This window comes from Arthrobacter sp. Hb9-2 (assembly GCF_059091165.1).
The window spans coordinates 1-56,999 of sequence record NZ_JBNHGJ010000028.1 but is presented as its reverse complement, the minus strand read 5'-3'; the positions used below and the strand labels follow the sequence as shown (position 1 = coordinate 56,999).

The following is a 56,999-nucleotide window of genomic DNA, read 5'->3' as shown; positions in this document are numbered from 1 at the left end:
CTGGACCCGGTGATGTGGAAGAGCGAAACACTGCCCAGCCACATCGCCATCGCCACAATGGTGAACTGGCGCTGGACCGGTTACAACGCCCTGATCCTGCTTGCGGCAATGCAGGCCGTTCCCCGGGACCTCTACGAGTCAGCCGCCCTGGACGGAGCCGGCGCCGTCCGCCGGTTCTTCAGCATTACCCTGCCGAGCATCCGGCCCACCATGGTGTTCGTGGTCATCACCTCCACCATCGGCGGCCTGCAAATCTTCACCGAGCCCCGCCTCTTTGATCCCGCCACGGCCGGCGGCTCGCAGCGGCAGTTCCAGACCACGGTCCTGTACCTCTGGGAAATGGCCTTCCAGCGCCAGAACTTTGGCAAGGCATCCACCATCGCCTGGCTGCTCTTCCTGATCATCGTGCTGTTCGGCCTCATCAACTACCTGATCTCGCGGCGGATCGCCACGGCCGACGCCGCCAAGCCCCCACGAGCAGCCCGGAGAGCTGTGCGGAAACGCGCCGAAAGGACCAAGCGATGACCACCATCGAAGGCATTTCCACTGCGCCGGTTGAAGCCCCGAACCCAAGTAACAAACCTGTCGCCGGCCCGGCACGGTTGCGGAAGCGCCTTTTCGGCTCCGGTGAAAGACCAGGATTTCTGACCTACGGCCTGCTCCTCTCATTCCTGGTGTCCTCGGCCTATCCGCTCTGGTGGTCCGCCGTTATCGGCAGCCGGTCCAATGAGGCCCTGGGTGAGACGTGGCCGCCGCTGCTGCCGGGCGGGAACTTTTGGACCAACGTGGGTGAGGTCTTCGACACCATTCCCTTCTGGCTGGCCTTGGGAAACAGCGTCCTCATTTCCTGCATCATCACCGTCTCCGTTGTCGGCTTCTCCACGCTGGCCGGCTACGCCTTCGCCAAACTGCGGTTCAAGGGCCGGAACGGGTTGATGCTTATGGTCGTGGCCACCATGGCCATCCCCACCCAGCTGGGCATCATCCCGCTCTTCATGGTGATGCGCACCCTGGGATGGACGGGGGAGATCGGTGCTGTGGTGGTTCCTACGCTGGTGACGGCGTTCGGCGTCTTTTTCATGCGGCAGTACCTCGTGGACGTGATTCCGGACGAACTCATCGAGTCCGCAAGGATGGACGGAGCCACCATGATTTCCACTTTTTGGCACGTGGCCATCCCCGCTGCCCGGCCCGCCATGGCCATCCTGGGTCTGTTCACGTTTATGACGGCCTGGACGGATTTCCTCTGGCCCCTGCTGGTGCTCGACGCCGGCAACCCCACTTTGCAGACGGCACTCAGCCAACTGCAGTCCGCCCGCTACGTGGACTACTCGGTGGTCCTCGCCGGAGCGGTCCTGGCAACACTCCCGTTGTTGGTGCTCTTTGTGCTGGCCGGAAAACAACTTATCTCAGGAATCATGCAAGGAGCAGTGAAGGGCTAATGGAGCACCCGACGTACAAGAGGCAATGGCCCGAGGGCTTTATCTGGGGATCGGCGACGGCGGCCGCACAGATAGAGGGCGCCGGCCGCGAAGGCGGCAAGGAAGATTCTATCTGGGACCACTTTGCCCGGATCCCCGGTGCCATTGCCAACGGCGACCATCTTGAGCAGGCGGTGGACCACTACCACCGGATGCCCCAGGACGTCCGGCTGATGAAAGAGCTGGGGCTGGCCTCATACCGGTTCTCCACCAGCTGGGCCCGGGTGCGTCCCGGAGACAGGGCAGTCAACCGGGAGGGATTGGACTTCTACTCCCGGCTGGTGGACGAACTTCTTGAAGCAGGGATCCTGCCATGGCTCACCCTTTACCACTGGGACCTGCCGCAGGCACTCGAGGAAAAGGGCGGCTGGGCCAACCGGGACACCGCCTACCGGTTCGTCGAGTACGCCAACGATGTGTACTCGGCGCTGGGGGACAGGGTCCATCACTGGACCACCTTCAACGAGCCTTTTTGTTCTTCCCTCCTGGGCTACGGGTCCGGGGTCCATGCTCCCGGCCGGCAGGAGCCTTCCGCAGCAATCGCTGCCGTACACCACCAGCACCTGGCCCACGGCTTGGCGGTACATGCGCTGCGGGACAGGGGAGCACAGCATCTTGGGATCACCCTTAACCTCAGCAATTCGATCCCGCGGGACAGCCAGGACCCGGTGGACCTTGACGCTGCCCGCCGGTTTGACTCCCTGCAGAACCGGATCTTCCTCGACCCGATCCTGCGGGGAAGCTACCCGGAAGATTCCCTGCGGGACCTCGCCCCGTTCGGCCTGCCGGACGTTATCCTGCCCGGGGACCTGGAGATCATCAGCGCACCCCTGGACTTCCTCGGGGTGAACCACTACCACGATGACCTGATCAGCGGCCACGCGGACGACGCCGGAAGCGACGGCCATTCCGGCGGCGCGGAGCGCCCCTCCGTTTCACCGTGGATCGGCTCCGAGTACATTGCGTTTCCCAGCCGGGGCCTGCCCCGGACTGCAATGGGCTGGGAAGTAAACCCGGACGGGTTGCGCAAACTCCTGGTCCGGCTGGGGGAGGAGTACCCGTCCCTGCCGCCGCTGTACATCACCGAGAACGGGGCCGCCTATGAGGACAGTGTCAGCGCCGACGGCGCCGTCCACGACGAAGAGCGGACCGCGTTCATCCTGGAGCACGTGGCTGCCGTGGGCGAAGCCATCGACCAGGGCGCGGACGTCCGCGGCTACTTCGTCTGGTCCCTCCTGGACAATTTTGAATGGTCCTGGGGCTACGGAAAACGCTTTGGGATTATCCGCGTGGACTACGGCACGCTGGAAAGGACAGTCAAGGACAGCGGCAAGGCCTATTCGGAACTGATTGCCGCCGCAAAGAGGTACGCTTCCCGGCCCGCTGCATCCTTGCCCGGTTAAACTGAAATCCCCGGCCAAGTGCCAGCCAGACCACGGAGCGATGATTGTGAAGCAAGACACCAGCGGAAGCCGGCCAACGCCCACCCTTGAAATGGTGGCAGCGCTGGCCGGGGTCTCCCGCGCCACCGTCTCGCGGGTGGTCAATCACGTTCCAAGCGTGGACGAGGACATTGCGGCGAAGGTGCGCCAGGCCATCCTTGCCGTAAACTACACGCCAAACCGGGCAGCGCGGTCCCTGGCAAGCAGGCGGCCCAACTCCGTGACGCTCATCGTCCCGGAGTCCACGTCGAAGGTGTTTGCGGATCCCTTCTTCGCGTCAGTTGTCCAGGGCGTGGCGTTGTATCTGGGGGAGACTGACTACACCCTGAACATGGTCATCGCCTCGGAAGCCAAGCCCGAGAAGACGAGAGCATTCCTGCTCGGCGGCAACGTGGCGGGCGCGCTGGTGGTATCCCACCACGCCGGTGACAGGTCCTGGACCCACCTGAGTGATTACATTCCCATGGTGTTCGCCGGCCGGCCGCTGGGAGAAGGCGCCCGCTACTACGTGGACGTTGACAATGAAGCTGCAGCGGCGGGTGCAACAAGGGTCCTGGTCGAGGGCGGGCGGACGCACATTGGCACCATCGCAGGCCCGCAGGACATGCCGCCCGGCATAGACCGCCTCAACGGGTGGAGATCTGCCATGGCCGAGGCCGGGTTCGAGGATTCCCTGGTGGAGTACGGGGACTTCACCCTGGCATCGGGGGCGAAAGCGATGCGCCGTCTGCTGGCCAGCGGGCGGCAGGTGGACGGCCTGTTCGTGGCCAACGACCAGATGGCCGCCGGCGCCTACACTGTGCTCCAGGAACGCGGGCTCCGCATCCCCCAGGACGTAGCAGTGGTGGGCTTTGACGACGATTCGTTCGCGACTTCGGTAAACCCGCCGCTCACCACCGTGCACCACCCGATCATTGAGATGGGAAAAAAGATGGCCGAAATCCTGGTAGATCTGATCGAGGGCAAGGACGCTGACCGTGTCACGCGGATCCCCACCTCACTCGTGATCCGTGAGTCTGCCTGATGGCTGGCAACGCGCTGAGCGGCAGCACGGGAAGTGACGTGACGCTCCGCTGGGGCGTTGTGGCAACAGGACGCATCGCGCACCGGGTCACCCGGGACCTCGCCTGCCTTGAAGGCGCGGAGCTGTACGCGGTAAGTTCGCGCAGCAAGGGTTCGGCGGACGCATTCGCTGAAGAGCACGGCTTTGCCGTCAGTTATCACGACGGTCTTTCCGGAACCGGATACCAGCAGCTCTTTTCCGATCCCCGGGTCGATGTGGTGTACGTGGCCACCCCGCATGCACAGCACTTCGAGGTTGCCCGTGCGGCGCTGGAAGCCGGGAAGCATGTCCTGTGTGAAAAACCCTTCACCATCAACGCCGGAGAGGCCCGCGAGCTGGTCCGGTTGGCCCGTGAACGGGGTCTTTTCCTGATGGAGGCCGTGTGGACCCGCTTCCTGCCGGCAACCCGACGAGCCCTGGAGCTGACCGGCGGCGGGGAGATCGGAGCGGTCTGCTGGGTCCAGGCCGATCTGGGCTTTCCAGCTGCCTACGACCCTGCCGACAGGCTGTGGGATCCGGCGGCCGGCGGGGGAGCGCTGCTGGACCTTGCCGTTTACCCGCTGACCTGGGCCATCGCTGCCCTCGGCTTCCCCTCAGGGCTCATGGCAAGAGGCCATTTGAACCGGGACGGCGTGGACGTCCAGAATTCCATCACCCTGGAATACCCGGAAGGGGCTGCAGCGCAGCTGACCTCCTCACTGCAGGCTGCGGGACCAGGTACCGCCACCATCAGCGGAACCGCCGGCTGGATCAGGACCGGTTCCCCGCTGTACAACCCGCGCATGCTGGAGATCTGCGGGCTGGACGGGAGCATCCGTGTGGAGGAATTCGCAGAGGACACTGAGGGCTTTATCCACGAACTGCGCGAAACCGCCCGCTGCATCCGCGCAGGCCTGCAGGAGAGCCCGCTGATGCCCTGGAATGAAACCGTGCAGGTGATGGAACTGCTGGACGAAGCACGGCAGCAGCTGGGGCTGCGCTACCTGAATGATGAGCAGGCGCGTTAAACACCGGGTCTACCTAGAGCGCGGGCAACACATCCCGGGCTTCACGCGCGTCCATCCCGGTGGCCTCCAGCAGGTCCACCATCAGCGGGCGGTACAGCATCACCACCGTTTCGCCTTCCAGCCTCTGCACCTCCAGCAGCTTCGGATGCAGGCGCAGGGCTATCTCGCTCAAGTCCCGGCGGGCGGTGCGCAGATGGGCGCGGCGTACGCCGTCGTGCGTTTCCGCCAAGCCCAGCGAAAGCTCATCGATCGCGGCAGCGGTCTCCTGCAGCACCTCCGCGATGTTTTCCGTCGCCTCGTCCGAAAGCGCCGCGTGGTTGATAGCGCTCGTGAGCCGCCGCGCGAAAACCCGGCTGTTCCTCAACGCCAGGTCAATGAAGTCCAACGATTGCTTCAGCTGGTCGAGCTCTTCCCGGTGCCGCCTGTAGGCGGGCGCCAGGGTGGCCACCTCCCCGGACGCGCGGAGGGACTGGCGCATCCCGTCCACCAGCGGCTGGCAATTCCGCCCCCGGATAAGGGCATGCCAGGCCTGGGTGGAGTCGCTCTTAACCAGGGCGTCCCCGCACTCGCGCAGCACCTCGGCAAGTTCATGCAGCAGCTTCTGCACATCCTTGCGCGGCTCCCGGCGCGGATCCTTGGGGATAAGGATGGTCACCAGCAGCGCGCAGAGGCCGCCCACCACCGCGTCAATGCTCCGCGTGAAGGGTCCCCCTGCCGGCGCGGGCAGGAGTACAACCAGCAACGACTGCAGCCCCAGTTGCGTGGTGAAGATGGTGCCGCTGTCCAGGAAGCGGGCCAGCAGGATGGAGAAAAGAAGGACGACGGCGGCCTGCCAGATCCCGCCGCCCAGCCAGTGCAGGAGCAGATCACCTACGGCGATGCCGATGGTGCAGCCCATGCCCACCTCAACTACCCGCCGCAGCCGCGGTTCGCGGGAAAAACCCAGCGCAATCAGGGATGAGGTGGCGGCGAACAAGGGCCCGGAGTGCCCCAGCACATACTCGGCGAAAGCATACGCACCCACGGCACAGACAGTCATTTGGATTGCAGGAACCAACGAGTTCCGGCTGCGGATGAGCCCGGTGCGGATACGGCCGCGCAGGAACCGCCTGCCTGCTGAAAGTCCTGCTGCCGAAGCCATGCGTTCCAGTCTATTTGCTGGACGTCCACTACGGCCGGACATGTGATCTGCGCAATGGGAACCCGGCACTTGTAAGCCATTATCCCGCCGTCGTTAATGTTCCGTTCACTTTGGACAGCCCATCCCGTTACCTACGGCCCATACCTTCGATAAACGTACAGAACGTACGCATCGCGCTGCAGGGTTCTCCGTCCCTGCCCGCACCTGAATAACCCTGGAAGGGGTACATCTAGTGAAGGCACTCCGCTTCGGCCGCCACGCGGCTATCGCTGTTCTCGCAGCCGGCGCACTCGCGCTCACCTCCTGCGGTTCAGACAACGCCACGGGCACCACCCCCGCCGGCGAACAGACTTCCGGCGGCCCGAAGGTCACCGGCACCCTCACCGGCATCGGCGCATCCTCCACCGGCGCAGCCATGGACGCCTGGAAAGCCGGTTTCGCTTCCGCAAACCAGGGCGCCACCGTGCAGTACTCCCCGGACGGCTCCGGCGCTGGCCGCAAGGCCATCATCGACGGCTCCGCACAGTTCGCCGGTTCGGACGCTTACCTGAAGGACGAAGAGCTCGAAAGCTCCAAGGCAGTTTGCGGTCCCGACGGCGCCATCAACATCCCCGTCTACATCTCACCGATCGCCGTGGCCTTCAACGTTCCCGGTGTCACCGAGCTGAAGCTGGACGCAGCCACGGTCGCCAAAATCTTCCGCGGTGAAATCGCCAACTGGAATGATCCCGCCATCGCCGCCCTGAACGAGGGCGTCACCTTGCCGGACCTCAAGGTCACGCCGGTGAACCGCTCGGACGATTCCGGAACCACCACCAACTTCACGGACTACCTGGCCTCCGCAGCACCTGAGGTATGGACGGACGCGTCCTCCGGTGTCTGGCCTGCAAGCCTGCAGGGCGAGAACGCCAAAGGCACCTCCGGTGTTGTCAAGACCGTCACTGACACCCCCGGCGCCGTGACCTACGCGGATGACTCCGCAGTGGGCGGCAAGCTCGGCACCGCGGCCATCAAGGTGGGCGAGGAATTCGTCAAGATCTCCGCCGAAGCTGCCGCCAAGGCCGTGGAAGCGGGCAACCCCGTCGAGGGCCGCACCAGCAATGACGTGGCCATCAAGCTGGACCGCAAGACCACCGAATCCGGTGCCTACCCGGTGGTCCTGGTTTCCTACCACGTGGTCTGCAGCGCCTACGACAAGCAGGAAACCGTTGACCTGGTCAAGGCCTTCGAGAACTACGTAGTTTCCGAGGAAGGCCAGCAGGCCGCCGCGGATTCCGCAAAGTCCGCCCCGCTCTCCCCGGCCCTGGCCGAGAAGGCCACCGAGGCCATCGAGTCCATCAAGGTCAAGTCCTAATTACCGCTCTGAATCCGGGTTCCCCGCCTGCCGACAGGCAGTGCGGGGAACTTGGCTTTGGAAGCCACCCTTTCCAGTTCCAGTACCACCACGATCGAAGGGCCGTCGAATGACCGCCACCTCCCTGACCAGCACCCAGGGCGCCGGCCGCGCCGGGGACAAAATCTTTTCGGGTGCCGCACTGGCCGCCGGCTGCCTTATTCTCGCCGTCCTCTTCGGCGTCGCACTCTTCCTGGTGGTCCAGGCCATCCCGGCGCTGACCGCACCGGCCGCCGATATCCAGGGCGGTAAAGGCTTCTTCGCCTACATCTGGCCCATCGTCATCGGCACGCTCATCGCAGCGGTCATCGCACTGGTCATCGCCACACCCGTCGCCATCGGGGTGGCACTGTTCATCTCGCACTTCGCCCCGCGCGGCCTCGCGTCAGGGCTGGGGTACGTCGTGGACCTGCTCGCCGCCATCCCGTCCGTCATCTACGGCGCCTGGGGTGCAGCGTTCCTGGCCAGGGAAATCTCCCCGGCCTACAACTGGCTGGCGGAAAACCTGGGGTGGCTGCCCATCTTCCAGGGCCCGGCCTCGGCCACCGGCAAGACGATCCTCACTGCCGGCATCGTCCTCTCCGTCATGGTCCTGCCCATCATCACCTCCCTGTCCCGCGAGATCTTCCTCCAGACCCCCAAACTGCACGAGGAAGCCGCACTCGCGCTGGGTGCCACCCGCTGGGAAATGATCAAGATGTCGGTCCTGCCCTTCGCGCGCCCCGGCATCATCAGCGCAATCATGCTGGGCCTGGGCCGCGCACTCGGCGAGACCATGGCCGTGGCCCTGGTGCTGTCTTCCGGCGCCCTGACCGCAAGCCTGATCCAGTCCGGCAACCAGACCATTGCAGCCGAGATCGCCCTGAACTTCCCCGAGGCCAGCGGACTCAAGGTCAGCACGCTGATCGCCGCCGGCCTGGTCCTGTTCGTCATCACCCTGGCCGTGAACATGATCGCGCGCTGGATCATCACCCGGCACAAAGAATTCTCGGGAGCCAACTAAATGACCTCCACGCTTACTCCCGTCCGCAGCAAGCGCTCGCAGCTGACCAAGGGCCAGCTGCCAAAGTACGCCCCCTATGCCGTCCTCGCCGCCGCGCTGATTGCCGGCGCCGCGATCATGGCCCTGATCGGCTTCAATCCGTTCGGCTGGGGCATTGTCTCCGCGATCCTGTTCGCCATCGGACTGGTGTCCTGGAGCGCCGCCGTTGAGGGTTCCCGCAAGGCAAAGGACAAGCTCGCCACCTGCCTGGTGGTGGGATCCTTCCTGGTGGCGCTGCTCCCGCTCTTCTCGGTGATCTGGACCGTGCTGGCCAACGGTGTTCCCGGACTTATCAACCCGGGATTCCTTACCAACTCCATGAACGGGGTAACCGGCGTTTACGACAACAGGGCGGTGGAAGAAGGCGCACCCGTCCTCGGCGGCATCTACCACGCATTCCTGGGCACTGTGCAGATCACCCTGCTGGCCACCGTCATTTCAGTTCCGGTGGGCCTGCTGACCGCCATTTACCTTGTGGAGTATGGCAACGACGGCCGGCTCGCACGCGCCATCACCTTCTTCGTCGACGTGATGACCGGCATCCCGTCCATTGTGGCCGGCCTATTCTCCGCGGCTTTCTTCTTCGCCGTGGTCGGTCCCGGTACCAAGACCGGCGCCGTTGCCGCCGTCGCGCTTTCCGTGCTGATGATCCCCGTGGTGGTGCGGTCCAGTGAGGAAATGCTCAAGATCGTTCCCAACGAACTCCGCGAAGCGGCGTACGCGCTGGGCGTGCGCAAGTGGCGGACCATCATCAAGGTTGTCATCCCGACGGCGATCTCCGGCATCGCGTCCGGCGTGACCCTGGCAATCGCCAGGGTCATTGGTGAGACTGCGCCCATCCTGGTCACCGCCGGCTTCGCCACCAGCATTAACTCCAACGTGTTCAGCGGCTGGATGGCCTCGCTGCCCACGTTCATCTACACCCAGATCCTGAATCCCACGTCGCCGGCCAACCCGGACCCGTCCTCGCAGCGGGCCTGGGGCGCCGCCCTGGTGCTGATCATCCTGGTGATGGTACTGAACCTGGGCGCCCGGCTGATCGCTAGGGTCTTCGCCCCGAGGACGGGCCGCTGAGGCCCAGCTCCTTCCGGTCTTTTGGGCCGGACCATAGACTTCAATCCATACCCAGTTAGTGAAGGAACACCATGTCTAAGCGCATCGACGTCAAGGACCTGAACGTGTACTACGGCGATTTCCTTGCCGTGGAGGACGTCACCATCAACATCGAGGCCAAGTCCGTCACCGCGTTCATTGGTCCGTCCGGCTGCGGCAAGTCCACCTTCCTGCGGACCTTGAACCGCATGCACGAGGTGCTTCCCGGCGCCCGCGTGGAGGGCGAAGTCCTGCTCGACGGTGACAACCTGTACGGCCCCGGCGTGGACCCGGTTACCGTCCGCTCGCAGATCGGCATGGTCTTCCAGCGGCCAAACCCGTTCCCCACGATGTCCATCCGTGACAACGTGCTGGCCGGCGTGAAGCTGAACAACAAAAAGATCTCCAAGGGCGAGGCTGACGTCCTGGTGGAACGCTCGCTGAAGGGCGCCAACCTGTGGAACGAGGTCAAGGACCGGCTGGACAAGCCCGGTTCAGGCCTCTCCGGCGGCCAGCAGCAGCGCCTCTGCATTGCGCGGGCCATTGCCGTGGAACCTCAGGTGATCCTGATGGACGAGCCATGCTCTGCCCTGGACCCCATCTCCACCCTGGCCATTGAGGACCTCATCAATGAGCTCAAGGACCAGTACACCGTGGTGATCGTGACCCACAACATGCAGCAGGCCGCCCGCGTCTCAAACCGTACGGCTTTCTTCAACATCGCGGGCACCGGCAAGCCGGGCAAACTGATCGAGATCGGTGATACCCACACCATCTTCAGCAATCCCACACAGAAGGCAACTGAGGACTACGTTTCCGGCCGCTTCGGATAATCCCCAGCCGCGCCCCAGGCTCGCACGCTCGCCCGGGGACCCCTGCGGCCGTGGGCCCACAGCCGGCTGAACCAGGCGCGGGTGCGGCTACTCCGGCACTTCCAGCTGGAAACCGCACCGGCAGCGCAGGACCCTGGTGGGAAGTGAGACGGAGCTGAGGGCGCCACCGCCGGAACTGCTGCGGTAGCACAGGCGCTCGATTTCGAACTCTGCTTCCTCCATGGGAAAGCCGCAGTGGATGTAGTCATCACCGAACATGATGACTTTCGCCATCCAGCGCACCTGGTGCAGGGCCGCGGCCACGTCCGCCGCGTAGGCAAGGTGTTCGTGGAACCGGCGGCAGTTATTGCATGTGTAGGAAACTGTGACCAAGTCGCCGTTGGCCCCACCCATGGCCATGATGGCGTGGATGGTCAGGTGATGTTCCGTTCCGCACACTTCGCATTCCATATGCCGTGGCTGGGGCAGGGATTGCCGGGGATTCGAGTTAGCCACAATGCCTGCTCTTTTCCACAACGTGCATCCAGTCCGCCGATATGCTGCAGCGGCGTTCATCCGCGGCCCTGCACCCGGCGGCGGATATCAGCCCCCGGCAACAGCGCGTTGGAGGCGTACTTCCGAATTTACGTCACATGGATCGACCTGTACAGGCCGGCAAGGGCGGACAGACTTCCGGAAGGGTGGAAGTCCCGGCCTCCGCGGCGCCGTCGCTGCCGTTGGCGGCCAGACGTCTGGCACCGCTTATCCGGCCACCGGGGAAAGTGCCAGCGCCAGGACAAATGCCAGGGCAGCCGTTGCCGCAGGAGTCAGGATCCAGAGGCCCACGATGCGGATCACGAGCTTTCGGTTGGTCACCGAAAAATGCTGGTTCTCGCCTGCGCCCAGCACGGCTGAGGTAACGGTGTGTGTGGTGGAGAGGGACCACTGCAGCCCGATGGCGCCCACAAACAGCATGAGGGCGCTGAAGATCTGTGCCACCGAGCCGCGCAGCGGATCAACACGGGTGATCTTGTAGCCGATGGTGTGTGAGATCCGCCAGCCCCCGTACATTGTGCCGGCGGTAATCATGACCGCAGAAAGCAGCGCCACCCACACGGGGACAGTCCCGCCGTCGGAATATCCTGCCGCCAGCAGGGCGAGGAGCAGCACCGCGTTGATCCGCTGGCCGTCCTGCAGTCCGTGGCCGAACGCCACCGCCCCGGCGGCAATGGACTGGCTTCGGCGGAAGCGCTGGTTCACCACATTGGGCTGCGTGTAGCGGGCGGCCCACGTGGCCGGGTAAACCAGCAGGAAGGACCCGCTGTAGGCAACCAGCGGCGACAGCACCAGTGGCAGGACAACCTGGAACAGCAGGGAGCGGTCCACTCCACCCACACCCGTGCCGCCCACTGCGAGGCTGGCGAGGCCGGCACCGGCAAGGCCGCCCACCAAAGCGTGCGTGGAAGAGGCTGGAATGCCCCGCCACCACAGCAGGATGCCCCAGGCAACGGCGCTGCCCAAACCGGCGAGCAGTATGTTGAGGCCGTCCGTACCGCCGGGAAGGTTGATCCAGGTTTGGCTGACGGCGACGGCAAGGAGTGCGCTCAGCAGGGCGCCGAGGAAGTTGAAGAAGGCAGCCAGCAGAACGGCCACGCTGGGCGTCAGCGCCCGGGTGCGCACGGCAAGGGCAACGGAGGTGGAGACGTCGCGGAAGCCGTTGACGAAGGCGAACACGGCCGTCAGGACAACCACCGCGCCGAAGATGACTGCTGTCACGTCAGGATTCCTTGACGATGATGCTGCCTACCTGGGTGGCGATGCGCCGCATGTCCTTGGTGACCTCCACCAGCTGGTTGGCAACGTCACGGTTGCGTGAGTACTGCGCCCACTTCATGTCCCTGATCATGTCCGCCACCCAGACGCGGTGCGTCCGTTCCGCACGTTTGGCAAGCCGCAAAATTTCGATCCAGTAATCCTCGAGGTCATCGAGGTTGTCGAGCCGGCGCATGGCGTCCACCGTGAGTTCAGCCTGCCGGCTGATGACCTCCAGCTGGTCCGCAGCCCTTTTGGGCAGCCTTTCCAGCCGGTAAAGCGCCACCAGCTCCGCCGCGGCATCCAGCTTCTCGATGGCCTCATTGAGGTAGCGGGACAAGGCGTACATGTCTTCGCGGGGGAGCGGGTTCACGAAGCTGGTGCGCATGTGGGTCAGGAGGGCGAAGTGCAGCTCGGCGGACCTGGCTTCGTGGTTGTGCATGTCCTCCACGAGCTTGCCGTGCTCCTCGGCGGGGACGCCGAGGATCTCGGCCAGGGTGGCACTGGCCAGCACGATTTGCTGCGCCATCTGGGATAAGAGGTTCAGCCCGGCGGGCTCCTGGGGAAAAAGGCGCAGCTTCACGTAGTTACCGGTCTCCGGGATAAGTACAGGGCGGGAGTTGCCTGCCGTGTGACTTGACCCCGGCGCGCAACTGACGCTAACTCTACCGGGCCGGAACTGCACCCCTGAAATGGGAAAACAGGAACGCGGGCACCAGCAATTGGGCAGAAAAATGGTGCCGAACCGGATACGCCTCTCGGCGGTAGGCCGCTCTAGGCGGCTGAATGTTGAAGCCCGGGGGTTTCGCGGCTCGGCACCAGTTTCAGTGTTCTACGTTGGTTGGCCCAAGTCAACATTGACAGATCCGGGGTCTTGGGTCAGTCGAGTTCGCCAAGGCGCCACGCGTTGGCGGCGTGCTCAAGGTCCTCGGCGGTTTTAACCAACTGGTGGGAATTGCGGGTCAGTTTGCTGGCGTGCGCCTCGTTGCCGTGTTCGGCACCGTCAGCGAGAGTCGCCTGGCCGAGCGCCACAACCCGGCAGAACGCGGCGGAACGCTCCAGCGCGACGTCGAACTCGCCGTCGAACGCGCCCGAAAGGATGGCATCAGCCATCGCTTTCATCTCGTCCGCGCCGGGAGGCTCAGCGGCTCCGGCCACTACGTTGGAGACCTGTGCAGTGTCCTTCCCTGCGCGGAAGTAAACCGAAATGCGCTCCGGGTCCTGGACCGTAGCCGCCCGCAGGGCGTACAACCGCCACAGCGCGCCGGGAAGGGAACGGGCGGGGCTCTCGGCCCACATCTCCGCGATGGCTTCCAGGCCCTGCTCGTCCGCAAGTTTGACCAGCCGGTCTGTCACTACGGGATCATCGCTGTCCCGGCCGTGGCGGACCAGCGCCTGGGCAGCGAGGTGGGCGGCCTCGGACACCCGGGCGGGATCGGCGCCGCCGGCGAAGGGTTCGAAGTCCACGGGCGCGAAAGGCTTCGGCTTGTGGTGCCGGTTGGCGCCGCCGTAATGGCTGGGACCTGTTTGCTCGCTCATGCCCCCCACGCTACTCCTGTGCCCTGCGGGAAATCGAGCATCCGGACAATGCCAGTCGGTGCCACAGAATGTCCGACGGCGGGACCAGGCCTGCGTGCGAATGGTGCCGTGACGATGGGTTAGAGTATTAACGTCCAGAAATGGACTGGGCCGGGTCGGCCGGTACAGTGTGCCGAAGCAGCCCGGCAGGGGCCTTTAGCTCAGTTGGTAGAGCATCGGACTTTTAATCCGTGGGTCGTGGGTTCGAGCCCCACAGGGCCCACCGTTTACGCAGGCCAGAGGCATCTAGCCTCTGGCCTGCTTGGGTTTAAGGGCCCAATAGGCCCGGGAACACTGCTTCATTGCCTCGCCTGAAAATCCCGCTTCGGGTGCACGCTGAACCAGGTGTTGACTTTGTAGTCGCGCAGGGAGCAGCTTTGGCGTGGGCAAGAGCTTCAAGCTGTCCGATCAGGTTAAGGATCTGCCGCGACCTTGCCGCTGGTTCGAGGCCTTTTGACCGCGCGTCCATAGTGATAACGGGCCGCTTGCGGACGCCGGGATGCCCGGCGGCTCGCTGATGCGGGGTGAGTGCCGGTACGGGCATGAGTATCCCGCAGGCGCCAAGCAGCAATCAGTGCTGCTACAAACTGGGCCACCAGCCACAGCACCGACACCCCTGGTAGCCCGTAGAGATGGGCAGCGGCTGCGGCAGGCACTACTGCAATGGCTGCTGCCAGGCATGCAACAGCGGTCGCTTCCGCCTGATGCTCACGGGCCCGGCAAACGCCGTAGTAAATTTGCGTCACACAACTCAGGACCAGTGCCGGGACCAGTACCGGAAGTAGAACCCAGTGTGGGGCGTACTGAGAGCCGAGCATTTGTAGGATGAAGGGACTTGCTCCAATCAGGACGCCCCCTGCTGCAAGGGTGAGGAAGAGACTGATTCGAAGCGCCCGTACAACCAGGCCCGGATGATGGCCGGGGACCGCGAGCTTAGTCTGCAGGGAATAGCCGGCGGACTGTTGAACGAAAAAGACTGCTGTTGCCAGCATCCAGACGACGTACCAGGCCGCAGTGGCCGAGGCGCTGAGTGTAGCAGCGATGATGAGAGGCAACACGTAGCCGGGTGCCCGGTCAGCCAGCATGAGGGGATAATTCCGGAGGGCGGGATGGAGTAGATTCAGGATTTGCCGAAACCGCAGGACGTATTTGCCCCCGGGACCACTTCCGCCACGGTATACCTGTAGCAGTCCAAGAAGTACGCTGGCTGCGGCTCCAGCAGCGACCGCGCCGACGACGGTGTTGAGACTGCGGTATCCGCCGGCCAGGCAAGTAGCCAGAAGGGCCAACTGGACGAGACTCTGGAGCAAGCTGCGCATCAACGCCAAGTGGGCTTGGCATTGAGCAGCATGGATATGGTCAAGCTGGTAAGCCGTGGTAGCGAAAAAAGCGGTAGCCAGAAACGCTGCCGCTGCTGTTGGATCAGCCCAGGCCTGGCCGACCCCAGGACCGAGGGCACCAGTTGTTATGAGCAGCGCAGTCGCGACTATGAGGGATGAGAGCCCTACAGTGAGCAGGCTTGTGGTTATCAGCCGACGCTCTTCGGTTTCCGCGGGCAGGAGGGTCAGTATGGCCGGGCCAACACCAAGCATCCCTACCTGAACTGTCAGCAGCGCCGCCGCGACGACCGCGGAAGCTAAGCCGAGCTCAGCCGGGGCCAAACGAATTGCAGCCAGGGCCCAAAATAGAAGGCCCGTGACCATGGGCACCACACGGGCTGCGGTTAACCAGATCGTGTTGCCGCCCAGAGAGAGTACCTTAGCGGCCAGGCGCACGAGCTACCCCCTGGCCTTCAGAACAGGTATGTAGCAGGAACGCTGCCGGGTGGGGCAAGTGGCGGGGGCGCTTATCGCTGCCGCGGAGGCATCGAAGCTGGGAGCTGATAAAGATACACAACTGCCTCACCATTTGCTTCATTGCATGGATATGAAATTGGCCGGTAAACGCTCCAACTCCCGGGAGCACCCCACCAGCGCTCCTAAGGACATAGTCAGTCGCTGGCCTGGCAAACCAACAACCATAGCATTGCCCTACCCCGCAGACTAGTGCCTGCACGGGGAGGAAAAAGCAGTAGTAAGTACTCGTTTCTGTGGCGTGCACTTACGTGCATCGTTCCGCCCCTGGGGCCTTCAGCAGCGACCCTGGATTGGGGGTTTTATAGGTAGGATCGCCCCCTTCCACTCAAGGCTGTGAAGACGTAAATTTGTCCCCATGAATCGCCACGAACAACCCGCCACGTGCGTGTCCGCACGTTCGCTGGGATGTTCCTTTCCGTGGCCGCTTTCCTTATGACTGCAGCGATGCCTGCCTTTGCAGCACCGCCCAAGCCAGGTAATACGGGCCTGAACGCACACCCTGCTGCGCTGGGTGATTTAAATGAACGCGACCTCGGGGTGGCCAGACAACGCAGTCATACGCGGCCCTCCTGAGTGCCCGGCCGCGCACAATGCTAACCGGGCAATGTCACGCCACAACATCCCGGATCCATACCGCAAGAAAGGAGCTGAAGAGCGGGACCATGATCACCCCGGGTGTGGGTGGAAATAATCCCGGCAAAACAGCAGTTGCGAAATTCTCATAACCGAACAGGTGCTGACAAAACGGGCGGCGTATGACCAAAGCCGTACACGGTGTGTCGAGGAAAAATAACTCATGTCCATGGCGCTGTAGCGGGTCCCTGACAGGCCAGACAGTCTGCAACGGAAATTCCCAAGAACTGGGCTGCTTTTGGCCAACTCTTCAATCGTCCGACGGCGGTTCCATAGTTCCGCGCTGGCGGCGAGCAACACGGAACATTGCATGCGGATCGGGAAATGCCGCTCCTGTTGTGTCCATCAAAGGGACGTGTCCCTGAATGTCACAGTTACAGTCCACGGGACGTCAGAGCCTCGGCGTAACGACCTGTCCGCCCCTTGATATGGACGCCTTGAGAATTTAGGACCCTCGCTGGGCAGGGACCGCCACTGGAAATTTCGAACGGAGTCAGTTATGCAGATAACACCGATGTATGTCCAGCGACTCGCGCGCACCGTATTAGCCCTACTCCTCGTGGCTGGCACAGCACTCGCCGCCCCACCGGCCTTGGCCGCCCCTGATCCCCTCACCTGTGCCGGTTATCCCGAAAAGCGGCACTTCGTTGATGCCCAGTCCTGGTGGTTGCCCACCGAGGGTGCGAGTCCGGCCGGTACCAACCATGGTCACATCCACGTTGGTGCTTGTATACCCGAACGCGAAACCGTAACAGGACCATTTACGCTTGATATCCGGATGGTGTTACATGATCCTGGCCGCCAAAAGGTCAATAGCGGCAGTACCTCAACGCCATACGTCTCGGTGGTCATGAAAGATAAGTCCATTGAGAAGGTGCAGTCCAAGATCTTCCAAACCGGTTGGACGTGTCCCACCCCGGGTACCTGCACCCGCTGGGGCCAGGTTAGCGTCAACCCATCCGTATTTTCGACCGACGGTTTCAAAGAAACGCGCCTGCGCTTCTTCTCTGACGTCGATGACGCTGCTGCGGGCGGCAAGACAGTTACGGCGAGTATGACCGCCAACCTCAACTTCCAGTATTACGTTGATCTGTCGCCCACCCGCGGCAATAGCGACGTCTCCCGCGATCCTTACTTGCGCGGTAAGGGATGGTACTCAGCCCCCGGCCGCAACCTCGCTGTGGGCGGGTACTGTGAAGCCGATCTCGTGACCGTTCCGGTTCCGAATACTCCCATCAGCGGCATATGGTCACCCGTTGTCAAGATGGTCTGGCACGGCAATGCGCGCGACCCGCACGTCACGGCCCATGAAGTCCGCATCGACCCCGATTTCCATAACAATAATCCCGGTGTAGTCGTTCGCCGGGCGGCCGGGGAGTACGACGGCCCGATCAGTATCGACACCACGCAGCTGACAAATGGCAAGCACACGCTGTTCCTGCGCGCGGATTGCAACGACCAGTACGGCCGCAACTCCACCACCTCGGGCGTCCTGACGGTGCCATTTGAGGTCGGCAACGGCATCGGATAGGTCTTGCCGCCTGGCTGTGGGTCGTGGGTTCGGCCCTTACCGGCGCACCCTTTAGGCGAAGAACGGGACAATCCCAGGCGGCCTCCTCCACGCCGCCGGGGAATGTCCTGGTGGCGGCAACCGGCACAATGGGGACATGACAAAAAGCAGCACCGGGCGGCTGCCGCGCCTTGAGGACGTGGCCGAACTTGCTGGCGTCTCCCACCAGACCGTTTCCAGGGTGGTCAACGGCCATCCCAACGTCAGCAAAACGACCCGCGAAAAGGTTGAGGCGGCCATCGCGGAGCTGGGCTACCGGCGCAACACCGCGGCGCGAAGCCTGGTGACGAGGCGCTCGCAGACCATCGGTGTGCTGGGCAGTGAGCTTTCCCAGTACGGCCCGGCCAACACCATGCTGGGCGTGGAGCAGGCAGCGCGGGACGCGGGCTACTTTGTCAGTATCGCTGCGTTGCGTTCTGTGGGCAGGGACGCCATCTTCGATGCGCTGAGGCACTTTCTGGACCAGGCGGTGGACGGGATCGCCGTCCTGGTGCCGCACACCGAAACCCTGCGGATCCTGGAGGAGTTTAACCCCGGTGTGCCCGTGATGGCTGTCGGTTCGCTGGGCAACGAGGCCGTCAGCGGAGCGATGGTGGACCAGAAACGCGGGGCCGAGCTCGCCGTCGGGCATCTCATTGAGCTGGGGCACAGCAGGATCGGCCACGTTGCCGGGCCGGCGGACTGGATCGACGGCGCCTTGCGCACAGAGGGATGGCGCGCAGCGCTGCGGCACGCAGGCCTCCAGGACGACCTGCTGTTGGAAGGCGACTGGAGCGCGGGGAGCGGATACGCGCTCGGGCGGAAGCTGGCGGCGGAACGAAGGGCAACCGCCGTGTTTGTGGGTAATGACCAGATGGCCCTCGGCGTGCTGCGTGCCTTCAACGAGGCGGGGGTCCGGGTGCCCGACGACGTCTCCGTGGTGGGGTTCGACGACCAGCCGGAGTCCAGCTACTTCACCCCGCCGCTCACCACGGTGCGGCAGGACTTCGAAGAGCTTGGCCGGCGTTGCATGGACACCATGCTGAAGGAGATTGAGGCGGGCGCCGCCGTCAGCTCCACAGTGGTAACTCCGGTGCTGGTGCGCCGGGACAGCGCAGCAGCACCGAGGCATTAGCGGTTGCGTCGCTGTGGCCTGACGCGACGCCGCAGCCTGAAGTGATGCCCGTCATTATTCTGAGGCGCCCGGGACTACGCTGCGCGGGAACTTTGGCGGTCCGTGGAGCTGCGGCGGGACCAGGCGGCAATCCGGGGCCAGTAATTGATGGCCGCGTACGCTGCCAGTGCCGCGGCCATGTGCAGATGGAGCATCAGGTGGAGTGAATGGCCGGCGGGCGCAGCCACTTCACCGGCCGGCGGCACGTCCCGGATAATTCCGCCGTGGCCATGGACAGACAGTCCACTTCCGGAGCCGCCGGAAAAAACCGCGAACCCGAGATGAAGCAATTGCTGGGCCACTCCGCAAAAGAGCAGCAACACCCAGGCCGGCATCGGGAAGCGCCCCAGGATCGCGGCGGCCATGCCAAGCAGCGCGGCGAGCGCCAGGAGGATGATGAGGCCGGGTGCGGGCCCTCCGGCCGCCAGATGGGCTGCCAGTCCGAGGCCAGTGGAGATGGGGCCCGCCAGCCACGCGCCGGAGCCGGCGCGGACCTTTGGTTTCGGGTCGTCCACGGAGCTCCTTCTGGTTGGTCACTGTTCATCCTGTCCTTACCCCATGGGGCAGCGTCCCACACTTCGCACTTGCCGTCCTCCCTCCGGCAGAGAATGAAAGGCCATCCGGCATTGACATCGTTGTTGTTAGCGCTCACAATCGAAGGGTCGCGAAGCTGCGGCAGCTATCGGAGGAACTTTCTATGGACGTCAAAGTGGACACGGACAGCTACGTCATCGGTGTGGATTATGGAACGCTCTCCGGACGGGCCGTCGTGGTCCGCGTCCGGGACGGCAAGGAGCTCGGCAGCGGTGTGTTTGAGTACCCGCATGCGGTGGTCACGGATGCCCTTCCGGCAGACGTCGCGGACCTTTCCGGTGAACCAGGTGCACGGCTTCCCGGCGAATGGGCGCTGCAGGTGCCGAACGACTACCGCGACGTCTTGCGCATCGCGGTTCCCGCCGCCGTTGCTGAGGCAGGGATCGACCCCGCCGCCGTCGTCGGAATTGCCACGGACTTCACCGCCTGCACCATGGTGCCGGTCAAGGCGGACGGCACCCCGCTGAATGAGCTCCCGGGATTCGGAAACCGGCCCCATGCCTATGTGAAGCTGTGGCGCCACCACGCTGCGCAAAGCCAGGCTGACAGGATCAACCGGCTCGCGGCGGAACGGGGCGAGGAATGGCTGCCGCGTTATGGCGGACTGATTTCTTCGGAATGGGAGTTCGCGAAGGGCCTGCAGCTCCTGGAGGAGGACCCCGAAGCCTATGCGGCGATGGATCACTGGGTTGAAGCTGCTGACTGGATCGTCTGGCAGCTGTGCGGCCGCTATGTCCGGAATGCCTGCACGGCCGGTTACAAGGGAATTTACCAGGACGGCCGCTACCCGTCCGAGGACTTCCTTGCAGCCCTGAACCCGCAATTCAAGGACTTCGTCAGCAGCAAGCTCGAGCACACCATTGGCCGCCTGGGCGATGCCGCCGGCTACCTCACCGCTGAGGCTGCTGCCTGGACCGGCCTGCCCGAGGGTATCGCCGTGGCGGTGGGCAACGTGGACGCCCATGTCACCGCTCCTGCCGCGAGGGCAGTGGACCCGGGCCAGCTGGTGGCCATCATGGGCACCTCCACCTGCCACGTCATGAGCGGGACGGAACTGCGCGAAGTGCCCGGCATGTGTGGTGTTGTGGACGGCGGCATCGTGGACGGGCTGTGGGGCTACGAAGCCGGCCAGTCCGGCGTCGGAGACATCTTCGCCTGGTTCACCAAGTACGGAGTGCCGCCGGAGTACCATCAGGCAGCCGACGCCGCCGGCCTGGGCATCCACGAATACCTCACCGAACTGGCCTCCGGCCAGTCCATCGGCGAGCACGGCCTGATCGCGCTGGACTGGCACTCGGGCAACCGCTCGGTGCTGGTGGACCATGAGCTCTCCGGCATCGTGGTGGGGCAGACTCTGGCCACACGCCCGGAGGACACCTACCGCGCACTGCTGGAAGCCACCGCCTTTGGGACCAGGACCATTGTGGACGCATTCCGCGACTCGGGCGTTCCGGTGAAGGAGTTCATCGTGGCCGGCGGCCTGCTCAAGAACCCGCTCCTGATGCAGATCTATGCGGATGCCACCAACCTGCAGCTCTCCACCATCGGCTCCGCCCAGGGCCCCGCCCTCGGCTCCGCCATCCACGCCGCCGTGGCTGCCGGGAAGTACACGAATATCCGCGAAGCGGCCGCCGCTATGGGCTCCGAGCCGGGCGAGGTCTACACGCCCATTCCGGAGAACGTGGCCGCCTACGAGGAACTTTTCCGGGAGTACAAAACACTGCACGACTACTTCGGCCGCGGCAGCAATGATGTGATGCACCGGCTCAAGGCCATCCAGCGCCGGGCGGCCGGTTCGCGTCCGGCTCCCGCTGCGGTTGCTTCCGAGGCTGCCATGGAGGTGCCGGCATGAGCATCCTGGACACAATCTCCCGCGTGCGGGAGGAAGTGTGTGCCCTGCACGCCGAGCTGACACGCTACGAACTGGTGGTGTGGACGGCGGGCAACGTCTCCGCCCGGGTTCCCGGTCACGAGCTGATGGTCATCAAACCCTCGGGCGTTTCCTACCAGGACCTGACGCCGGAACAGATGGTGGTGACGGATCTCTACGGGGTGCCCGTGGAGGGGGACGCAACAGGTACGTGGGGCAATCCGCCGCTGTCGCCGTCGTCGGACACTGCGGCGCACGCATACGTCTACCGGCATATGCCGGAGGTGGGCGGGGTAGTGCACACGCACTCCACCTATGCCACCGCCTGGGCGGCCCGCGGAGAGGCCATTCCCTGTGTGCTCACCATGATGAGCGACGAATTCGGCGGATCCATCCCCGTAGGGCCGTTCGCCCTGATCGGCGACGATTCGATCGGCCACGGGATCGTGGAGACGCTGAAGAACTCCAATTCCCCGGCCGTGCTTATGCAGAACCATGGGCCGTTCACCATCGGCAAGGACGCGAAATCCGCTGTGAAGGCAGCCGTGATGTGCGAGGAGGTGGCCCGCACGGTGCACATCGCACGCCAGCTGGGCGAGCCCCTACCCATCGACCAAAGCCACATCGACTCGCTCTACGCCCGCTACCAGAACGTTTACGGGCAGTAACCGCCGGCCCTTTTACTGATGACCCAAGACTTACTCCCAAAGGAGACCCATATGAGCACCGCAGCAAACACTTCCCTTGACGGTTACGAGGTCTGGTTCCTCACCGGCAGTCAGCACCTCTACGGCGAGGACGTCCTCAAGCAGGTGGCCGCTCAGTCCCAGGAAATCGCCAACCAGTTGAACGCGTCCTCCTCGGTGCCTGTACGGATCGTCTGGAAGCCGGTCCTGACTGACTCTGACGCCATCCGCCGGACTGCGCTTGAGGCCAACTCGGACGATTCCGTCATCGGCGTCACTGCCTGGATGCACACGTTCTCGCCGGCAAAGATGTGGATCCAGGGCCTTGACCTGCTTCGCAAGCCGCTGCTGCACCTGCACACGCAGGCGAACCGGGACCTGCCGTGGGCGGACATCGACTTCGACTTCATGAACCTCAACCAGGCCGCGCACGGTGACCGCGAGTTCGGCTACATCCAGTCCCGCCTGGGCATCGCCCGCAAGACCGTGGTGGGGCACGTGTCCAACCCCGAGGTGGCCCGCCAGGTGGGTTCATGGCAGCGCGCCGCGGCCGGCTGGGCGGCCGTCCGCACCCTGAAGCTGACCCGCTTCGGGGACAACATGCGAAACGTCGCCGTCACCGAAGGCGACAAGACCGAGGCGGAGCTCCGCTTCGGCGTCGCCGTGAACACCTGGTCCGTCAACGAGCTCGCCGACGCCGTGCACGGTGCCGCGGAGGCCGACGTCGACGCCCTGGTTGCAGAGTACGAGGACCTTTACGACGTGGTCCCCGAGCTCCGCGCAGGCGCCGTACGGCATGACTCCCTCCGTTACGGCGCAAGGATCGAACTGGGCCTGCGCAGCTTCCTCGAAGCCAACGGGTCCGCGGCGTTCACCACCTCCTTCGAGGACCTTGGCGCACTCCGCCAGCTCCCCGGCCTGGCCGTGCAGCGGCTGATGGCCGCCGGTTACGGTTTTGGTGCTGAGGGCGACTGGAAGACCGCCATCCTGGTCCGCGCCGCGAAGGTCATGGGCGCGGGCCTGCCTGGCGGTGCTTCGCTGATGGAGGACTACACCTACCACCTGGAACCCGGAGCCGAGAAAATCCTGGGCGCCCACATGCTGGAGGTTTGCCCCTCGCTGACCGCCGGGAAGCCGCGCCTGGAGATCCATCCGCTGGGCATCGGCGGCAAGGAAGACCCCGTGCGCCTGGTGTTCGACGCCGATGCCTCCCCGGGGGTCGTCGTCGCCCTGTCCGACATGCGGGACCGGTTCCGCCTGGTGGCGAACGCCGTGGACGTGGTTCCCCTGGACCAGCCCCTGCCGAACCTACCAGTGGCCCGCGCGCTGTGGCAGCCAAAGCCTGACTTTGCCACCTCCGCGGCAGCCTGGCTCACCGCGGGCGCAGCCCACCACACCGTATTGTCCACGCAGGTGGGGATGGATGTCTTCGAGGACTTCGCGGAAATCGCCAAAACCGAACTGCTCACCATCGACGAGGACACCACCATCCGGCAGTTCAAGAAGGACCTGAACTGGAACGCCGCCTACTACAAGCTGGCCGGCGGGATCTAGGCTGCCTTGCCTGACAGCAGCCCCGGAACATGTCTTCCGGGGCTGCGTCAAATCTTCTTGGTGCCGCTGCCCTTCCTTCCGGGCTTCCTAATGGCCGAAGTGCGCGCGTGGAGGGCCTTCGGGCAACCGCTCGAGGATGTCCTCCGCCACCCTGCGGACCTTGATGTTCCGATGGCTTGATGCCTTGGCCAGGATCGAGAAGGCCTCGTGATACGAACATCCGTTCTGGGCCATGATCACGCCGCAGGCAACGTTGATGGACGTGCGGCTGTCCAATGCCAGCCGCAGGTCCGACGCGGTGGACCTCGCTGTGTGCAGGTCAAGGGCCATCTGCAGGCTCTTGGCTGCAAGGCCGGCGAAGGAACGGGCCTCCGAAATCACCTGCAGGGGGAATGCCTTGGCATCCTGGGCGAAGAACGCCAAGGCTGCGCTGGTAGGGCGGACCGGTGTGCCATCGTTTCGCGCCTCCCCGGCGCCCTGGTCCACAGCGAGCCGAACACCAAGGACGCTGCCCAAGCGGGCCAGCTGCAATTGGTTGCAATACCGGGGCCAACGGAAATCCCCGCTTCTCTGCAAGACGGCCACGGGATGGCCTCCGGATAGAACTTCGCTGACCGGCCCTTCACCCGCTTGCTGCTCCCACTCCAACAGCCGGATGACGTCCGGCGTGGTACCGGTGATGGCCGGAGTTCTCTTGGGTTGGCGCACCACTACAGCGCATTCGATGACTACGTCTGCGGTGAGGACGACGGCGCGGGCGGACGCCGCGGCGAGCAGCTCAAGTGAGTCGTGCAGCGTCTCCGCGCCGGTCATCAGGTCCAGCAGGATTCCGTCCGGCTTCCCGGATGCCGAAGCGGCTGTCCACGGCTGGCCCTGTCGTGCCGGCGCAGAATGGCCCAATGGATTCCCGTGGGGCCCGTGTGCCGGCGCGGCAACCCCTTGGCGGTGGTGGCTTGGTGCGGAAATGAGAGGGCCGGCGACGGCTGGGGGAGAGGCCTTGGTCTCAAAGGCCTCCTCGTCGCCGGCCCCGCTTAATGCCCGAGTCCTTTGGACCGGGAGGTTGGAGCTTGCGTATCTCGCATGCATTACGTCTCACACCCCCTCGTGAGTCAATTACTGCGAGCCGGAAGATGGCTTGTCTATGTGAAAAACCTAGTTCCGTAGCCGCCTCGGGAGAACGCGTAACCGGTACTTGTCTTTGAGATTAGGTATTACTTGGTTTTCGGCCTGCGCTGCCTGCTTTTCGATGTCCTTCGCTGGCGGGTGGCCCTTTCCCGCCCTGGGCTGCTGAAGCACGCTGCCGGGGGCAGGCTGCGGCAACGGGCTTGACTCCTGACGGGCTACCCCACAACAATGTTTCTATAACGTTGTAGAAGTCGAGCAGAATCCAGGAACGAGGACGTTTTCGTGGCAGCACCAGAACCCGCCGGCCCCACCGTGCCCAGCCAGGCAGGACCGGCAGCAGCAAAGATCACCATGGATCCCGCATTTGTGGTGGGACCCGTCCGCCGCCGCACTTTTGGTGCCTTTGTGGAGCATCTGGGACGCTGCGTCTACACCGGCATCTTCGAGCCGGAGCACCGCACTGCGGACGAGGACGGGTTCCGCGGGGACGTGCTGGAGCTGACCCGGGAACTGGGGGTGTCCACGATCCGCTATCCGGGCGGTAACTTTGTTTCCGGCTACCGCTGGGAGGATGGCGTTGGCCCCGCGGAAAAGCGCCCGGTCCGCCTTGACCTCGCCTGGCACTCCACCGACCCCAACCTGGTGGGTGTGGACGAGTTCGCCAAATGGTCTGCTAAAGCCGGTGTCGAAACCATGATGGCGGTGAACCTCGGCACGCGCGGTACGCAGGAAGCGCTGGACCTGCTGGAGTACTGCAACATCGACGGCGGCACCGCCTTTTCGGACCAGCGCAGGGCCAACGGTGCGGAAAACGGCTACGGCATCAAGATGTGGTGCCTCGGCAACGAAATGGACGGACCCTGGCAGATCGGGCACAAGAATGCCCAGGAGTACGGCCGGCTTGCTGCCGACACCGCGCGCGGCATGCGGATGATCGAGCCTGACCTGGAACTCGTGGCCTGCGGCAGCTCCGGCCCCACCATGAGCAGCTTTGGGGAATGGGAGCGCGTTGTGCTCTCCGAGACCTACGAGCTGGTAGACCTGATCTCGGCTCACCAGTACTTCGAGGACTTCGGCGACCTGCAGGAGCACCTTTCCGCCGGCCACCGGATGGAAGCCTTCATCCACGACATTGTCAGCCATATCGACCACGTAAAGTCGGTGAAGAAGTCCGCCAAGCAAATAAACATCTCCTTCGACGAATGGAACGTGTGGCACATGAGCCGGGACGAGTCCCGGGCACCGACCGGCAAGGACTGGCCGGTGGCCCCCGTCCTGCTCGAGGACACCTACACGGTGGCGGACGCCGTCGTCGTCGGCGACCTCCTGGTCACCCTGCTCAAGAACACGGACCGCGTCCACTCCGCCAGCCTGGCGCAGCTGGTCAACGTGATCGCCCCCATCATGACCGAGCCAGGCGGCCGCGCATGGAAGCAAACCACCTTCCACCCGTTCGCGCTGACCTCCCGGCACGCCTCCGGGACGGTTCTGCAGCTCGCCGTCGAGTCCCCGCTGGTCAGCGGCGGCAAGACGACGGACTTTTCCGCGGTGTCCGCCGTCGCAACCTACGACGCCGGGAAGGGCGAGGCCGTGGTGTTTGCCGTCAACCGCTCCGCCACGGACGCGCTGGGACTGGATGCCGTGGTGTCCGGGCTGGGCAACGTGCGGGTTGTCGAGGCAGTCACGTACGCCAACAAGGACCCGTACTGGCAGGCTACCGCTGATGATTCGACGTCCGTCCTGCCGTCGGAGAATGTCTCCGTCAAGGCCGACGGCGGCCGGCTCACCGCCGAGCTGCCGGCCGTGTCCTGGTCCATGATCCGGCTGGCCGTGGGCGGCTGACGCACCTGCCAACCTCTGGGAGGATGGACGGCATGGAACTGCACATCACGGGCGATCCCGCCGCGGACAAGTTGTTGAGCGAGGACGCCTTCGCACTGCTGACGGGCATGCTGCTGGACCAGCAGGTGACCATGGAATCGGCGTTTGCCGGGCCCGAGAAAATCAAGAGCAGGATCGGGTCCATACATCCGGAGGCAATTGCCTCCCAGGACCCGCAGGCCTTCGTCGAGATGTTCAAGGAACGCCCTGCCGTCCACCGTTTTCCGGGTTCGATGGCCGCACGCGTGCAGGCGCTCGCCGAAACCGTGCAGAACGAGTGGGAGGGCGATGCCACTGCAATCTGGACCAAGGGCGACCCCGACGGCCAGGAGGTGCTGCGCCGGCTGATGGCCCTGCCCGGATTCGGCGAGCAGAAAGCGAAGATCTTCCTGGCACTCCTCGGCAAACAGCGCGGTCTCCAGGCGCAGGGTTGGCGTGAAGCGGCCGGCCACTATGGCGAGGAAGGGGCCTACCTGTCGGTCGCCGACATCGTGGATCCGGAGTCGCTCACCAAAGTTCGGGCCAGCAAGCAGGCCGCCAAAGCCGCGGCGAAGGCAGCAAAAGCCAGGGACTGACGGGCTCCCCCTGGCGCCCTTTGCAGCGGCCGGTTCCCGTACGGATGGAATGGTCTGCAACGATGTATGCCAGGAACAGCGGAACCACAAGAAGGAGCCACGATGGCGGTCACCATGAACGACGTAGCAAGGGCGGCGGGTGTCTCGCTGAAAACGGTGTCCAACGTCCTGAACGACTACGAGTTCATCCGTCCCGCAACCAAGCAGCGGGTCCAGGACGCCATCGCCGAACTGGGGTATGAAGCCAACCTGACGGCCCGCAGCCTCCGCTCCGGCAAGACACGCATGCTGGGCCTGGTCCTGTCAGACCTCTCCGCGCCCTACTACGCGGAGCTCGCTTCCCGGCTGATGAAGGCTGCTTCACAGCGGGGCTACCGGGTACTTGTGGAGCAGTCGGACGCAGTGGCGGAGGTGGAACTGAACGCCCTGCAGGGGCCGTTCCGTCAGCTGACCGATGGCCTGCTGTTCACACCGCTGATGATCGACGCCGATGCCATCGCAGCACGCCTGGGCAAGAAACCCCTGGTTATGCTGGGCGAACACATCCTGGATCCCCGGTTCGACCTCGTCACCATGAAGAACGAGGAATCGGCGGCTGCCCTGACCGCCCACCTCCTGGCGGCCGGCCGCAGTCGGATCGCTGTGGTCGGTGCCCGCCCGGAGGAGTCCACGGGGAGTCCCGGCCTGCGCCTCAACGGCTACCGGAGGGCGCTGGAGCAGGCCGGGGTCCCGTTCGATCCGGTACTGATCGCACCGTGCGAGTGGCGCCGGGACAACGGCGCGGCTGCCGTCGCCGGGCTCATGGAGAAAGGCGTGGAGTTTGACGCCGTCTTCGGCCTCAACGACGTTCTCGCGTTGGGCGCCATGCATGAACTGCTGATCCGCGGCGTCCGGGTGCCGGATGAGGTGGCCGTGGCAGGCTTTGACGACATCGACGAGGCCCGGTTTGCGTCGCCGTCCCTCACCACAGTCTCGCCAGGCATGGAGGAGATCGCCCAGCGCTCCATCGCCCTGCTGCTCGACCGCATCGAGGGCCAGGAGACGGCCGGCGAGGGCGTGCACGTGAAGGCGGGGTTCCAGCTGAAGGTCCGGGAATCCGCACCCTAGGTTTCGCCCGGCCGGCCTTCGGGTACCTTTCCCGCAGAGCTCAACGAGGGAAAGATGCCACATGATTGCACTTCTTGTCATCGACATGCAGAACGCGTACTTCGAGGCGCCGGAACTGGCGGCGCAACAGGAACAACTGGTTGCGTCCTGCAACAGGTTGCTCGAAGCCTTCAAGGCAAGCGGACACAAGGCGTTGATGGTGGGAACCGAGCACGAGCGGGACAAATCCACCTGGACCCTGAACATGCTTGACGATGACCAGGGCTTCATTTTCCGCGGCAGTGAGCAGACCTGGGCCGTGCCGGGCCTCGCCATCGACGGCCTGCCCCAGCTGAACAAGACGCGTGACAGCGCTTTCGTTGGCACCAACCTGCTGTCGCGGCTGCGCAACTGGGGCGCTGACGAAGTGGTGCTTGCGGGAGTTTCCACCCACAACTGCATTGCCCAAACCGGCGCCGACGCCTTCGCACACAACATCCGGGTCACGTACGCAAAGGACGCGATGGGCTCGGAAGACAACCAGGACGCTAAGGACATGCTGCGCATCCTCTCCACCAGTTACCGCCAGCCGGTCCAGTCCACGGAAGAGATCCTGGCCCGGCTCAGCCGCTGAATCTCCCCACCTTTGAGGACGGACGACGGCGTGTCCCGGCGACGCGCCATCGTCCTCGCCTTTCCGGCGTTGGGACGCGGGGAGATTCAGCGCGTTGTCGGAGACCGGTGCTTATTACGGCGGGTGAGAGCCGCGCATAACAAACCTGAAACGTAGCGGAAACCTCCGCCCCCTACTGTGGGTCCCACGCCGTCCGCTGGCCGTCGAAGGGACCCTCATGCATCTGATGCCACGTGAGCAGGAAAAGCTCATGATCGTGGTGGCCGCCGACCTTGCCCGGCGACGCCAGGCCCGCGGACTCAAGCTCAACTATCCCGAAGCCGTGGCCATCATCAGCTACGAGCTGATCGAGGGCGCCCGGGACGGCCGTACAGTTGCTGACCTCATGAGCTACGGCACCACGCTGCTGCGCCGGGAAGACGTGATGGAAGGCGTGCCCGAGATGATCCACGATGTGCAGATTGAGGCAACCTTCCTGGACGGCACGAAGCTCGTCACCGTCCACGATCCCATCCGCTGAAGGGCAGGCCATGATTCCAGGAGAGTACGTCCTCAGGCCGGAACCGGTGACGGCGAACGCCGGGCGGGAGGCGATCGACGCCGTCGTGGTTAACACCGGTGACCGGCCCGTGCAGGTGGGGTCGCACTTCCACTTCGCCGAAGCGAACGCGGCCCTGACGTTCGACCGCGACGCCGCCTACGGCCGGCGGCTGGACATTCCCGCCGGCACCGCGGCGCGCTTCGAGCCAGGGGACTCCCGGAACGTGCGGCTGATCGAACTGGCCGGCGCCCGCGAAGTGTACGGGCTGGGCAACGCCGTCAACGGTCCACTGACAGAGGTCACAGGGTCCGCAGGCACACGGTCCGAAGAGAAGGAGGGCGGCAAGTGAGTTTCCAGATTCCCCGCCGGCAGTACGCCGACCTGTACGGCCCGACGGCGGGTGACGCCATCCGCCTGGCCGATACCGACCTGTTCCTCGAGATCGAGAAGGACCTCACCGTCTACGGCGAGGAGGTGGTGTTCGGCGGCGGCAAGGTGATCCGGGACGGCATGGGCCAGAACGGCCAGGTGACACGGGACGGTGTTGGTTCCGGCGGTGTTGGTTCCGGCGGCGGAGTGCCGGACACCGTCATCACCAACGCCGTAATCCTGGACTACACAGGCATCTACAAGGCTGATGTGGCCATCAGGGATGGACACATCTACAAAATCGGCAAAGCCGGCAACCCGCAGATCACCGACGGCGTGGACATCGTGATCGGGGCGAGCACGGAAATCATCGCCGGCGAGCGCAAGATCCTCACCGCCGGGGGAGTGGACACCCACATCCACTTCATCTCCCCGGACCAGATTCCCGCCGCACTGACCAGCGGCATCACCACCATGATCGGCGGCGGCACCGGCCCGGCCGAAGGCACCAAGGCCACCACAGTGACGCCCGGAAAGTGGCACATCCAGCGGATGCTGCAGGCGGCCGAGGGCTTCCCCATGAACATCGGGCTGTTCGGCAAGGGCCATGCGTCCGCCGTCGAACCCCTGGCTGAGCAGATCCGCGCCGGTGCCATCGGCCTTAAGGTCCACGAGGACTGGGGGTCCACCACGTCGTCCATTGACATGTCCCTGACCGTCGCCGACGAATACGACGTCCAGGTTGCCATCCACACTGACACCCTGAACGAGTGCGGCTTTGTAGAGGACACCATCCGCGCCATCAACGGCCGTGTCATCCACACCTTCCATACCGAGGGCGCCGGCGGCGGGCATGCCCCGGACATCATCAAGATCGCCGGGATGCCCAACGTCCTGCCCGCCTCCACCAACCCCACGCTGCCTTACACGCTCAACACCATCGAAGAGCACCTGGACATGCTGATGGTGTGCCACCACCTCAACCCGGACATCCCCGAAGACGTCGCATTCGCTGACTCGCGCATCCGGGCGGAGACCATTGCCGCCGAGGACGTGCTGCAGGACCTCGGCATCTTCTCCATCACCTCCTCCGACTCCCAGGCGATGGGCCGGGTTGGCGAGGTAATCACCCGCACCTGGCAGGTGGCGGACAAGATGAAGAAACAGCGCGGCGTGCTCATGGACCCCCGTGCCGGCAGCGCTGCCGGCGTCCACGGCTCAGCGCAGGGTTTGGGTTCGGGAAGCGACAACTTCCGCCTCAAGCGCTACGTGGCCAAGTACACGATCAACCCGGCGATCGCGCAGGGGATTGCGGACTCGGTGGGCTCGGTGGAGGTGGGCAAGTTCGCGGACCTCGTGTTGTGGGACCCGGCCTTCTTCGGCGTCAAGCCGGAGCTGGTGCTTAAGGGCGGCCAGATCGCCTATGCATTGATGGGGGATGCGAACGCCTCCATTCCCACCCCGCAGCCGCGCACCATGCGCCCGATGTTCGCCGCGTTCGGGAAGGCCCTTCAGCAGTCCTCCATAACGTTCCTGTCCCAGGCAGCGATCGACGCCGGTGTTCCCCACAAACTGGGTTTGGAGAAGGTCATCCGGCCCGTCTCGGGAATCCGGACCCTGACCAAGGCCGACCTGAAATACAACGACGCCACCCCGGACATCCAGGTGGACCCGGAAACGTACCAGGTGACGGTCGACGGCGAGGACGTTACCTGCGAGCCGTCCGACGTGCTGCCCATGGCCCAGCGCTACTTCCTCTTCTAACTTCCACTGAAGCCCGACGTGATCATCGACAAAGTCCTCGGCAACCTGCACGAACTGCCGGATCCGCACGCGTACGCCAACCTGCACCAGGAGAAAGTGGTGCTGCCCAGCGCCCAGCTGGTCAAGCGCATCCAGCGCGCCACCACGGACCATGGCAAGGAGATCGGCATCCGGCTCCCGTCCGGGGCGGGCGACTTGCGCGACGGCGACATCCTGCACGTGGCCGACTCCAACATGATCGTTGTATCCGTGCTCCCCACCGACGTCCTGGTGATCGCGCCCCGGACCATCCACGAGATGGGCGTCGTGGCCCACTCCCTCGGCAACCGGCACTTGCAGGCACAGTTTTTCGACTCTGCTTCGGAGTATGGGGCCGACGTCATGGTGTGCGCCTACGACCACACCGTCGAGGACTACCTTCGCCACGCCGCCGTGCCCTACTCCCGCCAGGAACGCGTTATGCCTGTGCCTTTCCGCCATGCTGAGCACTCGCACTAGTCTCCCCGACGGCGGTCTGGCTGCCCCGGGGGCTTCAGCGGGAGATAGGGGCCGTGCCCGCTTCGCGGTGCCCACCACGCCGCGGCCCCTATCTCCCGCCTCCGCCGATTCAAAAGGTTGCCTACCGCCGAGGTGCCTGAGATGAGTTTTCAGCTTGCCTTGCAGCAGTTGACTGACTCAGCGCTTCCTACCGGGGCCTTTGCGCACTCTCTTGGGTTTGAGGCGTACATCGAGCGGGGGGTCGTTTTTGATGAGGGGTCCTTTCGGGTGTGGCTCGGTGCCTTTATCGGGCAGCAGTTGACCTACTCGGATGGGTTGGCTGTTCGGTTCCTTTATGAAGGGGGTGATGTTCTTGAACTCGATGGCCTGTTGTCCGCGTCTTTGTTGCCGCGGCAGGTTCGGGAGGCCAGCGTCAAGATGGGGCTTCGGTTGCTTGAAATTGGGGCGGAGGTCTTTCCCTCGGCTGAGCTGGGACTGTACCGGGACCTGGTGAGTGGGGGCCGTGCCGCCGGGCATCAGCCGCTCGCTTTCGCCGTCGTCGCCCGCTCACTGGGCGTGCCGCTCAACGAGGCGCTCGCCGCCTACCTTTTCGCAGCCGTCACGTCCCTGACGCAGAACGCCGTCCGCGCCATCCCGCTGGGCCAGAACGCCGGCCAGCGGCTGCTCCGGCAAGCGGCCGACGACGTTGCTGCCGCCGTCGAACGCGTCCCGCGCCTGACATTGGACGACTTCGGGGCAGTCACCCCCGGACTGGAAATTTCACAAATGCGGCACGAGCGCCAACGTGCCCGGATGTTTATGAGCTAACTGCGCTTTTTACTCAGGAGGACAGAATGACTGAACCTATTAAGATCGGCATCGGCGGACCCGTCGGCGCCGGCAAAACCCAGCTGGTGGAGCGGCTCACCCGGCACATGAGCGGCGACATCTCCATGGCCGCCATCACCAACGACATCTACACCATCGAGGACGCCAAAATCCTGGCCGCCAACGGCATCCTCCCCGTGGACCGGATCATCGGCGTCGAAACCGGCGGCTGCCCGCACACCGCCATCCGCGAAGATACCTCCATGAACACCGCCGCCATCGAGGAACTCAAAGCCCGGCACCCGGACCTGCAGGTCATCTTCGTCGAATCCGGCGGCGACAACCTCTCCGCCACCTTCAGCCCCGAACTCGTGGACTTCTCCATCTACATCATCGACGTAGCCCAAGGCGAGAAAATCCCCCGCAAAGCAGGCCAGGGCATGATCAAGTCCGACCTCTTCATCATCAACAAAACCGACCTCGCCCCCCACGTCGGAGCGGACCTCGCCGTCATGGAACGGGATTCAAAGGAGTTCCGCGGTGCAAAGCCCTTCTGCTTCACGAACCTCAAGACCGACGAAGGACTCGACAAGGTCATCGATTGGATCCGTCACGACGTTCTGATGCTCGACCTGGCTCAATGACGACGACGGCGGTCCCCTTGAGTGCGGCCGGCTCCGCCGCCTCTGCGGTTGAGTCACCTCGCGGAGTGCTGGAGCTAGTCATCACTGAGCGTGGGAAGCGTTCCATTGCGTCCCGGCAGTTTCATGAGGGCGCCCTAAGAGTGATGCGGCCGCATTATCTGGATGACTCCGGGCAGGTCTGTTACGTCGTTGTTAATCCTGGCGGCGCTTATCTCGGGGCGGATCTCTTTGTGCTGGATGTGGAAGTCGGGGACGGCGCTGATCTGTTGTTGACCACTCAGTCCGCTACTAAGGTGTATCGGACTCCAGAGTCTTTTGCTGAGCAGCGGATAGCTGTTCGGCTGGGGGAGGGGGCCCGGCTGGAGCTTATGCCTGACCAACTCATCGCCTACCGGGAGGCCAGCTACCGGCAACGGACGCACGTGACTCTCCGGCCGTCGTCCTCCCTGGTCATGGCGGAAGTGGTGACTCCTGGCTGGTCGCCGGACGGGGCCGCCTTCCGGTACGAGGAACTGCGGCTGCGGAACGAAATCCAGGTCGAAACAGACGAAGGAAGCCAGTTGCTGGCGCTGGACAACCTGCTCATCCGGCCGCCGTCGGGGGATGTTACCGGGATGGGGTTCATGGAGGGCTTCAGCCACCTGGGTTCGCTGATCGTGGTGGACGCCCGGGTGGACCAGGCGCTCGCCGATGAGCTCCACAGCATCACGTCGGCGCGCGATGCCTTGACCGGAATCTCGCTGACCCGCAGCGTTGCAGGGACCACCGGGCTGGTCCTGCGGTCACTGTCGAACAGCACAGGGGAAGTGAACCTCCTCCTTGGCGCCTGCACCTCCCTCCTCCGGGAGCGGTGGCATGGGCAGGAACCACTGAACCTGAGGAAGCACTGATGACAGCCGTCACCAGCATCACAGCCCTGTACCGCGGGCGGGATGCCTTGCCGCTGCGGACCCGTCTGCTGTGGATGTTCGGTGCGGTGGCCGCCCTGCACGCCGCCGCCGTCGTACTTCTGCTCGCCGGCGGAGCAGGCAACACAGGGGGAACGGGTGCCCAGGCCCTCACCGGGGGCCTGGCCCTGACGGCCTATCTCGCGGGTGTAAAGCACAGTTACGACTGGGACCACCTTGCGGCCATCGACAACTCCACCCGCAAGTTCGTGGCACAGCGGCAGGACCCGGTGAGTGTCGGGTTCGCGTTCAGCCTAGGCCACAGCTCCGTTGTCACCCTGGCCGGTGTGCTGGTCATCACCGGCGCCGCCGCCGTGGGGGAGTTTATGCAGGACGGATCCGCCGGCAACCTGGTGCTCGGACTGATCGGCAGCGGCGTTTCCGGCCTTTTCCTGCTGGCCATGGGCCTCTTCAACGGGTCGGCCTTCGCCCGCGCTGCGCAGGCCTACCGCAGGGCTCGGTCCGGCGAGGCGATTGATCCCCAGGATCTCAAACCCACAGGACTGGTGGCGCGGCTGCTGGCCCGGCCGCTGGTCAAGGTGCGGCGGCCGCGGAACATCTACGTGATCGGTTTCCTGTTCGGGCTGGGCTTTGACACCGCCACCACCATCGGCCTGCTGATGCTGACGACGGCGGCGTCGCTGGCCGGGGTGCCGCCTATCGCCCTCCTGGCGCTGCCGCTGGCGTTCACCGCCGCCATGACCCTGTGCGACTCCCTGAACGGGATGGCCATGATGCGGTTGTACCGTTCGGCGCTTGATGACCCGCAGCGGAAGCTAGGTTTCAACGCCCTGGTGACCGGTATCTCGGCGGTCTCCGCGCTGTTCATCGCGGTGATCACGCTGGGCGGCTTCGTCAACGCCGCCTTCGCGCTGGACGACCCCCTGACCGTGTGGCTGGGATCGGTAGACCTGGGAGACGCCGGCCTGCTCCTGGTGGCGCTGCTGCTGGCGGTCTGGGCTGTGGCTGCCGTGAAAGTGCGGCTCGGATGCGGACCGCGGCACTAAGAAGGGCGACGCGGGGCTGCCCGGGCGGGATTCAGGGCGGGCGGTCGTGCCCAGGAGCAGGTCAGGCAGGCACCACCCCGGCGGCCGGGCGGGTCAAGCCGCCATCCGGCCCCTGCCCTTCCGGTGCCCACGGTTCTTCGCCTGGTCCCGAACAGCTGCCTTGGAACCCAACAGCACCTGCCCGCCGTCGGGAACCCTGCTGTCCGCGTGCAGGTGCACCCCGTGCTCGATGAGGACGCTCGAGCCGATGCGTGAATGGCTGCCTATGTGCACCCGGTTTCCGATCACAGCGCCCCGGCCTATCCGCACACCGTCGCCGATCACGGCCCGGTCACCGATGGTGGCATCCCGGTCGATCCAGCTGCCGTGGCCAATCTTGCAACCCGAGCCGATCCGGGCGCCGTACTCCACATAGGTCATCGGGCCGATGTGTGAGCTTTCGGCCGCTGTGGCACCGGGAGCGATGAGGCCGCCGCCATTGGCGTGGCGGGCGTAGCGGGTGACCTTCCCGGCGTCGTCTTCAACTGATACAAACTTCGCGTTCATTCAATCCCTCGTTAACGGCGGCGGCCTTTTCAGCCGCACATTCAGTTAACGGTTCGGAACTCAAAGGGATTCCCGGGAACCGGGACGGGAACGCCGGGGCCGCCTGTGAAGCCCGTGCCTCAGGCCACAAGGTTGGCTGCGGCGGTGTCCATGTGGGCGCGGATGGTCTTCCGGGCGAGTGATGCGTCGCCTGTTTCAATGGCCGCCACAATGTCACGATGCCGGTCAACACTCATGTTCTTAACGCCCTTTTCCAGGCCGCCGAACATGATGGACATCCGGATTGACCCTTCCAAGGACTCCCAGGAGTGAAGCAGGGTTTCATTGCCGGTCAAGCGGCAAAGAGTGCGGTGGAATTCCATGTCGGATTCAATCCGCTCTTCCAGGGACAAATCCTGGGCTGCTTCCATGACGTCAATGGTCCGGCGCAGGGACTGGATAGCGTGGGCTCGGTCCGGGAGTTCGCAGAGGGTGCGCGCAGCCAAGGATTCGAGGGCTGCACGTACAGCGAAGATGTCCCGGATTTCCTTTTCATCCAGGTGCCGGACTGACAGCCTTCCGCGGGGCCCTGCGGACAACAGCCCCTCCTGTTCAAGCTGGCGCAGAGCCTCGCGGAGCGTTCCCCGGCTGATCTGCAGCATCTCGGAAAGTTCTGTCTCCACCAGGTGCCGCCCGGGTGCGAGTTCACCGCTGGTGATGGCGGTCCTCAGCGCTGAGAGTGCCTGCTCACGCAGGCTCTTCTTTTGCAGTCCCAGCAGCGGGGCTGTGAGTCCGGCCATGGCGTCTGTCCTCGATGTTGTAAGTCGACTGTTTACAGTCGGTCGTAGTTCCGATAGTACGGCAGAAAGCACGGCACCGTGCAGGACCGGTACCGTGCTTCCCGCATTCGCCGGAGCCGTGCTAGCCGAGCTCTGCGAGCACCTTTGCCACGATGCGGTCCACGGCCAAACCGTAGCGGTCGTGGAGGGTGGGCAGTGCCCCGGCGTCGAGGAACTGATCCGGGAGTGCGACGGGAACTACGCGCTTTCCCACGCCCGCCGTGACGACGGCGGAGGCTACCGTTTCGAACAAGCCGCCCACAACAGAGTGGTTCTCCAGCGTTACGGCCAGGCGGTCGGTGTTGATTTCGGCGAGAACGGTGTCGGCATCGAACGGCTTAATGGTGGGGGTATGCACGACGGCGACGTCCACGTTGTGCGCCGCGAGGACCTTGGCTGCCTGCAGGGCGCGCATGGTCATCAGGCCGGAGGAAATGAACACAACGTCATTGCCGCCGCGCAGCACCTTGGCCTTGCCGAGTTCAAACGTGTAGTCGTATTCGTCCAACACGGTGGGGACATTGCCCCGCAGCAGGCGCAGGTAGGTGGGTCCCTCGGATGCTGCGAGCTGGGGGACGGCCTGTTCGATGTCGATCGAGTCGCAGGGGTCAACGATGGTCAGGTTGGGCATACCGCGGAAAATGGCCATGTCCTCCGTGGCCTGGTGGCTGGGGCCGTACCCGGTGGTCAGGCCGGGCAGGCCCCCCACGATGTTCACGTTCAGGTTCGGCTCAGCCGCGTCCAGGCAAAGGAAGTCGTAGGCGCGGCGGGCGGCGAACACCGAGTACGTGGACGCGAACGGGACCAGTCCGGTTTCGGCGAGCCCTGCGGCGGCGCCGAAGAGCAGCTGTTCGGCCATACCCATCTGGAAGAACCGCTCCGGGAAGGCTTTGGCGAAGATGTGCATGTCAGTGTACTTGCCCAGGTCCGCTGTAAGGCCAACGATCTTTTCGTTTTCCTGCGCGGCTTTGACCAGTGCGTGCCCGAACGGCGCGGAGCTGGTTTTCTGGCCGGGATCGGCGAAAGATGCGATCATGGCCGAGGTCTTCAGCTTAGGCTTCGCGGCTGTCGCGGTGTCGGGAGCCTCGGTGGTGGTGCTCATGCTGAAGCCTTTCCTTTGAAACCGGCGGTGAGCTGCTCGCGGCAGGTCTGCCATTCGTGTTCTTCGATGCGCATGAAGTGCGCCTTTTCGCGGTCCTCCAGCAGCGGTACGCCGCGGCCCACCTTCGTGTCGCACAGGATTACCGAGGGGCGTCCGACGGCGGCGGCCTGGGCCGCTGCGTTGTCGAACGCTTCCAGCAGGGCAGCGACGTGGTTCCCGTCCACGCGCTGCGTGTACCAACCGAAGGATTCCCACTTTTCCGTGATCGGCTCGGTACGCAGCACGGAGTCCGTCTTGCCGTCGGCCTGCAGGGCGTTGATGTCCACCATGGCGGTCAGGTTGCCCAGCTGGTGGTGGTGCGCGCCCATGGCCGCCTCCCAGGTGGAGCCCTCGTCCAGCTCGCCGTCGGAAAGGAAGTTGAACACCCTCGATTCCGAGCCCTGGTAGCGCAGTCCCAGCGCCATGCCCACCGCGATGGTCAGGCCGTGGCCCAGGGAGCCGCCGGAGATTTCCATACCGGGTGTGTAGGTGGACATCCCGGACATCGGCAGGCGGGAATCGTCCGAGCCGTAGGTTTCCAGTTCTTCCACCGGGACAATCCCGGCTTCGGCGAGGGCGGCGTAGTGGCCGATGGCGTAGTGGCCGGTGGAGAGCAGGAACCGGTCCCGCGCCTCCCAGTGCGGATCGTCAGCACGGAAGTTCAGCTGATCTCCATAAACTGTGGCGAGCATGTCCGCAGCGCCGAGGGCCTGGCCAACATAGCCCTGGCCCTGAACCTCGCCCATGTTCAGGGCGTGGTGCCGGATGCGGTAGGCAGCAGCGCTGATTTTGGTGATGCGGTCCTGCGCGACGCCGGTGGAGGTCACCCCGTTCCGGGCTGTCTGGTCCTGGACAGTAACTGTTGGCATTGCTTGCTCCGTCTTCGTTTCGTGTGTGGCAGTCATTAGACGCTCACCGTGTTGGGGGTGCTTTTGGTGGCTTCGTCAGCCAGTTCGCGTTCCCGCTTGCCCCAGGTTTCCCGCGTGACGATCGCTGCCCAGAGGCCGATGGCCGCGTAGAAGCTGAAGAGGAGGGCAGGGCCCATCCAGCCGAGGGCCACGAACAGCAGGGTGGTGACGAAGGGGGTGAATCCGGAGACCATGGCCGAGATCTGGTAGGCCAGCGAGGCTCCGGAGGAGCGGGTCTTGGCCTGGAACAGTTCGGGGAACCACGGACCCTGCGCGCCGGCAAGCGAGTTCTGGCAGACAGCGTAGGAGATGACGATGGTGGCGATGACGAAGATGAACAATCCGGTATTCACCAGCAGGAACATTGGGATGCCGAACAGTGCGGCGAAGGCGCAGGACCAGACGTAGAGGGGCCTGCGGCCGACCTTATCGGTGAGGCGGGCCCACGCCATGGTGGCGAAGATTCCAATGAACGAGGCGATGCAGAGGGCCACCAGCGTTTCGGTCTTGTCCGCCAGTTGCTGCGTGTGGAGGTAGGAAATCATGTAGGTGATGGACACTGCATAGCCCGCGGTCTCGGCGATCCGCAGGCCGATGCCACGGACAATGCTGCGCCAGTCGGTCTTGATGACCTCGATGATGGGGTTCTTGACGATTGCGCCGCTTTCCTTGACCTCATCGAAGACCGGCGACTCAGGAACTTTGGAGCGGATGATCAGGCCGACAGCGACAAGCACGATGCTCGCCAGGAAGGGCACGCGCCAGGCGAGTTCGCCGCCGAGGTTGACGCTGACCAGGAAGACCAGGTTGGCCAGCAGGAGGCCTACGGGGAAACCGGCCTGGACGATGCCGGTGTATTTGCCCTTGGATTTCCAGGGAGCGTGTTCGTAGCTCATCAGGATGGCACCGCCCCATTCGGCGCCGAACGCCAGGCCCTGGACTACCCGGACGAAGACCAGCAGGGCAGGAGCGAGCAACCCGACCTGCTCGTACGTGGGCAAGAGGCCGATGAGGAACGTGGCCACGCCCATGAGGATCAGGGAGGCCACCAGGACGGGCTTTCGGCCCACCTTGTCGCCGAGGTGCCCGCCTATGATGCCGCCCAGAGGGCGGGCAGCGAAGCCGACGCCCAGGGTGGCAAATGCAGCCAGGGTGCCGGTAACAGGATCCCCGGTGGGAAAGAATGCGGTCCCGAAGTACAGCGCAGCCGCGGTGCCGAAACCGATGAAGTCATACGTCTCAATCACAGCGCCCACACCGGAGCCAATGGCAACGCGCTTGGCGTCCTTGGTGCCGTGCACGTGGCCGCGCATCTTCAGAGCTTCATTGCTCATGGTGGTTCCTTTCGGAAAGCGGCTTACGGGGGATGTGCCGCTGTCGACGGTTAACAAATGATAGATCCAGTGTGATGCCGGTCAAGTGCAATGTCAACAGTCAACTTTGAAGGTTGACTGTTGACACTTGAACGGAATACTGTGGTCCCAGTCACTCTGACCAATTTTCACCGACGCACGCACTCATTGATCCAAGGGAGCATCATGACCACCATCCAGCGCACTGCCGTCCTCACCGGAGCAACTTCGGACCGGGGCATTGGCATCACCACTGCCCGCCGCTACGCACGCGAAGGCTGGGGCATCGTCGTCCTGGACCTCGACGGCGAGAAGTCGGCAAAGGTGGCAGCCGACATCGGCAACGAGTTCAACGTCCCCGCCTTCGGCCATGAGATCGACGTCGCCAACGAAGCCTCGGTCACAGCCGCCCAGGCAGCCGTCGCTGCTGAGGTGGCCGCCGGCAATTTGCCGCCCGTGGGTGCCCTCGCCAACATCGCCGGTATCACCTCCCCGCTCCCGTTCCTCGAAACCACCCTGGAGCTGTGGCACAAGGTGATGGACGTCAACGCAACAGGCACCTACCTGGTCACCAAGGCGTTCCTGCCGGACATGATCGACAACGGCTGGGGCCGGATTATCAACATGTCCTCCGTCTCTGCCCAGCGCGGCGGTGGCGTGTTCGGGAAAGTCCCGTACTCCGCAGCAAAGGCGGCCATCCTGGGGTTCACCAAGGCCCTCGCCCGCGAAGTGGGGACCACCGGCGTGACCGTCAACGCAATCACCCCGGGCGCCGTAGACACCAACATCCGGGTGGGCAGCACGCAAGAGCAGGAAGCCGCGATCAACGCCGGAATTCCGCTGGGCCGCAACGCCACCACGGAAGAAGTGGCTGCCGTCATCACCTTCCTTTCCTCGGAGGACTCGGCCTACCTCACCGGCACCACCATCGATATCAACGGCGGAAGCCACCTCCACTAACGGAGCCAGCGGCAAAGCCTGGCTGGAGAAAAGGCGGATTGGGGTAACGCGATGAAGCCGTATCGCTACCATGACTGGATCCGGCTCATCGGGACACCGGTGGAGGTTCGAAAGGACTTCGAAATTGTGCGCACCGGTGTGGTCGATGATGCTATGGCGGATTCGTCAGCCCTGTGGTTGGCGGCCGACGCAGGAGGGGGCCGGGCACTTTTTGCTGCCGCGGAGGGTTACGAGGTGTGGGTCCGGCCGAGGGAACTGGGTGGGAAGCTCTGTTTCAAGATGGCAGCCGTCCAACTCTCGGGGTCCGGGCAAGGGCGCGGGTCCCTATAAGCCAGCGAAGGGGTGGGCTTCCCTCCGCACGGTTCCTACACTTGGGTGATGATCACAGTAACCGGAAGTGTGGAAACCAAGCTGCCCGCCGAACAGGCCTTTGCCTACATGCGGGAGTTCGAAAACACGAGCGAGTGGGACCCCAGCACCCCGGTGATGGACAAGCTGACCCCAGGGCCTGTGGCTCTGGGGCACAGGTACCACGCCGAGTCGGAGTTCCGGGGCAAACGGCAGACCCTTGAATACGAGGTCATCGAGCTGACGGAGAACCACATCAAGCTCCGCGGCGAGAACAAAACGGTCACGGCTTTTGACTCGATCGATGTGAGCTCCAACGGTGCGGGTTCGGTGGTCACGTACACGGCGGAGTTCAGCATCAAGGGCCCGGCCAAGATCATCCAGCCACTGCTGAAACCGGCCTTCATGTCACTGCGCGACCCCGCGCTGAACGGGATCAGGGACACGCTCAACTCCCGTGCCGGAGTATAGCGAAAGCGCCCCGGACTATAACCAAAGCGTCCCGGGCGATGAACGGAGCGGGTCAATCGCCGGAGGGGGCATTACAGTCCCGTAAGGCGGGAGCAAGCATCCCACAAACGCCGGCGGGCTTCGGGATCCGAGCCCATGCCCGGCGTCGGGAGTTCCTTCCGCTTCGCCCAAAGCTTCCCGGAAACCTCCGCTGTTTCCGGTGAGGTGGCAAGCCAAACCGCCGTGTCTGCCGCCTTTTCGGCCGGGGCACCAAAGGTGTTGGTGACCCAGCGGAACGGGCCCCCGACGTCCTGCAACAGCGCCGTGTTCTTGACGAGGCCGGGATGTACGGCGTTTGCCACCACGCCCGTGCCGCGCAGGCGCTCGCCGAACTCCTGTGTAAGGAGGACACGGGCAAGCATTGTGGGCGGCGTGGACCGAAGGTAGCTGTACTTGCCCTTTGCAGTCTGGAGGTCATCGAAGTTAAGCGTGGCGTTGCCGTACCTTGAAGCAACATTCACGATTCGTGCGGTAGAAGCCGCCGGACCAGGCGTGCCTGCGGTTCCGGTGTTTGCCTGCCCTGCACGCGCGGCGCGCTTGAGTGCGTCCAGCAGCAGATTTGTCAGCAGGAAGTAGGCCACCACATTCGTAGCGAAGGTCAGTTCCAGCCCGTCCGGAGTAACGTGGCGTTCCTTGCGGAAGACCCCTGCGGCGTTGACGAGCACATCCAGCCTGTCGTGGCGGGACAGGACGTCGGACGCTGCCCGCCGGATGGAGGGCTGGGACGACAGGTCGCAGTCCAGCGGTTCGATCCTGCCATCCGGAACGAGCGTTCTGATGTCCGCTATCGCTGCCCCCACTCTGGCAGCTGAGCGTCCGACGACGATAACGGAAGCCCCCTCGCGTGCCAGGCCCGCGGCTACGGCTTTGCCCAGCCCTCCCGTCGCGCCAGTCACCAGCGCCAAGCGTCCATCCATTGTTCCCACCGCCGCCTCCTCAGCACCTCGGCCTTCCCGCCTCGGCCGTAGCTCCTTCGGTAGGAGCCCAGGAGCCCAAAGCCGAAGACCCCAAGCGCCTTCAGGTTACGCCGTCCCCCAACCTCTTCCTACTGGCATCCGGGCAATGTTGAAAGCGTAGCTGGGTAGACTGAAGGAATGGCTTGGCCTCTATCGGAAGCGCGTGGACCGCGCGGAAGGACCGCGGGAGCGCGTGCTCGCCATCTTTGACGCCTACCTCGATCATGCCCGCTTTGCGTACCACCACGGATTCCGGGGGTGCGGGCTGCTCAACGCCGCCGCGGAACTGCCCGCAGGCAGCCCAGGGCGGACGGCGGTACGGCGGCACAAGGAAAAAGTTCAGGCCCTCCTCGCAGCGCACCTGGCGGAACTGCTCCCAGGCCAGGAAGAACGCCGTATGAGGCTGGCCAGCCACCTGGCCTTCCTCCTGGAAGGTGCCATGGTCCGTGCAGGACTCGAGGGCGGGGACGCCCGGCTCCTTGAAGGCCGAGCCATCGCCGCGCAGATGCTGGACGGGCTGTGACTGCTTCAGCCGGCCTGGCGTCCGGTCCGTTCTGGGGCGCTGTTTTTGTGCTCGCCGCATCGGTGCTGTGGGGCACCACAGGAACTGCTGCCACCTTTGCCCCCGCCGTCAGCCCGCTGGCCATCGGCGCGGTTGCGATGGGAGTTGGCGGTTTGCTGCAGGCTCTGTACGCGGCACATCACATCAGCGCGCAGTGGCGACTCCTAGTGAAGCGATGGCCGCTGGTGTCCCTTGGGGCGTTGGCGGTTGCGGTATATCCACTGGCCTTTTACAGCTCAATGCATCTTGCCGGCGTGGCCGTGGGAACGGTGGTGTCCATCGGCTCCGCCCCGGTGGCAGCGGCGGTCATTGAGCGCATTGTTGACCAAAAGCCGCTCACGCGCCGCTGGATGGTCGGGGCGCTGATCGCCGTGGGCGGCGCCGTGCTGTTGTCATTTGCCGGGCACCGACCCGACGGCGGCGGCGCAGGTACCGCTGCGGAGTCCTGGGCCAGCACGTCCTGGTCCAGCGCGGCGGGAATAGCACTGGGCCTGGTCGCAGGGACCACCTACGCCCTGTACTCGTGGGCGGCCCATCGCATCATCGGCGGTGGCGTGTCCTCCCGGGCCGCCATGGGGACAGTGTTTGGGGTGGGCGGTGTCCTGCTGATGCCTGTCCTCTTTCTCACCGGCCGCCCGCTCCTTGAGACCTGGACGAACTTCACCGTAGGGGCGTATATGGCGCTCGTGCCGATGTTTGCCGGGTACGTCCTGTTCGGGTGGGGCCTGGCGCGGGTGCGCGCCAGCACCGCCACGGGTCTTTCCTTGGTGGAAACTGTGGTGGCAGCGGTATTGGCTGTCCTGGTAGTGGGGGAACGGTTGCCGGCAGCGGGTTGGATCGGAGCCGCCACGGTCCTGGCGGGCCTGTTCTTCCTGGTCCCACGTGCTACACCGCAGGGGCAGCAGAGGCTGAACGGCCCAGGGCTATGTGGGCTGCCCGTGACGGCGGCGGCGCCCGAGGAGATGCTTACTCAGCGCGAGGTAAGCCCCCAAAGGCATCAGGAACAACCCCGAGACAGCCACACCGATGACCTGGCCGCTGACACCGGCGATGAAGAGCACAAGGCCGAGCAGGCCCGCGGCTGAGCCGTAGTAGAAGCCTGCACTGAACCGGCGTGAGGGGTAGCCGGACAGCAGTTCCATGGCGAGGTGGGGGTCGTCGGCGATCAACCCGAGCTCCAGCTCCTTGAGGAGCCTCCGCTCCTCTTCGGACATTGGCATTGGACGCCCTTGAATCTAAGTCGGGAGTATCGATATCGACCGTAGGATTCTTGTCCTGTTGAGTCAAGGGTCCGGTTTGCCCGGTTGTGGCGGCTTATCCCGAGACGTCATATCTCAGTGAGTTTCCCAGCACCCTTACGCCTTGAGTCGGGACATGGGTGGTGGGCCGGGAGCGGGGCATCAGATGCTCCACGGGAAGTCCGGCCAGGAGGACGCAGTGGTCGGCGATGAGCCTTCGGTGGCATCTCCACCAGAGGGTTTCGCTGCACATGATGGCGGTGGGTTGATCCTGTGCGTCTGCCATCAGCCGTTCCGCGGCGGCGCAGAACTCCCCGGTGCGCATATAGGCAGCGTAGGCCCGGAAAGAATCGTTGCGGAGGGCCGTGTCCGGTGATTCCGGCGGAAGCTTGCGGAAACCACCCAGGAGTTGCTCCCACCGGTAACTGATGCCGGCTTCCGGCAGCCAGGCGGCCATGCTGTCCTTGCCAAAGTGGGGGTGCCTGCGGCTGCCGGGACCGATGCGCACGTCCACGAGGGATGTCACGCCAGCGCTTTTCAGCAGCTCCTCGAAGTCAGCCTGGGAGGCTGTCCCGTGCCCCACCGTAAAAAGAACGCCCACGGCAGCCATGATAGGCACGTGGGCATCTTTGCAGCAGGAACATCCGCAGCGAGGAGCCGCAACCGGGGTTCCTGAAGCAGGAGGCAGGACGACGGCGGGACTGGCCTAACGCCGTCGGAGTTCTGCGAACTCAAGCGAGGGGACGATGGCTCCGGCGTCCCGCTCCACGAAGTTCGTGCCCGGCGGTACAACGTCATCGATCGCATCCAGAACCGACTCGCCCAGCCTGACTTCGGCCGCACGCAGGTACGCGGCAAGGTGCTCTTCGCTGCGCGGCCCGATAATCACGCTGCTGATGGCCGGATGTGCCAGGGCGAAGCCGACGGCGAGGTCCACCAGCGAGAGCTCCAGCTTGTCCGCCAGCCGTGCCAGGGCATCCGCCGCGTGCAGCTTGCGTTCGCTGGAGGGCCCGGAGATGTCGTAGCGGCCGGGAAGTGAATGTACGCGGGTGGGCGGCTTTCCGGATTCCAGGGTAAAGCTGCCCGACAACCAGCCGCCCGCCAGCGGGCCGTACGCCAGTACCCCGAGGCCATACTGCTGCGCGATCGGGAATACGTCCCGTTCGTTGGCGCGCACCAGCATGGAGTACGGCACCTGGTTCCCGAGCGGCGGGATCAGATGGTTGGTGGTGGCGAGCCACTGCGCCTCCACCAGCTGCGCCGGCGTGAACACCGAGGTCCCGTAGTAGAGGATCTTTCCCTGGCGGATCAGGTCATTAAGGGTGGTGATGGTTTCCAGGACATCGGTGTTGTAGTCCGGCCGGTGCGCCTGGTACAGGTCAATCCGGTCGGTCTGCAGGCGGCGCAGGCTGCCCTCGACGGCCTGGGTGATCCAGCGCCGGGAGTTGCCGGCGTGGGCCGGATTGGGGCTCATCTGGCCGTGGAACTTGGTGGCGAGGAAGACGTCGTCGCGGCGGCCCCGCAGTGCGCGCCCCACCACTTGCTCCGATTCACCCTGCGAGTACACATCTGCGGTATCTATGGCGGTGATGCCGGCGTCCAGCGCGGACTGGATGATCCGGATGCTTTCGTCTGCTCCGGTGGGCGCGCCGGGAGCTCCACCGGCCCCCTCGCCGAAGTTCATGGTGCCCAGGGTCAGCGGGCTGATAGGGGTGCCTGATCGCCCGAACACCCGCAGTTCGCTGAGGCTCATCTCCGGTCTCCTCCGATTTTTTGGGCACGTTGCTTCCAAAGCGTCCCCTTGGTCGTCACGAGGCTACACAGATCAGCCGCGCCCCGGCGGATATGCGCCTCAGTGCTTCTCTTTTCGTCTTGGGGAGTAACGGAGGGAGCCGGGTATGACGTTTTATGGAGCGTTACGGGCAGTACTTCCGTGGGGAGGATCGTTGACGACCCCGCGGCAGGGAACCCGACCGGGTGAACGCGGGCGCGCGGTCAGCACGCATAAAGAGCACTGATGCGCTGGGTAACAGGGTGCTTGGGTTTCGCCTCTGCGCCGCCCTGCAATAATCTGAACCAACGGTTGTGCGCGGGGGTGCAAGCGCCCGGTACAACAAGCAGCACTGTAAGTTCGGGCCACATCACACCAGACGAGGCGGACACGCATGACGGCTTCAGACCAGCAGCACCCACAGCAATCGCAGATGCCCGCGGATCGGCCAGGCCTTCCCTCCGCTGCCCGTGAAGCTGCCACGGGCGCCGTGGACCCGCACCTCCTCAAGCAGTTGGCGGACGCCCATGGCGTGGGAACCTCCTTCCAGGGCTGGGACGGGTTGCCCCACAGTGTCGCCGAAGAAACACTGATCAAGGTCTTGGCCTCCCTGGGGGTCCAGGCCCACACCAACCAGCTCATCGAGGCGGCACTCGCGGAAGCCGAACTGGCGCCGTGGCGGCGCATGCTGCCTCCCGCCGTCGTTATCCAGCAGGGCGAGCCGGCGCAGGTCCCGGTCCATCTGCGGGACGGAGCCACCGCCGAAGTCAGCATCACGCTCGAAGGCGGCGCAGGGACGCGGGATGCCGTTCAGCAGGACCTCCGGGTGCAGCCGCGGGACGTGGATGGGGTTGCCACCGGACGTGCCACCTTCGCCCTTCCCCAGGACCTGCCGCTGGGATGGCATACCCTCCACGCGGAATCTGAAGGCGCCACCGCGTCCACGACCCTGGTGGTAGTGCCCGCCCGGCTGACCACCGCCGCACCGCTGGAAGCGCGCCGCGGCTGGGGATTGGCTACCCAGCTGTACTCCGTGCGTTCCAAGCGGTCGTGGGGCATAGGCGACTTCTCCGACCTGGCCGACCTCGGCGCGTTGAGTGCGGCCCATGGCGCAGACTACATTTTGGTTAATCCGCTGCACGCTGCCGAGCCGGTTCCGCCTGTCCAGCCGTCGCCGTATTCACCGTCCACCCGGCGGTTCTTCAACCCGCTGTACATTCGCATCGAGGCAATCCCCGAACTGGCCTACCTCAAGCCGCGCAAGCGTGCCGCGGTGGAAAAGCTTCACGAGGAAGTGGCCGCCCTGAATAGGGAGGGCGCCCGGCTGGACCGCGATTCCGTCTACTCGGCCAAACTCCAGGCCTTGGAGATGCTCTACCACACCCGCCGGTCGCCGGCCCGGCAAGCTGCCTTCGACGAATTCTGCCGCATCTCCGGCAGGGGCCTCGACGACTTTGCCCTCTGGTCCGCGATCCGGGAGGACCTGCCGGCCGGGGACCCCTTCTGGTCGGACCCCGCCTGTGCCCTTGGCACGCCGCAGACCGAGGCACTGCGGGAAAGGCTTGCAGACAGGATCGGGTTCTACCGCTGGCTGCAGTGGATCTGCGACGAGCAGCTCGAAAGCGCGCAGCGGGCGGCGCTTCGGTCCGGGATGCGGCTCGGCGTGGTCCACGACCTGGCGGTGGGGGTGGACCACAGCAGCGCCGACGCCTGGACGCTCCGCGACGTCCTGGCTCCCGGCACCAGCGTGGGCGCACCGCCGGACATGTACAACCAGCAGGGACAGGACTGGGGCCAGCCGCCATGGCATCCGGCCCGGCTTGCGGAGGCAGGCTACATCCCGTTCCGCAACATGCTGGCCACCGTGCTGCGGCATGCCGGCGGCGTGCGTGTGGACCACATCCTGGGCCTGTTCCGGCTCTGGTGGATTCCATCCGGCAACGCCCCGGGCGACGGCGCCTACGTGCGATACGACCATGAGGCGCTGATCGGTATCCTCGCCCTTGAGGCGCAGCGTGCCGGGGCGGTTGTGATCGGCGAGGACCTGGGCACGTTCGAACCCTGGGTGCGCGACTACCTTGCCGCCCGCGGCATCCTGGGCACGTCCATCCTTTGGTTCGAGTACGACGGCGATTCGCCCCTTGCGCCTGAGAGGTACCGCACGCAGGCACTCGCCAGCGTGAACACCCACGACCTTCCGCCCACCGCCGGGTACCTCGCCGGTGACCACGTGGCGCTGCGCAGCGGCCTGGGCCTCCTTGAGCGCTCCGAGGCGGAGGAGCGGGCTGAGCACAATGCCTCCCTGGAGAAGATGCTTGCCCTGGTGCGCGAGCGCGGCTACCTCCCCGATGATGTTTCCGGCGCTCCGGGGGCCAGCGAGGAGCGGACCATCGAGGCGCTGCACCTGCTGCTGGCGCAGGCGCCGTCGGTACTGCTTGGCGTTGCCTTGGTGGATGCCGTGGGGGAGCGCCGCGTCCAGAACCAGCCCGGCACCACCGAAGCGCTGTATCCGAACTGGCAGGTACCGCTCGGCGGGCCGGACGGCAGGCCGGTGTTCCTGGATGATCTTCCCGCCAATGCCCGGTTCAACTCCCTGCTGGCGGCGGTGGAGGAGGCCCTGCACGGCTAAGTCAACAGTCAGGAGAGCACGATGGGTGAGGGACCAGTACTGGTAGTAGGCGGCACCGGCATGCTCGGCGGCCAGGTGGTGACGGAACTGCTGAACCGGGGAAAGCAGGTGCGTGCCCTGGTACGCCCCGGCTCGGATGCCTCCCGGCTGGAATCGGCGGGTGTTGAGATTGCCCGTGGGGACATGTTGGATCAGGAATCGCTGCTGCATGCCATGGCCGGCGCGGATGCGGTTGTCACTACGGCCGCCGGCTACACCCGGCACCGCAAAGGCGACACCACGGAAACCGACACAGTCGGCAATTCGAACCTCGCTGAAGCGGCGAAGCGTACCGGCGTCCGCAGGTTTGTATTGACCAGCATCCTGACCTGTGACCAAACGCCCCGCGTCCCGCATTTCTGGCACAAAAGGCTCATGGAGGACCGGCTCCAGGCCCTGGGCGTCCCCTTTGTCGCGCTCCGGCCCGGAGCATTCCTGGATCAGGTGACCCGGTTCGGCGGCGACCCGCTCAGCAAACACAAAGTCATGTGGTTCGGCTCGGCAGGAATCCCGCTGACGTTTGTGCTCACCGCGGACGTCGCCGGGTACTTGGCCGCTGCCGTGGATGCTCCGGGTGTGGAGGGCCAGCGCATTGATGTCGGCTGGGACAGGCCCATCTCCATGCAGGAGTTCGCCGACCTTACCGAGCGGCTGACGGGTGAGGAGGTCCGTGTCCGGTCGGTTCCGGTCGGGCTCCTGCGGGCGGCAGGAAGGGTTATGGGGCCGGTTAACCCCATGGCTAAGGACCTGGCAGCAATGATTTCGTGGTTCCAGACGGGCCGGTACGTGGCTGACACCACCCGCCAGAGTGAGGTCTTTGGGGCTCCGCCCACTGCCGAGGACGCCGTTCGTAGGCTCATCACCAGCCTCGGACACGCGGTGCGAGGCTAGGCTCTCGTCCCGACGGGAAAACCAATTTCGGAGCGAGAACCCCATCAACAGCGGGGCCACCTGCCGCTTCCCCGGTTCGGGTTGGCGGCAGGTGGCCCATTGCTGTGGCGGCAGGAAAGCTTTAGCCCGCCGTGATCAGGTGCGTGAAGTGGTCGTAGCGGAAGGTGACCGCTCCGCCGTCGTGCTTGAACGCTATGTTGCCGCCGTTTGGCGAGCCGTTCGCGCCGTAGCTGACGCCCCAAGACCGGTCCAAAGCTGCCTTGAACTCGTAATTGCCGGCCGCAAGGTTGGGAACGGTCAGCTTCCACACGAGGTCAGCCGGATCCAGCACCAGTTGTGCCTGGCCGCAAGCGGGCTCCCAGTCCGTTGCGCAGCCGAGTTCAGTGTTCAGGCTGCCAGCCACGGCGACCGCCGAGGGCTGCTGGGACGCGTACACGGCACTCATGACATGCGTGCTGTTGTCATAGCGGAACGTCACCTTGCCACCGGGGTGGTCAAGCACGATGTTCCCTCCACCGGCCGAGCCGCCGGCTCCGTAGCTCACATCCCAGGTGCCGTTGAGCGCGGCCTTGTACTCGTACTGTCCCTTCGGCAGATCCACCGCCAGGCGCCAGATTTTGTCCGCGGGGTCCAGCTGCAGCATGGCCTGTGCGCAGGATGGCTGCCACGGTTCGGAGCAGCCCATCAGCTGGTTCATGGATCCGGCCACCGTCACCGAGTCCGGCTGCGGAGCGTCACCGACTGTGACAGTCCGCGGCTCGCTCACAGCGTGGAATCCAGGGCCAGCCATCGCGGCCCTGTACTGCACCTCGGTTCCGTCCTCCAGTTTTGAAACGTCGTCGGACATTGAATAGACAGGCGATGAGTCATCAATTCCGACAGCTGTCCAGTCTCCGCCGGCCACGCTGCGCTCAAAAGACACCACGTGGCTGGCCTTTTCCGGGTCCGCTGTGGCGCTGAGGTCCACCGAGCCTTTGACACTGCTTCCCTCCACTGGCTTCTGCAGGGTGAGGACCGGGGCGGGAACTGCGGCCGTGCGGGCCTGGGAGGTGGCAGTGTGTCCGCCGTTGTCCAGCACGGTGGCGCGATACTCAACGCCAGTGCCGGCATCCAGCGCCGCCACATCGTGGAACACCTGGTAAGGCGCCGTGTCGTCGGTGCCGATGGGCTGCCATTCACCGCCTGCCGTCTTGGCCTCGAAGGTGACCTGATTGAACGAGGAGCCGCCGACGTCGGCTGTCACCTTTAGGCGCCCGTTGTCACCTTGCGCCGCCACCGGCTCCTGGAGGACGACGGCGGGCGCCGCCTTGGAGTGCGGAATCCGGCCGGACGACTGGTACACCACGGCAGAAAGCGGGGGAACGGTGACTGCCAGCTTGCCGTCCGCGGAGGTTTTAGCCTCGTCGGCGCCTTCACCGTAAACGCGGGTGTAGTTGCGCTTGGCGATGTACGTTGGCACCTCTGCGCTCTGCGTCTGCTCGCTGTTGTTTAGCGCCACGACGTACTCGCGCTGGTCTCCGGCGTCCGTGCGGGAGAAGGCGTAGATGCCTTGACCTGCGGAGGCGTAACGGTGCTGGTGGGCGCCGTCGCGCAGTGCCGTGTGTTCCTTGGTCAGGCCTGCGAGCTGGCTGATCTTCGAGTAGAGCGGGTGCCCGGGGTTGAAGTTGTCCGTGGCATGGGTGGCGTCGGAGCCCAGCAGGTCGTCGTCGAGGTATTCCGGCACCTGGCTGGCGAAGAGTGTCTGCCGGGCATCCTGGTCACCGCCAGGGCCGGTGAAGCCCTGTTCGTCGCCGTAGTAGATCACAGGGTTGCCGCGGGAGAAGTACATCAGCTCGTGGGCCAGCTGATCGCGGGCCACCTGCTCCGCGTCGGTTGATCCGGGGTTGTCGGCGGCGATGAAGCTGCCGATGCGGCCCATGTCGTGGTTGCCCAGGAAGGTGGGCAATTGGTAGACGTTGGAGTCGGCGTCGGTGTACCAGTCATCGCCGGCGAAGAAGGCTTCCAGGTTCCGTGCGTCCTGGCCCTTCGAGGCGAAGTTGCGGGCAGCGTCCTGGAAGGGGAAGTCCAGCACTGACTGCATCTGGTTGCGGGTGGTGAACTGCGAGGTGAAGCTCTTGGTGGTGTCAAAAACCTCACCGAACATAAAGAACTCGTCTTTGCCCTGTTCCTTGGCGTAGTTCAGGACGTCGGGGCCGAAATCCTGCCAGAACTCGTTGTTCACGTGCTTCATGGTGTCGATCCGGAAGCCGTCCACACCGAAGTCGCGGATCCAGGCCTTATAGATCTCTTTCATGCCGTCCACCACCTTCGGGTGCTCGGTGAAGAGGTCATCCAAACCAAAGAAGTCACCGTAGTAGGCATCCTCTCCGGCGAAAGTGGTGTCACCCCGGTTGTGGTAGAGGTTGGGATCGTTCAGCCAGCCCGGAACCTTCAGATTTTCTTCGCCGGATTCGAGGACAGGTACGTAGGGGAACGACTTGGTAGCTTCCAGTTTGGGAAAACTTTCCGAGCCCGCATAGTCCCTGTCGTCGAAAGCCTCGCCGTCCGCAGTCTCATAAGTCACTTCATCCTTGGACGCATAGCGCATGCGCGGGGCTTCCTCGTAGCCGATGACGTCCGCGGTGTGGTTGGTGATGATGTCGAAGTAGACCTTCATGCCGCGGCTGTGGGCTTCGTCGATCAGGGCTTTGAGTTCGGCGTTGGTGCCCAGGTGTGGGTCGATTTGGGTGAAGTCCGTGATCCAGTAACCGTGGTACCCGGCCGATTTGTCCTCCGGCTGCACTGCCTTGTTCTTGAAACTCGGCGTCAGCCAGATGGAAGTTGTACCCAAACCCTGGATGTAGTCGATCTTGTCCAGCAGGCCGGCCAGGTCACCGCCGTTGTAGAAACCCTTTTTGGTGGGCTCGAAGCCGGACACCATGGGGTCGTTGCCCAGGCCGCCCTGGTCGTTGCCCGTGCTGCCATTGCTGAAACGGTCAGCCATGACGAAGTAGAAGTTTTCGTCTGTTACCGGGCCGCGGAGGCTGTGCAGGGCCGACCCTGCGCCCGGGCCCTTGGGGCCGGGAGTTGCCTGCGCGGGAACTACGGACGCTGAAACGGCTACTGCGGCTGCTACTGCGGCTGCCAGCAAGGCAACGGCCGTTCGGGCTGTGGTGGTCCGGGCTGTGGTGGTCTGGGCCGTGGTGGTCCGGGACCGGGCGTGGGATGCCGTGAAGTGTGGTGCTGTAGTGGAAGGTGTTTGCGTCGTCGTTCTTGCGTCTTTTGTTGTGCTTCCCTTGGCGCGTATTCTCACGCCTGTTCTATCGCTTGGGGGCATGCTCGAGAGGGTGCGGAATTTCAAGGCAGGAGACCTTTCCTGGTAGCTGCGCTGCTGTTCAGGCTTGCCGGGGCAAGGGGGTGGCATGAGGATGCCAAGCCCACAGGGCAACCCAGCTGCCCTGTGAACCAAGTCACAACTGTAAGCGCTTGCACGGAATAACTCCAGCGTTTAGGAAATGCCGCTGCCTGTAAGGCTCGTGCTATCTATTGCGCTTGGGATGAAGTGGGCTCCTCAGGTCCTCAAGCCTCGGCGGGCGAAGCTTATCCTGCGGGCACCAAGGCGGTGGGGGAGGGCACCTCCAGGTTGTGGACCAGGGTCCCCGGCAAGCCCGTGGCGGGGTCCAGCTCAAATGTGGCTACGTTGTCCGACCGTTCATGGGCAACGTGGAGCCAGCGGCCCCTGACCAGATGATGCCGCGGCCAGTTTCCTCCACTCGGAAAGTCGTGCACCGGCACCAGTTCTGTCCCGCCGGCTCCGACCTCGAGCACGCTTACCAGGTTGGAGCCGCGCACGCCCACATAGACGTGCCTGCCCTCTTGGCCGAGGCCGATTTCTGCGGCAGAATCGTCGGGCTGGCTGCCGCCTGCAGTGGCAGGGCCCCGGAAGACGAGTTCAAAGATTCCGGCTTCGGGCCTGACAACGAAGACTTCAATCGAGTATTCAGAAACCACAAAAACGTTGCCGCTGGCGTGCTGCACCAGGTGGCGCGGGCCGCACCCGAAGGGGAGGGCCACTTCGTGGTCGGCCACCAAGCCCGACCCGGGCATGTAATTCCAGATCCGGAGGGTGTCGTGGCCCAGATCCGTCGTTATGATGCGCCCGTCCGTCAGCATCAGGCTTGCGTGGGCACGGCTCTGCCGGGGCTCGCCCGGGGTCTGGCTGGCGTGCGGATCCACCGAGGGCAGCGCTGGGAAGCGTGCCGTGATGCCGCCGTCGGAATCCAATTCGTACAGCAGGACCTGGCCGTCTCCCCAACAAGTGGCGGTGAGGAAGCGTCCCTGGGGGTCGACCGCAACGTGACAGGTCGCTTCTCCGGAGGGTTGCGGGTCACCAAGCGGCTCCAGCCCGAAATCTCCGGTGCGGCGGAAGGCCCTAACCATTTTGCGCTGCTCGGCCACCGCGTACACCACAGGCAAAGTGGGGTGGACGGCAACGAACGATGGCGAATCGGTCTTGACGGCCGTTCCCAACCATTCGAGCGAGCCGTCAAGGCGGGCCGACAACGCTCCGATCCCTTCCGCGCGTCCGCCGCCGTCGGGGGTGTAGGTGCCGGTCCAAATCAGGGAGTGCGGGGCAGGGGAAGTCATAGCACTATCCTGCCAAGAAAAGCCCACTAAACCGGGGAATTGCGGATTAGCATTAGACTCCTGCGGTTCAAAAGGGGTGCGTCCGATTCCTGCTTCATCCGTTTCCGGTGGCTCCTATTGTGCCGTGCGGGCCTCCTCGCCCGGTAATGAGAGGGATCCCCATCGGATCACCGAAAGGGCTTTATGCCGGCTGCTGACTCACTTGCTTCGCCCACTTCCGCCGAGCTTGTGTCCATGCTGCGGGCAGCTGGCTGTGTCTTCGCCGAAGACGAGGCGCAACTCCTCCTGGCGGAAGCGTCCGGCCATGCTGAGCTTTTCGAGTGGGTGGAGCGCCGCGTTTCGGGTGAACCACTTGAATACATCCTTGGTTGGGCGGAGTTCTGTGGACTCCGGGTCACCGTTGACCCAGGTGTCTTTGTGCCGCGACGGCGCACCGAACTGCTCGTCTCTGAAGCTGCCTCGCTGCTGCGGGACAGCTTGAGGCCGCCCGGCCCGTCGGTATCCCCCGTCGTTGTAGACCTCTGTTGCGGATCAGGGGCCGTGGGCGTGGGCGTAGCCTCCCAAGTTTCCGTAGCGGAACTTCACTCGGCGGATATTGATTCTGCTGCAGTGGAGTGTGCCCGCCGCAACGTTTCAAAGGTGGGCGGGCACGTCCATCAAGGTGACTTGTATGCTGCACTTCCTTCCAGGCTCATGCGGCGGGTTCAGCTCATCGTGGTGAACGCTCCCTACGTGCCCACAAGCGTGCTGCCGACAATGCCGCCCGAAGCCAGGATCTACGAACAGCAGATCTCGCTCGATGGTGGTTCCGACGGACTGGACCTGCACCGGCGGGCGATCGAAGAAGCTACTGAATGGTTGGATCCGGCTGGCCACCTCGTCATCGAAACCAGTGAGCGCCAGGCCGCTGGAACCGCCGCAATCATGGTTGCTGCAGGGCTTGGGACACGGACTGTCCACTCCGACGAGCTGGACGGCACAGTTGTGGTGGGCACTCCAAGGGCATAGTTCCGCGTTCCGGAGTCTTTGGCGCGAATCGCTTTTGGGGCGGAGCTTTCCAACAACCGGGGCCAACACTCGTGCAGCCGATCCTGCAGTAACTCCTGCAGCGTCCGCGGCCGCGGCAACCGAGGGGAGAGATCCTGCAGCGTCCCCCCGCCCGGCATCCGGGGCGGGAAGTGGCATTCCCGAGTTGATTGTTGGCCAGAAGGGCCACTCAGGCCCAGAAGCCCATACTCATTTCCGGGGTGTTGGTGGGGGTGGTGGTTTGAAGTAGGTGTTTTGTTGGGGTTTTTGGTGTGGGTCGAGGTGTTTTGGGGGTGTGTACCAGGGGGTGTTGTTGATGGTGGTGATGGTCCATTGTTCTTTGTGGATCAGGTGGTGGTGGCCTGAGCAGAGGAGGGCGCCGTTGTCGGTGTTGGTGGGGCCGCCGTGGGACCAGTAGGTGATGTGGTGGGCTTCGCACCAGGGGGCGGGGACGGTGCAGTTGGGGAAGGTGCAGCCTTGGTCTCGGGCGGTGAGGGCTTGGCGTTGGGCGGGGGTGAAGAGCCGGGTTTTGCGGCCGAGGTCAAGGAGTTCGCCGTGGGTGCCGAGGAGGGCGGGGATGATGTCGGCGTCGCAGGCGATTTTGCGGATTGTGGTGGCGGCGACGGGTCCGGTGAAGGCGAAGTTCCCGGTGCCGGTGCCGGTGGTTTTGGGATGTTCGGGGTGGGGGAGGAGGTCCTGGTAGTTGATGGTGGCGATGATCTGGGGGCGGTTGCCGCCGGTGGCGGGCAGGGTGTTGGTGGCCAGGGCGGTTTTGACGGCGCTGACGATTCCCTCGAGCTGTTTCTGTGGCCGGGTGCGCCGGTCCAGGTCCACATCGCCGTCCCGCCAGGAATCAATGCCAGCACCAGCACCAGTACCAGCAGCAGCGCCAGTGCCAGTGCCTGCACCGGTGGTGGTGGGTGGGGTGGTGCGGGGGTTGGTGGCGGTGTTCATGACGGTGAGGATGTGTTCGTACTGGTCGGTGGTGGCGAAGATTTCGATGTGGTGCAGGCCGTGGCGG

At 64.5% G+C, this 56,999-nt stretch carries 51 protein-coding genes, 1 tRNA gene and 2 pseudogenes (1 of these 54 running past the window's edge); 34 read left to right on the top strand and 20 right to left on the bottom strand.

Annotation, left to right across the window (positions count from 1 at the left end):
• The 5 genes in view from AC5RV1_RS15525 to AC5RV1_RS15505 are tightly spaced (at most 40 nt apart) and all read left to right on the top strand, a layout consistent with a single transcriptional unit that may run on beyond the window.
• Nucleotides 1-525, top strand: the 3' portion of a protein-coding gene (locus tag AC5RV1_RS15525) for a carbohydrate ABC transporter permease (RefSeq protein WP_493946028.1). It extends 492 nt beyond the left edge of the window; 525 of the gene's 1,017 nt are visible here — the last part of the coding sequence; its start codon lies beyond the left edge, outside the window; the stop codon is at nt 523-525.
• Nucleotides 522-1,442, top strand: coding sequence for a carbohydrate ABC transporter permease (locus AC5RV1_RS15520; protein ID WP_493995161.1), 921 nt, complete (start codon nt 522-524; stop codon nt 1,440-1,442). Before AC5RV1_RS15525 ends, AC5RV1_RS15520 begins: the two co-directional genes overlap by 4 nt.
• A complete protein-coding gene (locus AC5RV1_RS15515) occupies nt 1,442-2,884 on the top strand; it encodes a GH1 family beta-glucosidase (protein ID WP_493995160.1) in 1,443 nt (480 codons plus the stop codon). The genes AC5RV1_RS15520 and AC5RV1_RS15515 overlap by 1 nt, the downstream gene beginning before the upstream one ends.
• 40 nt (nt 2,885-2,924) lie before the next feature.
• Entirely contained in the window at nt 2,925-3,947 is a 1,023-nt protein-coding gene (locus AC5RV1_RS15510; protein WP_493946031.1) for a LacI family DNA-binding transcriptional regulator, read from the top strand.
• On the top strand, nt 3,947-4,993 hold the full coding sequence (locus tag AC5RV1_RS15505; RefSeq protein ID WP_493946032.1) for a Gfo/Idh/MocA family protein: 1,047 nt from the start codon (nt 3,947-3,949) through the stop codon (nt 4,991-4,993). The genes AC5RV1_RS15510 and AC5RV1_RS15505 overlap by 1 nt, the downstream gene beginning before the upstream one ends.
• A 13-nt stretch (nt 4,994-5,006) precedes the next feature.
• Here AC5RV1_RS15505 and AC5RV1_RS15500 read toward each other — a convergent pair whose 3' ends face one another.
• Nucleotides 5,007-6,134 (bottom strand): FUSC family protein, encoded by a 1,128-nt coding sequence (locus AC5RV1_RS15500; RefSeq protein WP_493995159.1) that lies wholly within the window; start codon nt 6,132-6,134, stop codon nt 5,007-5,009.
• A 232-nt stretch (nt 6,135-6,366) separates the two neighbouring features.
• Here AC5RV1_RS15500 and pstS point away from each other — a divergent pair, with 232 nt between their 5' ends.
• The 4 genes from pstS (at nt 6,367) to pstB (ending at nt 10,494) form a co-directional block, all read left to right on the top strand.
• The gene (gene pstS / locus AC5RV1_RS15495; protein ID WP_493946033.1) at nt 6,367-7,488 is read left to right on the top strand and encodes a phosphate ABC transporter substrate-binding protein PstS; all 1,122 of its coding nucleotides are present in this window, start codon (nt 6,367-6,369) and stop codon (nt 7,486-7,488) included.
• A 109-nt stretch (nt 7,489-7,597) separates the two neighbouring features.
• A complete protein-coding gene (pstC, locus tag AC5RV1_RS15490) occupies nt 7,598-8,530 on the top strand; it encodes a phosphate ABC transporter permease subunit PstC (protein ID WP_493946034.1) in 933 nt (310 codons plus the stop codon).
• Nucleotides 8,531-9,643 carry a phosphate ABC transporter permease PstA gene (gene pstA / locus AC5RV1_RS15485; protein WP_493995158.1) on the top strand — a complete coding sequence of 371 codons (1,113 nt, stop codon included), beginning with the start codon at nt 8,531-8,533 and terminating at the stop codon, nt 9,641-9,643.
• 71 nt (nt 9,644-9,714) lie between these two features.
• Nucleotides 9,715-10,494, top strand: coding sequence for a phosphate ABC transporter ATP-binding protein PstB (pstB, locus tag AC5RV1_RS15480; protein WP_163161406.1), 780 nt, complete (start codon nt 9,715-9,717; stop codon nt 10,492-10,494).
• 87 nt (nt 10,495-10,581) lie between these two features.
• Here the strand turns inward: pstB and AC5RV1_RS15475 are convergent, their stop codons facing one another.
• The 4 genes from AC5RV1_RS15475 to AC5RV1_RS15460 form a co-directional block, all read right to left on the bottom strand.
• On the bottom strand, nt 10,582-10,932 hold the full coding sequence (locus AC5RV1_RS15475) for a hypothetical protein (RefSeq protein ID WP_493946036.1): 351 nt from the start codon (nt 10,930-10,932) through the stop codon (nt 10,582-10,584).
• A gap of 303 nt (nt 10,933-11,235) precedes the next feature.
• Nucleotides 11,236-12,249, bottom strand: a complete 1,014-nt coding sequence (locus tag AC5RV1_RS15470; protein WP_493946037.1) for an inorganic phosphate transporter — start codon at nt 12,247-12,249, stop codon at nt 11,236-11,238.
• A gap of 1 nt (nt 12,250) precedes the next feature.
• Nucleotides 12,251-12,868, bottom strand: coding sequence for a nuclease PIN (locus tag AC5RV1_RS15465; RefSeq protein WP_493995157.1), 618 nt, complete (start codon nt 12,866-12,868; stop codon nt 12,251-12,253).
• A 296-nt stretch (nt 12,869-13,164) separates the two neighbouring features.
• Complete coding sequence (locus AC5RV1_RS15460; RefSeq protein WP_163161414.1) at nt 13,165-13,824, bottom strand: hypothetical protein; 660 nt, start codon at nt 13,822-13,824, stop codon at nt 13,165-13,167.
• A 189-nt stretch (nt 13,825-14,013) separates the two neighbouring features.
• Between AC5RV1_RS15460 and AC5RV1_RS15455 the strand changes: the two genes are divergently transcribed.
• Nucleotides 14,014-14,086 (top strand) — tRNA-Lys (locus AC5RV1_RS15455).
• A 190-nt stretch (nt 14,087-14,276) separates the two neighbouring features.
• Here AC5RV1_RS15455 and AC5RV1_RS15450 read toward each other — a convergent pair.
• Complete coding sequence (locus tag AC5RV1_RS15450) at nt 14,277-14,948, bottom strand: polysaccharide biosynthesis protein (RefSeq protein WP_493995156.1); 672 nt, start codon at nt 14,946-14,948, stop codon at nt 14,277-14,279.
• 1,903 nt (nt 14,949-16,851) lie between these two features.
• On the opposite strand from AC5RV1_RS15450, the gene AC5RV1_RS15445 reads away from it, so the two are divergent.
• Together AC5RV1_RS15445 and AC5RV1_RS15440 are read left to right on the top strand one after the other, a co-directional pair.
• The gene (locus AC5RV1_RS15445; protein WP_493995155.1) at nt 16,852-17,883 is read left to right on the top strand and encodes a hypothetical protein; all 1,032 of its coding nucleotides are present in this window, start codon (nt 16,852-16,854) and stop codon (nt 17,881-17,883) included.
• 136 nt (nt 17,884-18,019) lie between these two features.
• Nucleotides 18,020-19,036 (top strand): LacI family DNA-binding transcriptional regulator, encoded by a 1,017-nt coding sequence (locus AC5RV1_RS15440; RefSeq protein WP_493946042.1) that lies wholly within the window; start codon nt 18,020-18,022, stop codon nt 19,034-19,036.
• 74 nt (nt 19,037-19,110) lie between these two features.
• Here the strand turns inward: AC5RV1_RS15440 and AC5RV1_RS15435 are convergent, their stop codons facing one another.
• On the bottom strand, nt 19,111-19,590 hold the full coding sequence (locus tag AC5RV1_RS15435; RefSeq protein ID WP_493946044.1) for a hypothetical protein: 480 nt from the start codon (nt 19,588-19,590) through the stop codon (nt 19,111-19,113).
• Nucleotides 19,591-19,772: 182 nt separating this feature from the next.
• Here AC5RV1_RS15435 and araB point away from each other — a divergent pair, with 182 nt between their 5' ends.
• The 3 genes from araB to araA are packed head-to-tail and all read left to right on the top strand — an operon-like array spanning nt 19,773 to nt 23,779.
• On the top strand, nt 19,773-21,521 hold the full coding sequence (gene araB, locus AC5RV1_RS15430; protein WP_493946045.1) for a ribulokinase: 1,749 nt from the start codon (nt 19,773-19,775) through the stop codon (nt 21,519-21,521).
• Complete coding sequence (locus AC5RV1_RS15425; RefSeq protein ID WP_493946046.1) at nt 21,518-22,207, top strand: L-ribulose-5-phosphate 4-epimerase; 690 nt, start codon at nt 21,518-21,520, stop codon at nt 22,205-22,207. Before araB ends, AC5RV1_RS15425 begins: the two co-directional genes overlap by 4 nt.
• Before the next feature lie 51 nt (nt 22,208-22,258).
• A complete protein-coding gene (gene araA, locus AC5RV1_RS15420; RefSeq protein WP_493995154.1) occupies nt 22,259-23,779 on the top strand; it encodes an L-arabinose isomerase in 1,521 nt (506 codons plus the stop codon).
• An 87-nt stretch (nt 23,780-23,866) separates the two neighbouring features.
• Here araA and AC5RV1_RS15415 read toward each other — a convergent pair whose 3' ends face one another.
• A complete protein-coding gene (locus AC5RV1_RS15415; protein ID WP_493995153.1) occupies nt 23,867-24,679 on the bottom strand; it encodes an ANTAR domain-containing protein in 813 nt (270 codons plus the stop codon).
• A gap of 507 nt (nt 24,680-25,186) precedes the next feature.
• On the opposite strand from AC5RV1_RS15415, the gene arfA reads away from it, so the two are divergent.
• From arfA to AC5RV1_RS15355, 12 genes are all read left to right on the top strand, one after another.
• A complete protein-coding gene (gene arfA, locus AC5RV1_RS15410) occupies nt 25,187-26,746 on the top strand; it encodes an arabinosylfuranosidase ArfA (protein ID WP_493995152.1) in 1,560 nt (519 codons plus the stop codon).
• A 23-nt stretch (nt 26,747-26,769) separates the two neighbouring features.
• Nucleotides 26,770-27,360, top strand: coding sequence for an HhH-GPD-type base excision DNA repair protein (locus tag AC5RV1_RS15405; RefSeq protein ID WP_493946050.1), 591 nt, complete (start codon nt 26,770-26,772; stop codon nt 27,358-27,360).
• Nucleotides 27,361-27,462: 102 nt separating this feature from the next.
• Entirely contained in the window at nt 27,463-28,467 is a 1,005-nt protein-coding gene (locus AC5RV1_RS15400; protein WP_493995151.1) for a LacI family DNA-binding transcriptional regulator, read from the top strand.
• 61 nt (nt 28,468-28,528) lie between these two features.
• A complete protein-coding gene (locus tag AC5RV1_RS15395) occupies nt 28,529-29,080 on the top strand; it encodes a cysteine hydrolase family protein (protein ID WP_493995150.1) in 552 nt (183 codons plus the stop codon).
• A gap of 217 nt (nt 29,081-29,297) precedes the next feature.
• Nucleotides 29,298-29,600, top strand: a complete 303-nt coding sequence (locus AC5RV1_RS15390; RefSeq protein ID WP_493946053.1) for an urease subunit gamma — start codon at nt 29,298-29,300, stop codon at nt 29,598-29,600.
• A 10-nt stretch (nt 29,601-29,610) separates the two neighbouring features.
• A complete protein-coding gene (locus AC5RV1_RS15385) occupies nt 29,611-29,970 on the top strand; it encodes an urease subunit beta (RefSeq protein ID WP_493995149.1) in 360 nt (119 codons plus the stop codon).
• The gene (ureC, locus tag AC5RV1_RS15380) at nt 29,967-31,754 is read left to right on the top strand and encodes an urease subunit alpha (RefSeq protein ID WP_493995148.1); all 1,788 of its coding nucleotides are present in this window, start codon (nt 29,967-29,969) and stop codon (nt 31,752-31,754) included. Before AC5RV1_RS15385 ends, ureC begins: the two co-directional genes overlap by 4 nt.
• 18 nt (nt 31,755-31,772) lie before the next feature.
• Nucleotides 31,773-32,252, top strand: coding sequence for an urease accessory protein UreE (gene ureE / locus AC5RV1_RS15375; RefSeq protein WP_493995147.1), 480 nt, complete (start codon nt 31,773-31,775; stop codon nt 32,250-32,252).
• A 141-nt stretch (nt 32,253-32,393) separates the two neighbouring features.
• Entirely contained in the window at nt 32,394-33,059 is a 666-nt protein-coding gene (locus AC5RV1_RS15370; protein ID WP_493995146.1) for an urease accessory protein UreF, read from the top strand.
• A 26-nt stretch (nt 33,060-33,085) separates the two neighbouring features.
• Nucleotides 33,086-33,703 carry an urease accessory protein UreG gene (gene ureG, locus AC5RV1_RS15365; protein WP_479773654.1) on the top strand — a complete coding sequence of 206 codons (618 nt, stop codon included), beginning with the start codon at nt 33,086-33,088 and terminating at the stop codon, nt 33,701-33,703.
• Nucleotides 33,700-34,593, top strand: a complete 894-nt coding sequence (locus AC5RV1_RS15360; protein ID WP_493995145.1) for an urease accessory protein UreD — start codon at nt 33,700-33,702, stop codon at nt 34,591-34,593. The genes ureG and AC5RV1_RS15360 overlap by 4 nt, the downstream gene beginning before the upstream one ends.
• A complete protein-coding gene (locus AC5RV1_RS15355; RefSeq protein WP_493995144.1) occupies nt 34,593-35,657 on the top strand; it encodes a HoxN/HupN/NixA family nickel/cobalt transporter in 1,065 nt (354 codons plus the stop codon). The genes AC5RV1_RS15360 and AC5RV1_RS15355 overlap by 1 nt, the downstream gene beginning before the upstream one ends.
• Before the next feature lie 93 nt (nt 35,658-35,750).
• Here AC5RV1_RS15355 and AC5RV1_RS15350 read toward each other — a convergent pair whose 3' ends face one another.
• From AC5RV1_RS15350 to AC5RV1_RS15330, 5 genes are all read right to left on the bottom strand, one after another.
• Nucleotides 35,751-36,203, bottom strand: coding sequence for a DapH/DapD/GlmU-related protein (locus AC5RV1_RS15350; RefSeq protein ID WP_493995143.1), 453 nt, complete (start codon nt 36,201-36,203; stop codon nt 35,751-35,753).
• A 119-nt stretch (nt 36,204-36,322) separates the two neighbouring features.
• Nucleotides 36,323-36,982 carry a GntR family transcriptional regulator gene (locus AC5RV1_RS15345; RefSeq protein ID WP_493946065.1) on the bottom strand — a complete coding sequence of 220 codons (660 nt, stop codon included), beginning with the start codon at nt 36,980-36,982 and terminating at the stop codon, nt 36,323-36,325.
• A gap of 121 nt (nt 36,983-37,103) precedes the next feature.
• Nucleotides 37,104-38,123, bottom strand: coding sequence for a transketolase family protein (locus tag AC5RV1_RS15340; protein WP_493995142.1), 1,020 nt, complete (start codon nt 38,121-38,123; stop codon nt 37,104-37,106).
• Complete coding sequence (locus AC5RV1_RS15335) at nt 38,120-39,031, bottom strand: transketolase (RefSeq protein ID WP_493995141.1); 912 nt, start codon at nt 39,029-39,031, stop codon at nt 38,120-38,122. Before AC5RV1_RS15335 ends, AC5RV1_RS15340 begins: the two co-directional genes overlap by 4 nt.
• 35 nt (nt 39,032-39,066) lie before the next feature.
• Nucleotides 39,067-40,404 (bottom strand): MFS transporter, encoded by a 1,338-nt coding sequence (locus AC5RV1_RS15330; RefSeq protein WP_493995140.1) that lies wholly within the window; start codon nt 40,402-40,404, stop codon nt 39,067-39,069.
• 204 nt (nt 40,405-40,608) lie between these two features.
• Between AC5RV1_RS15330 and AC5RV1_RS15325 the strand changes: the two genes are divergently transcribed.
• Together AC5RV1_RS15325 and AC5RV1_RS15320 are read left to right on the top strand one after the other, a co-directional pair.
• Nucleotides 40,609-41,382, top strand: a complete 774-nt coding sequence (locus AC5RV1_RS15325) for an SDR family NAD(P)-dependent oxidoreductase (RefSeq protein ID WP_493995139.1) — start codon at nt 40,609-40,611, stop codon at nt 41,380-41,382.
• A 378-nt stretch (nt 41,383-41,760) separates the two neighbouring features.
• Entirely contained in the window at nt 41,761-42,201 is a 441-nt protein-coding gene (locus tag AC5RV1_RS15320) for an SRPBCC family protein (RefSeq protein WP_493995138.1), read from the top strand.
• Between the two features lie 71 nt (nt 42,202-42,272).
• Here AC5RV1_RS15320 and AC5RV1_RS15315 read toward each other — a convergent pair whose 3' ends face one another.
• On the bottom strand, nt 42,273-43,157 hold the full coding sequence (locus AC5RV1_RS15315; protein WP_493995171.1) for an SDR family NAD(P)-dependent oxidoreductase: 885 nt from the start codon (nt 43,155-43,157) through the stop codon (nt 42,273-42,275).
• A 166-nt stretch (nt 43,158-43,323) separates the two neighbouring features.
• On the opposite strand from AC5RV1_RS15315, the pseudogene AC5RV1_RS15310 reads away from it, so the two are divergent.
• A pseudogene (locus tag AC5RV1_RS15310) lies at nt 43,324-43,719 on the top strand (TetR/AcrR family transcriptional regulator); the annotation flags it as partial.
• A complete protein-coding gene (locus tag AC5RV1_RS15305; RefSeq protein WP_493995137.1) occupies nt 43,716-44,843 on the top strand; it encodes a DMT family transporter in 1,128 nt (375 codons plus the stop codon). The pseudogene AC5RV1_RS15310 and the gene AC5RV1_RS15305, both read left to right, overlap by 4 nt.
• Here AC5RV1_RS15305 and AC5RV1_RS15300 read toward each other — a convergent pair.
• From AC5RV1_RS15300 to AC5RV1_RS15290, 3 genes and pseudogenes are all read right to left on the bottom strand, one after another.
• A pseudogene (locus tag AC5RV1_RS15300) lies at nt 44,799-44,972 on the bottom strand (DUF3040 domain-containing protein); the annotation flags it as partial. The gene AC5RV1_RS15305 and the pseudogene AC5RV1_RS15300 sit on opposite strands and share 45 nt — an antisense overlap.
• 100 nt (nt 44,973-45,072) lie before the next feature.
• A complete protein-coding gene (locus tag AC5RV1_RS15295; protein WP_493995170.1) occupies nt 45,073-45,606 on the bottom strand; it encodes a DUF488 domain-containing protein in 534 nt (177 codons plus the stop codon).
• 96 nt (nt 45,607-45,702) lie between these two features.
• Nucleotides 45,703-46,749 carry an aldo/keto reductase gene (locus tag AC5RV1_RS15290; RefSeq protein WP_493946074.1) on the bottom strand — a complete coding sequence of 349 codons (1,047 nt, stop codon included), beginning with the start codon at nt 46,747-46,749 and terminating at the stop codon, nt 45,703-45,705.
• 412 nt (nt 46,750-47,161) lie between these two features.
• On the opposite strand from AC5RV1_RS15290, the gene malQ reads away from it, so the two are divergent.
• Nucleotides 47,162-49,396, top strand: coding sequence for a 4-alpha-glucanotransferase (gene malQ, locus AC5RV1_RS15285; RefSeq protein WP_493995136.1), 2,235 nt, complete (start codon nt 47,162-47,164; stop codon nt 49,394-49,396).
• Nucleotides 49,397-49,417: 21 nt separating this feature from the next.
• A complete protein-coding gene (locus AC5RV1_RS15280; protein ID WP_493995135.1) occupies nt 49,418-50,326 on the top strand; it encodes an SDR family oxidoreductase in 909 nt (302 codons plus the stop codon).
• A gap of 121 nt (nt 50,327-50,447) precedes the next feature.
• On the opposite strand, the gene AC5RV1_RS15275 is transcribed toward AC5RV1_RS15280, so the two are convergent.
• Together AC5RV1_RS15275 and AC5RV1_RS15270 are read right to left on the bottom strand one after the other, a co-directional pair.
• On the bottom strand, nt 50,448-53,453 hold the full coding sequence (locus AC5RV1_RS15275) for an alpha-amylase family glycosyl hydrolase (RefSeq protein ID WP_493995169.1): 3,006 nt from the start codon (nt 53,451-53,453) through the stop codon (nt 50,448-50,450).
• A 452-nt stretch (nt 53,454-53,905) separates the two neighbouring features.
• On the bottom strand, nt 53,906-54,952 hold the full coding sequence (locus AC5RV1_RS15270) for a lactonase family protein (protein ID WP_493995134.1): 1,047 nt from the start codon (nt 54,950-54,952) through the stop codon (nt 53,906-53,908).
• A 183-nt stretch (nt 54,953-55,135) separates the two neighbouring features.
• Between AC5RV1_RS15270 and AC5RV1_RS15265 the strand changes: the two genes are divergently transcribed.
• Complete coding sequence (locus tag AC5RV1_RS15265) at nt 55,136-55,960, top strand: putative protein N(5)-glutamine methyltransferase (protein WP_493995133.1); 825 nt, start codon at nt 55,136-55,138, stop codon at nt 55,958-55,960.
• Nucleotides 55,961-56,188: 228 nt separating this feature from the next.
• On the opposite strand, the gene AC5RV1_RS15260 is transcribed toward AC5RV1_RS15265, so the two are convergent.
• Nucleotides 56,189-56,999, bottom strand: an 811-nt coding sequence (locus AC5RV1_RS15260) for an HNH endonuclease signature motif containing protein (protein WP_493995132.1), incomplete at its 5' end; no start/stop codon positions are given.

Bases quoted from the DNA above. Each gene is read 5' to 3' on its own strand.
- AC5RV1_RS15520 (WP_493995161.1), top strand. From the start codon at position 522: ATGACCACCATCGAAGGCATTTCCACTGCGCCGGTTGAAGCCCCGAAC.
- AC5RV1_RS15515 (WP_493995160.1), top strand. From the start codon at position 1,442: ATGGAGCACCCGACGTACAAGAGGCAATGGCCCGAGGGCTTTATCTGG.
- AC5RV1_RS15510 (WP_493946031.1), top strand. From the start codon at position 2,925: ATGATTGTGAAGCAAGACACCAGCGGAAGCCGGCCAACGCCCACCCTT.
- AC5RV1_RS15505 (WP_493946032.1), top strand. From the start codon at position 3,947: ATGGCTGGCAACGCGCTGAGCGGCAGCACGGGAAGTGACGTGACGCTC.
- AC5RV1_RS15500 (WP_493995159.1), bottom strand. From the start codon at position 6,134: ATGGCTTCGGCAGCAGGACTTTCAGCAGGCAGGCGGTTCCTGCGCGGC.
- pstC (WP_493946034.1), top strand. From the start codon at position 7,598: ATGACCGCCACCTCCCTGACCAGCACCCAGGGCGCCGGCCGCGCCGGG.
- pstA (WP_493995158.1), top strand. From the start codon at position 8,531: ATGACCTCCACGCTTACTCCCGTCCGCAGCAAGCGCTCGCAGCTGACC.
- pstB (WP_163161406.1), top strand. From the start codon at position 9,715: ATGTCTAAGCGCATCGACGTCAAGGACCTGAACGTGTACTACGGCGAT.
- AC5RV1_RS15460 (WP_163161414.1), bottom strand. From the start codon at position 13,824: ATGAGCGAGCAAACAGGTCCCAGCCATTACGGCGGCGCCAACCGGCAC.
- AC5RV1_RS15450 (WP_493995156.1), bottom strand. From the start codon at position 14,948: ATGCTGGCTGACCGGGCACCCGGCTACGTGTTGCCTCTCATCATCGCT.
- AC5RV1_RS15445 (WP_493995155.1), top strand. From the start codon at position 16,852: ATGCAGATAACACCGATGTATGTCCAGCGACTCGCGCGCACCGTATTA.
- AC5RV1_RS15440 (WP_493946042.1), top strand. From the start codon at position 18,020: ATGACAAAAAGCAGCACCGGGCGGCTGCCGCGCCTTGAGGACGTGGCC.
- araB (WP_493946045.1), top strand. From the start codon at position 19,773: ATGGACGTCAAAGTGGACACGGACAGCTACGTCATCGGTGTGGATTAT.
- AC5RV1_RS15425 (WP_493946046.1), top strand. From the start codon at position 21,518: ATGAGCATCCTGGACACAATCTCCCGCGTGCGGGAGGAAGTGTGTGCC.
- araA (WP_493995154.1), top strand. From the start codon at position 22,259: ATGAGCACCGCAGCAAACACTTCCCTTGACGGTTACGAGGTCTGGTTC.
- AC5RV1_RS15405 (WP_493946050.1), top strand. From the start codon at position 26,770: ATGGACGGCATGGAACTGCACATCACGGGCGATCCCGCCGCGGACAAG.
- AC5RV1_RS15400 (WP_493995151.1), top strand. From the start codon at position 27,463: ATGGCGGTCACCATGAACGACGTAGCAAGGGCGGCGGGTGTCTCGCTG.
- AC5RV1_RS15395 (WP_493995150.1), top strand. From the start codon at position 28,529: ATGATTGCACTTCTTGTCATCGACATGCAGAACGCGTACTTCGAGGCG.
- AC5RV1_RS15390 (WP_493946053.1), top strand. From the start codon at position 29,298: ATGCATCTGATGCCACGTGAGCAGGAAAAGCTCATGATCGTGGTGGCC.
- AC5RV1_RS15385 (WP_493995149.1), top strand. From the start codon at position 29,611: ATGATTCCAGGAGAGTACGTCCTCAGGCCGGAACCGGTGACGGCGAAC.
- AC5RV1_RS15370 (WP_493995146.1), top strand. From the start codon at position 32,394: ATGAGTTTTCAGCTTGCCTTGCAGCAGTTGACTGACTCAGCGCTTCCT.
- ureG (WP_479773654.1), top strand. From the start codon at position 33,086: ATGACTGAACCTATTAAGATCGGCATCGGCGGACCCGTCGGCGCCGGC.
- AC5RV1_RS15360 (WP_493995145.1), top strand. From the start codon at position 33,700: ATGACGACGACGGCGGTCCCCTTGAGTGCGGCCGGCTCCGCCGCCTCT.
- AC5RV1_RS15355 (WP_493995144.1), top strand. From the start codon at position 34,593: ATGACAGCCGTCACCAGCATCACAGCCCTGTACCGCGGGCGGGATGCC.
- AC5RV1_RS15350 (WP_493995143.1), bottom strand. From the start codon at position 36,203: ATGAACGCGAAGTTTGTATCAGTTGAAGACGACGCCGGGAAGGTCACC.
- AC5RV1_RS15345 (WP_493946065.1), bottom strand. From the start codon at position 36,982: ATGGCCGGACTCACAGCCCCGCTGCTGGGACTGCAAAAGAAGAGCCTG.
- AC5RV1_RS15340 (WP_493995142.1), bottom strand. From the start codon at position 38,123: ATGAGCACCACCACCGAGGCTCCCGACACCGCGACAGCCGCGAAGCCT.
- AC5RV1_RS15335 (WP_493995141.1), bottom strand. From the start codon at position 39,031: ATGCCAACAGTTACTGTCCAGGACCAGACAGCCCGGAACGGGGTGACC.
- AC5RV1_RS15330 (WP_493995140.1), bottom strand. From the start codon at position 40,404: ATGAGCAATGAAGCTCTGAAGATGCGCGGCCACGTGCACGGCACCAAG.
- AC5RV1_RS15325 (WP_493995139.1), top strand. From the start codon at position 40,609: ATGACCACCATCCAGCGCACTGCCGTCCTCACCGGAGCAACTTCGGAC.
- AC5RV1_RS15320 (WP_493995138.1), top strand. From the start codon at position 41,761: ATGATCACAGTAACCGGAAGTGTGGAAACCAAGCTGCCCGCCGAACAG.
- AC5RV1_RS15315 (WP_493995171.1), bottom strand. From the start codon at position 43,157: ATGGATGGACGCTTGGCGCTGGTGACTGGCGCGACGGGAGGGCTGGGC.
- AC5RV1_RS15295 (WP_493995170.1), bottom strand. From the start codon at position 45,606: ATGGCTGCCGTGGGCGTTCTTTTTACGGTGGGGCACGGGACAGCCTCC.
- AC5RV1_RS15290 (WP_493946074.1), bottom strand. From the start codon at position 46,749: ATGAGCCTCAGCGAACTGCGGGTGTTCGGGCGATCAGGCACCCCTATC.
- malQ (WP_493995136.1), top strand. From the start codon at position 47,162: ATGACGGCTTCAGACCAGCAGCACCCACAGCAATCGCAGATGCCCGCG.
- AC5RV1_RS15280 (WP_493995135.1), top strand. From the start codon at position 49,418: ATGGGTGAGGGACCAGTACTGGTAGTAGGCGGCACCGGCATGCTCGGC.
- AC5RV1_RS15270 (WP_493995134.1), bottom strand. From the start codon at position 54,952: ATGACTTCCCCTGCCCCGCACTCCCTGATTTGGACCGGCACCTACACC.
- AC5RV1_RS15265 (WP_493995133.1), top strand. From the start codon at position 55,136: ATGCCGGCTGCTGACTCACTTGCTTCGCCCACTTCCGCCGAGCTTGTG.